This window comes from Oceanisphaera marina (assembly GCF_014643915.1).
Lineage (GTDB): Bacteria > Pseudomonadota > Gammaproteobacteria > Enterobacterales > Aeromonadaceae > Oceanimonas > Oceanimonas marina.
On the sequence record NZ_BMKE01000005.1, the window covers coordinates 1 to 57,671 of the forward strand.

At 53.3% G+C, this 57,671-nt stretch carries 52 protein-coding genes, 2 tRNA genes, 1 pseudogene and 1 other annotated feature (1 of these 56 running past the window's edge); of the genes and pseudogenes, 21 read left to right on the forward strand and 34 right to left on the reverse strand.

All coding sequences use genetic code 11. The features are described 5' to 3' along the window. Nucleotides 1-259: 259 nt before the first annotated feature. The 15 genes and pseudogenes from IEW52_RS04135 to hglS (IEW52_RS04205) form a co-directional block, all read right to left on the reverse strand. Nucleotides 260-1,450: an amino acid aminotransferase gene (locus IEW52_RS04135; RefSeq protein ID WP_188628816.1), complete on the reverse strand. Its 1,191-nt coding sequence runs from the start codon at nt 1,448-1,450 to the stop codon at nt 260-262. Nucleotides 1,451-1,607: 157 nt separating this feature from the next. Beyond that, nucleotides 1,608-2,513, reverse strand: a complete 906-nt coding sequence (gene tus, locus IEW52_RS04140) for a DNA replication terminus site-binding protein (protein WP_188628817.1) — start codon at nt 2,511-2,513, stop codon at nt 1,608-1,610. A 143-nt stretch (nt 2,514-2,656) separates the two neighbouring features. Beyond that, on the reverse strand, nt 2,657-3,706 hold the full coding sequence (locus tag IEW52_RS04145) for an ABC transporter ATP-binding protein (protein WP_188628818.1): 1,050 nt from the start codon (nt 3,704-3,706) through the stop codon (nt 2,657-2,659). Beyond that, the gene (locus IEW52_RS04150; protein ID WP_188628819.1) at nt 3,675-5,291 is read right to left on the reverse strand and encodes an ABC transporter permease; all 1,617 of its coding nucleotides are present in this window, start codon (nt 5,289-5,291) and stop codon (nt 3,675-3,677) included. The genes IEW52_RS04145 and IEW52_RS04150 overlap by 32 nt, the downstream gene beginning before the upstream one ends. 167 nt (nt 5,292-5,458) lie before the next feature. Next, the gene (locus IEW52_RS04155) at nt 5,459-6,484 is read right to left on the reverse strand and encodes an extracellular solute-binding protein (RefSeq protein ID WP_188628820.1); all 1,026 of its coding nucleotides are present in this window, start codon (nt 6,482-6,484) and stop codon (nt 5,459-5,461) included. Nucleotides 6,485-7,020: 536 nt separating this feature from the next. Beyond that, the gene (hisIE, locus tag IEW52_RS04160) at nt 7,021-7,638 is read right to left on the reverse strand and encodes a bifunctional phosphoribosyl-AMP cyclohydrolase/phosphoribosyl-ATP diphosphatase HisIE (protein WP_268236643.1); all 618 of its coding nucleotides are present in this window, start codon (nt 7,636-7,638) and stop codon (nt 7,021-7,023) included. After that, nucleotides 7,631-8,404 carry an imidazole glycerol phosphate synthase subunit HisF gene (gene hisF / locus IEW52_RS04165; protein ID WP_188628821.1) on the reverse strand — a complete coding sequence of 258 codons (774 nt, stop codon included), beginning with the start codon at nt 8,402-8,404 and terminating at the stop codon, nt 7,631-7,633. Before hisF ends, hisIE begins: the two co-directional genes overlap by 8 nt. Further along, nucleotides 8,386-9,123 carry a 1-(5-phosphoribosyl)-5-[(5-phosphoribosylamino)methylideneamino]imidazole-4-carboxamide isomerase gene (gene hisA, locus IEW52_RS04170; protein WP_188628822.1) on the reverse strand — a complete coding sequence of 246 codons (738 nt, stop codon included), beginning with the start codon at nt 9,121-9,123 and terminating at the stop codon, nt 8,386-8,388. Before hisA ends, hisF begins: the two co-directional genes overlap by 19 nt. Before the next feature lie 3 nt (nt 9,124-9,126). Further along, the gene (gene hisH, locus IEW52_RS04175) at nt 9,127-9,717 is read right to left on the reverse strand and encodes an imidazole glycerol phosphate synthase subunit HisH (protein WP_188628949.1); all 591 of its coding nucleotides are present in this window, start codon (nt 9,715-9,717) and stop codon (nt 9,127-9,129) included. 23 nt (nt 9,718-9,740) lie between these two features. Further along, a complete protein-coding gene (gene hisB / locus IEW52_RS04180; protein WP_188628823.1) occupies nt 9,741-10,826 on the reverse strand; it encodes a bifunctional histidinol-phosphatase/imidazoleglycerol-phosphate dehydratase HisB in 1,086 nt (361 codons plus the stop codon). Beyond that, nucleotides 10,827-11,885 (reverse strand): histidinol-phosphate transaminase, encoded by a 1,059-nt coding sequence (gene hisC, locus IEW52_RS04185; protein ID WP_188628824.1) that lies wholly within the window; start codon nt 11,883-11,885, stop codon nt 10,827-10,829. Next, nucleotides 11,882-13,119, reverse strand: a pseudogene (hisD, locus tag IEW52_RS04190) (histidinol dehydrogenase). The gene hisC and the pseudogene hisD overlap by 4 nt, the downstream one beginning before the upstream one ends. Nucleotides 13,120-13,122: 3 nt before the next feature. After that, on the reverse strand, nt 13,123-14,019 hold the full coding sequence (gene hisG, locus IEW52_RS04195) for an ATP phosphoribosyltransferase (protein ID WP_229667795.1): 897 nt from the start codon (nt 14,017-14,019) through the stop codon (nt 13,123-13,125). 55 nt (nt 14,020-14,074) lie between these two features. Then, nucleotides 14,075-14,193 (reverse strand) — a sequence feature (His leader region). Between the two features lie 391 nt (nt 14,194-14,584). Then, nucleotides 14,585-15,598, reverse strand: coding sequence for a TAXI family TRAP transporter solute-binding subunit (locus tag IEW52_RS04200; protein ID WP_229667784.1), 1,014 nt, complete (start codon nt 15,596-15,598; stop codon nt 14,585-14,587). 137 nt (nt 15,599-15,735) lie between these two features. Then, nucleotides 15,736-17,151: a 2-oxoadipate dioxygenase/decarboxylase HglS gene (hglS, locus tag IEW52_RS04205; RefSeq protein ID WP_188628826.1), complete on the reverse strand. Its 1,416-nt coding sequence runs from the start codon at nt 17,149-17,151 to the stop codon at nt 15,736-15,738. A 250-nt stretch (nt 17,152-17,401) separates the two neighbouring features. On the opposite strand from hglS (IEW52_RS04205), the gene IEW52_RS04210 reads away from it, so the two are divergent. Beyond that, nucleotides 17,402-18,124, forward strand: coding sequence for a ZIP family metal transporter (locus tag IEW52_RS04210; protein ID WP_188628827.1), 723 nt, complete (start codon nt 17,402-17,404; stop codon nt 18,122-18,124). 29 nt (nt 18,125-18,153) lie between these two features. Here IEW52_RS04210 and IEW52_RS04215 read toward each other — a convergent pair whose 3' ends face one another. The 5 genes from IEW52_RS04215 to IEW52_RS04235 form a co-directional block, all read right to left on the reverse strand. Further along, nucleotides 18,154-19,023, reverse strand: coding sequence for a LysR substrate-binding domain-containing protein (locus IEW52_RS04215; RefSeq protein ID WP_188628828.1), 870 nt, complete (start codon nt 19,021-19,023; stop codon nt 18,154-18,156). 137 nt (nt 19,024-19,160) lie between these two features. Continuing rightward, a complete protein-coding gene (locus IEW52_RS04220) occupies nt 19,161-21,089 on the reverse strand; it encodes a TRAP transporter permease (protein WP_188628829.1) in 1,929 nt (642 codons plus the stop codon). A 69-nt stretch (nt 21,090-21,158) separates the two neighbouring features. Further along, nucleotides 21,159-22,157 carry a TAXI family TRAP transporter solute-binding subunit gene (locus IEW52_RS04225; protein WP_188628830.1) on the reverse strand — a complete coding sequence of 333 codons (999 nt, stop codon included), beginning with the start codon at nt 22,155-22,157 and terminating at the stop codon, nt 21,159-21,161. 484 nt (nt 22,158-22,641) lie between these two features. Further along, nucleotides 22,642-24,024, reverse strand: a complete 1,383-nt coding sequence (hglS, locus tag IEW52_RS04230) for a 2-oxoadipate dioxygenase/decarboxylase HglS (RefSeq protein ID WP_188628831.1) — start codon at nt 24,022-24,024, stop codon at nt 22,642-22,644. 223 nt (nt 24,025-24,247) lie between these two features. Next, nucleotides 24,248-26,086: a monovalent cation:proton antiporter-2 (CPA2) family protein gene (locus IEW52_RS04235; RefSeq protein ID WP_308424520.1), complete on the reverse strand. Its 1,839-nt coding sequence runs from the start codon at nt 26,084-26,086 to the stop codon at nt 24,248-24,250. Nucleotides 26,087-26,222: 136 nt separating this feature from the next. On the opposite strand from IEW52_RS04235, the gene yoaA reads away from it, so the two are divergent. The 5 genes from yoaA to rnd all read left to right on the forward strand — a co-directional run bounded on the left by yoaA (nt 26,223) and on the right by rnd (nt 32,032). Continuing rightward, entirely contained in the window at nt 26,223-28,160 is a 1,938-nt protein-coding gene (gene yoaA / locus IEW52_RS04240; RefSeq protein ID WP_229667785.1) for a DNA repair helicase YoaA, read from the forward strand. 6 nt (nt 28,161-28,166) lie between these two features. Next, nucleotides 28,167-28,850: a tRNA (adenosine(37)-N6)-threonylcarbamoyltransferase complex dimerization subunit type 1 TsaB gene (gene tsaB / locus IEW52_RS04245; protein WP_188628832.1), complete on the forward strand. Its 684-nt coding sequence runs from the start codon at nt 28,167-28,169 to the stop codon at nt 28,848-28,850. An 11-nt stretch (nt 28,851-28,861) separates the two neighbouring features. Further along, nucleotides 28,862-29,014: a hypothetical protein gene (locus IEW52_RS04250; protein WP_188628833.1), complete on the forward strand. Its 153-nt coding sequence runs from the start codon at nt 28,862-28,864 to the stop codon at nt 29,012-29,014. 156 nt (nt 29,015-29,170) lie between these two features. Next, nucleotides 29,171-30,892: a long-chain-fatty-acid--CoA ligase FadD gene (fadD, locus tag IEW52_RS04255; RefSeq protein ID WP_229667786.1), complete on the forward strand. Its 1,722-nt coding sequence runs from the start codon at nt 29,171-29,173 to the stop codon at nt 30,890-30,892. Nucleotides 30,893-30,937: 45 nt separating this feature from the next. Then, on the forward strand, nt 30,938-32,032 hold the full coding sequence (rnd, locus tag IEW52_RS04260; protein WP_188628834.1) for a ribonuclease D: 1,095 nt from the start codon (nt 30,938-30,940) through the stop codon (nt 32,030-32,032). Nucleotides 32,033-32,116: 84 nt separating this feature from the next. On the opposite strand, the gene minE is transcribed toward rnd, so the two are convergent. Genes minE through minC form a run of 3 tightly spaced genes read right to left on the reverse strand, consistent with a single transcriptional unit; the run spans nt 32,117 to nt 33,937 of the window. Beyond that, a complete protein-coding gene (gene minE, locus IEW52_RS04265) occupies nt 32,117-32,404 on the reverse strand; it encodes a cell division topological specificity factor MinE (protein ID WP_188628835.1) in 288 nt (95 codons plus the stop codon). A 3-nt stretch (nt 32,405-32,407) separates the two neighbouring features. Next, nucleotides 32,408-33,220, reverse strand: coding sequence for a septum site-determining protein MinD (gene minD, locus IEW52_RS04270; protein ID WP_188628836.1), 813 nt, complete (start codon nt 33,218-33,220; stop codon nt 32,408-32,410). 24 nt (nt 33,221-33,244) lie between these two features. Beyond that, entirely contained in the window at nt 33,245-33,937 is a 693-nt protein-coding gene (minC, locus tag IEW52_RS04275; protein WP_188628837.1) for a septum site-determining protein MinC, read from the reverse strand. Nucleotides 33,938-34,042: 105 nt separating this feature from the next. Here minC and IEW52_RS04280 point away from each other — a divergent pair, with 105 nt between their 5' ends. From IEW52_RS04280 to IEW52_RS04290, 3 genes are read left to right on the forward strand one after another with little or no spacing between them, the layout of a single operon-like run. After that, nucleotides 34,043-34,312 carry a YcgL domain-containing protein gene (locus tag IEW52_RS04280; protein ID WP_188628838.1) on the forward strand — a complete coding sequence of 90 codons (270 nt, stop codon included), beginning with the start codon at nt 34,043-34,045 and terminating at the stop codon, nt 34,310-34,312. A 57-nt stretch (nt 34,313-34,369) separates the two neighbouring features. Then, nucleotides 34,370-35,032, forward strand: coding sequence for a fumarylacetoacetate hydrolase family protein (locus IEW52_RS04285; RefSeq protein ID WP_188628839.1), 663 nt, complete (start codon nt 34,370-34,372; stop codon nt 35,030-35,032). A 3-nt stretch (nt 35,033-35,035) separates the two neighbouring features. After that, nucleotides 35,036-35,470 carry a YcgN family cysteine cluster protein gene (locus tag IEW52_RS04290; protein WP_188628840.1) on the forward strand — a complete coding sequence of 145 codons (435 nt, stop codon included), beginning with the start codon at nt 35,036-35,038 and terminating at the stop codon, nt 35,468-35,470. A 115-nt stretch (nt 35,471-35,585) separates the two neighbouring features. Here the strand turns inward: IEW52_RS04290 and dsbB are convergent, their stop codons facing one another. Then, a complete protein-coding gene (gene dsbB, locus IEW52_RS04295) occupies nt 35,586-36,098 on the reverse strand; it encodes a disulfide bond formation protein DsbB (protein WP_188628841.1) in 513 nt (170 codons plus the stop codon). A gap of 136 nt (nt 36,099-36,234) precedes the next feature. Between dsbB and fadR the strand changes: the two genes are divergently transcribed. Continuing rightward, the gene (gene fadR / locus IEW52_RS04300; protein ID WP_188628842.1) at nt 36,235-36,948 is read left to right on the forward strand and encodes a fatty acid metabolism transcriptional regulator FadR; all 714 of its coding nucleotides are present in this window, start codon (nt 36,235-36,237) and stop codon (nt 36,946-36,948) included. Between the two features lie 90 nt (nt 36,949-37,038). On the opposite strand, the gene IEW52_RS04305 is transcribed toward fadR, so the two are convergent. From IEW52_RS04305 to IEW52_RS04315, 3 genes are read right to left on the reverse strand one after another with little or no spacing between them, the layout of a single operon-like run. After that, the gene (locus IEW52_RS04305) at nt 37,039-38,559 is read right to left on the reverse strand and encodes a SpoVR family protein (protein ID WP_188628843.1); all 1,521 of its coding nucleotides are present in this window, start codon (nt 38,557-38,559) and stop codon (nt 37,039-37,041) included. A 7-nt stretch (nt 38,560-38,566) separates the two neighbouring features. Then, complete coding sequence (locus tag IEW52_RS04310) at nt 38,567-39,835, reverse strand: YeaH/YhbH family protein (protein ID WP_188628844.1); 1,269 nt, start codon at nt 39,833-39,835, stop codon at nt 38,567-38,569. 23 nt (nt 39,836-39,858) lie between these two features. After that, entirely contained in the window at nt 39,859-41,781 is a 1,923-nt protein-coding gene (locus IEW52_RS04315) for a PrkA family serine protein kinase (protein WP_188628845.1), read from the reverse strand. 669 nt (nt 41,782-42,450) lie between these two features. Here IEW52_RS04315 and IEW52_RS04320 point away from each other — a divergent pair. The 3 genes from IEW52_RS04320 to IEW52_RS04330 all read left to right on the forward strand — a co-directional run bounded on the left by IEW52_RS04320 (nt 42,451) and on the right by IEW52_RS04330 (nt 45,509). Next, the gene (locus tag IEW52_RS04320) at nt 42,451-43,044 is read left to right on the forward strand and encodes an NAD(P)H-dependent oxidoreductase (protein ID WP_188628846.1); all 594 of its coding nucleotides are present in this window, start codon (nt 42,451-42,453) and stop codon (nt 43,042-43,044) included. Between the two features lie 103 nt (nt 43,045-43,147). Beyond that, complete coding sequence (locus IEW52_RS04325) at nt 43,148-44,248, forward strand: CdaR family transcriptional regulator (protein WP_188628847.1); 1,101 nt, start codon at nt 43,148-43,150, stop codon at nt 44,246-44,248. Between the two features lie 118 nt (nt 44,249-44,366). After that, complete coding sequence (locus tag IEW52_RS04330; RefSeq protein WP_188628848.1) at nt 44,367-45,509, forward strand: glycerate kinase; 1,143 nt, start codon at nt 44,367-44,369, stop codon at nt 45,507-45,509. Between the two features lie 160 nt (nt 45,510-45,669). Here the strand turns inward: IEW52_RS04330 and IEW52_RS04335 are convergent. From IEW52_RS04335 to IEW52_RS04350, 4 genes are all read right to left on the reverse strand, one after another. Next, nucleotides 45,670-45,746 (reverse strand) — tRNA-Val (locus IEW52_RS04335). Nucleotides 45,747-45,761: 15 nt separating this feature from the next. After that, nucleotides 45,762-45,838, reverse strand: a tRNA-Val gene (locus IEW52_RS04340). A gap of 89 nt (nt 45,839-45,927) precedes the next feature. Beyond that, on the reverse strand, nt 45,928-46,917 hold the full coding sequence (locus IEW52_RS04345) for a DUF3080 family protein (protein ID WP_229667787.1): 990 nt from the start codon (nt 46,915-46,917) through the stop codon (nt 45,928-45,930). After that, nucleotides 46,907-48,295 (reverse strand): MATE family efflux transporter, encoded by a 1,389-nt coding sequence (locus IEW52_RS04350; RefSeq protein ID WP_188628850.1) that lies wholly within the window; start codon nt 48,293-48,295, stop codon nt 46,907-46,909. The genes IEW52_RS04345 and IEW52_RS04350 overlap by 11 nt, the downstream gene beginning before the upstream one ends. Before the next feature lie 166 nt (nt 48,296-48,461). Here IEW52_RS04350 and IEW52_RS04355 point away from each other — a divergent pair, with 166 nt between their 5' ends. After that, nucleotides 48,462-49,067 carry a riboflavin synthase subunit alpha gene (locus IEW52_RS04355; protein ID WP_188628851.1) on the forward strand — a complete coding sequence of 202 codons (606 nt, stop codon included), beginning with the start codon at nt 48,462-48,464 and terminating at the stop codon, nt 49,065-49,067. 108 nt (nt 49,068-49,175) lie between these two features. On the opposite strand, the gene IEW52_RS04360 is transcribed toward IEW52_RS04355, so the two are convergent. The 3 genes from IEW52_RS04360 to IEW52_RS04370 form a co-directional block, all read right to left on the reverse strand. Continuing rightward, nucleotides 49,176-49,379 carry a CPXCG motif-containing cysteine-rich protein gene (locus tag IEW52_RS04360; protein ID WP_188628852.1) on the reverse strand — a complete coding sequence of 68 codons (204 nt, stop codon included), beginning with the start codon at nt 49,377-49,379 and terminating at the stop codon, nt 49,176-49,178. An 88-nt stretch (nt 49,380-49,467) separates the two neighbouring features. Next, nucleotides 49,468-50,214: a pteridine reductase gene (locus tag IEW52_RS04365; RefSeq protein ID WP_188628853.1), complete on the reverse strand. Its 747-nt coding sequence runs from the start codon at nt 50,212-50,214 to the stop codon at nt 49,468-49,470. A gap of 8 nt (nt 50,215-50,222) precedes the next feature. After that, nucleotides 50,223-51,086: a fructosamine kinase family protein gene (locus IEW52_RS04370; RefSeq protein WP_188628854.1), complete on the reverse strand. Its 864-nt coding sequence runs from the start codon at nt 51,084-51,086 to the stop codon at nt 50,223-50,225. Nucleotides 51,087-51,161: 75 nt separating this feature from the next. On the opposite strand from IEW52_RS04370, the gene IEW52_RS04375 reads away from it, so the two are divergent. From IEW52_RS04375 to pheT, 7 genes are all read left to right on the forward strand, one after another. After that, nucleotides 51,162-51,605 (forward strand): tellurite resistance TerB family protein, encoded by a 444-nt coding sequence (locus IEW52_RS04375; RefSeq protein WP_188628855.1) that lies wholly within the window; start codon nt 51,162-51,164, stop codon nt 51,603-51,605. Nucleotides 51,606-51,811: 206 nt separating this feature from the next. Next, on the forward strand, nt 51,812-53,746 hold the full coding sequence (gene thrS / locus IEW52_RS04380; protein ID WP_188628856.1) for a threonine--tRNA ligase: 1,935 nt from the start codon (nt 51,812-51,814) through the stop codon (nt 53,744-53,746). A 41-nt stretch (nt 53,747-53,787) separates the two neighbouring features. Beyond that, nucleotides 53,788-54,285, forward strand: a complete 498-nt coding sequence (infC, locus tag IEW52_RS04385; protein WP_444544013.1) for a translation initiation factor IF-3 — start codon at nt 53,788-53,790, stop codon at nt 54,283-54,285. 75 nt (nt 54,286-54,360) lie between these two features. Beyond that, a complete protein-coding gene (rpmI, locus tag IEW52_RS04390) occupies nt 54,361-54,555 on the forward strand; it encodes a 50S ribosomal protein L35 (RefSeq protein WP_104485177.1) in 195 nt (64 codons plus the stop codon). Nucleotides 54,556-54,571: 16 nt separating this feature from the next. Next, the gene (gene rplT, locus IEW52_RS04395; protein WP_188628857.1) at nt 54,572-54,928 is read left to right on the forward strand and encodes a 50S ribosomal protein L20; all 357 of its coding nucleotides are present in this window, start codon (nt 54,572-54,574) and stop codon (nt 54,926-54,928) included. A gap of 156 nt (nt 54,929-55,084) precedes the next feature. Then, a complete protein-coding gene (pheS, locus tag IEW52_RS04400) occupies nt 55,085-56,002 on the forward strand; it encodes a phenylalanine--tRNA ligase subunit alpha (RefSeq protein WP_229667788.1) in 918 nt (305 codons plus the stop codon). 15 nt (nt 56,003-56,017) lie between these two features. Then, nucleotides 56,018-57,671, forward strand: the 5' portion of a protein-coding gene (gene pheT / locus IEW52_RS04405; RefSeq protein WP_188628858.1) for a phenylalanine--tRNA ligase subunit beta. Its footprint extends 734 nt past the window's final position; 1,654 of the gene's 2,388 nt are visible here — the first part of the coding sequence; its start codon is at nt 56,018-56,020; its stop codon lies beyond the right edge, outside the window.

Below are 57,671 nucleotides of genomic sequence, written 5' to 3' on the forward strand. Positions count from 1 at the left end.
TCCTCAGGAATGGTTACGCGCCGTGGTCCGCGCCTGCATCGAAAAAACGAATTACCCCATTCCTGAAGAATTGTGTGCGTCAAGCCACTCTGGGTGAACTGTTACTCGAGCCAAGGCCAAAGGCAAGGCACAAGGAGCGGCCAATAATGGCTGGGTGATCCGGCTCTAAGAATGGCATGTATCTTGTTCAACGATATTCGGCTATATGACAGGCAATAAAAAACCCCGCAGTGCGGGGTTTTTTGCTATTCGGCGGTGCTTAAACAATGGCGGCGATGGCGTCACACAAGGCGTCTATGTTCGACTTGGTAATACCGGCCACGCTAATGCGGCCAGAGCCAACAATGTAGATGCCAAACTCGTTTTTCAGTCGCTCAACCTGTTCTTTGTTGAGGCCGGAAAACGAGAACATGCCGTTTTGGCGGGCAATAAAGCTGAAATCTTTATTGACACCGCGGCTGGCCAGCTTTTCCACGAACAGGGTACGCATTTCCTGAATGCGGTCGCGCATTTCGGCCAGTTCTACCAACCAGTCGGCATACAGCTCTTTGTCTTCGGCAATCATGGCGATGACGTTGGCACCGTGAGCCGGTGGGTTGGAGTAGATGGCGCGAATAATGCCTTTAACCTGGCTGAACGAGGTGTTGGCGGTGTCGGCGTCTTTGGCTACCAGGGTGAAGGCACCCACGCGCTCGTTATACATACCGAAGTTTTTGGAGAAAGAGCTGGCAATCAGCAGCTCTACGTTATGTTCGGCAAACACGCGCAGGCCGTAGGCGTCTTCGTCTATGCCCTGACCAAAGCCCTGATAGGCAAAGTCAAACAGCGGCAACCAGCCTTTATCGGCAGCCAGTTTGGCCAGCTGTTCCCACTGGGCCGGAGTTGGATCGATACCGGTAGGGTTGTGACAGCAGCCGTGCAGCAATACTACATCACCAGCCTTGGCTTGTGCCAGGTCTGCCAGCATGGCGTCAAAGTCCAGGTCTTTGGTGTCGGCGTTATAATAGCCGTACTCTTTCACATCCAGACCTGAGGCGCTGAACACGGCTCTGTGGTTGGCCCAAGTAGGGTTGGAGATCCAGATGGTGTTGGTGTCTAGCTGGCGGGCAATAAACTCGCCGGCAATGCGCAGGGCACCGGTGCCGCCTGGTGATTGTGCAGTACGTGCACGTTGCTCGGCGATAATGGAGGCGTTTTCACCAAACAGTAGTTTTTGTACCACGCTGGCATAAGCTGCCACGCCTTCGATGCTCAGGTAGTTTTTGGTGGTTTGCTCTTCTACCAAACGGGCTTCGGCTTTTTTAACGCAGCGCAGAACAGGAGTTTGGCCTGCTTCATCTTTATAGATGCCTACACCCAGGTTGATTTTATCGGTACGAGGATCGTTACGAAAAGTGTCAGTCAGGCCCAAAATAGGGTCGGCCGGTGCAGCGGTGACTTTCTCAAACATAATACTATTCAATCCTTGTAGTTAATGATGTTAGGTGACGACCAATAGTGTTAGGCGACACCTATTTATATCATTTGCGCCGCCATTAAAAAACGGCTTTTAACATTCTTACTGGCCCGACCTTTTGCTGGTAGGGCGCACCAGACGGCTTGGCGCCTTATGTTTTTGGTTGATAAGGGTAAATATGCAGTCGTGGAATCAAGGGCTCATCGGTAATGGAAGCCGCGCGGCGTTTACGTACTTTTTCTGGCGGGTAGTTGCCCAGTGCGGTAATGGCGGGCAGCTCATCCTGGCAGAGCAGCAGGGGCAGGTGGGCCTTTACTTGTTGCTGGCGCGGGGTGAGCTCTTCACGCCAGCGAACGTTTGCCATGGGATGGGTTTTTACCGGGCGGCGCAAGCGCAGTTCAACGCTGGCAGGCAGACGTTTTACGTCATAAATTTCCCGGTCTACGCATCGTAGCCAGGTTTGGGCATCGGTCAGGGCCGGCGGCGACAGGCGGGCTGCGGTCAGTTGCTGGATCAGAGTTTCCTTATCGACTTTTTGAATGATCTGCTTGTTGGCCCAGGTGAAGCCCAGCCGAGATACCGCATGGGGCAACAGCACCAAATGACGATACACCTGCAAGGTGATCAGGCCGGGCAGGGTGTTGTGTACCAGGGTAAACTTTTGATCTCGGTTGCCCGCTTCCTGTACCTGTGTTTTGAATTGTGTCTTTAGCGCATTTATTCGCTCGAGAAGGGCTTCTAGTTCCGGCTTGCTGGCGGCTGGCAACACCAGGTAGCCGGGCAGGCGAAAGCTGGCTTTAGCCGAACAGTTGGCTTGAATAAACCATTGCCGAAAACCGGCCAACGCCGCCGTGATTGCCTCGTCACCATCCAGGCGAGTAACGCTGATATGGGATACCGGGTCGTGCTCGTCGCCGGTCGCCACCGGCGGCAGCGAAAAACAGCCCGCATGTACTGGAGTGGTGTTGGCTGTATCGCCCACCAGCTGGGTTAACTCGGCCATGGCGAGTTCAAGTTCGGTAAAGGTATGGGTTAAGCGAGCTGCCAGTGTAAACATATTATTATGCCAACATACAATGTTTGTTGATTAATCTAGCAGTCAGACCAAACAACAGCAAGTCGATTCAGTCTAGCGGGTTATAAAAATACAAAGACAGCGTTAATGCTTTCGCGGGTCGCTCCCGTAACGCTTTGCCATCATCAATATGCCATCACTTCGCCGACAATTTTCAACCCTACAACGTCACCGGGGGCATAGGTGTGGGCACCGCTAACACGCATCTGTATGTCTTGTGCGCCAAACCGGGCATCGGTTTTTATATGCACCAGCGCATTGTGCCCATAATAAATGGTCTTCACTACATGACCGGTCAGTTGTTGTTCGGCCGGTGCACCGGGCACAAATTGTTCGGGGCGGATCATGATGGTGGCCGAGGTGCTATCCAACGGGCAGCCTGGCGCCAAAGGCAAGGGGCCAAAGCAGCTGTGCGCATGGCCATTGTCTATTGTTGCCGTCAGGGTCACGGCCTCACCCACAAAACGGGCCACCTGGATGTCGGCGGGGTATTTATACAAAGACACAGGATCGGCAATTTGCACGCACCGCCCCCGGCGCATCACGGCCACTCTGTCTGCCATCGACAGCGCCTCTTCCTGATCGTGGGTGACCAAAATGGCGGTAGTGCCAATCTGGTTCAAGGTGGCGGTGACTTCTTCTCGCAGCGCCATTCTCAAGCCGGCATCCAGGGCAGAAAAGGGTTCGTCGAGTAACACCAGTGACGGTGCCGGTGCAAGCGCGCGCGCCAGTGCCACTCGCTGCTGCTGGCCGCCAGACAGCTCGTGGGGCAGTCGCTTGCCCAGACCGGCCATGCCCACCAATTGCAGCATCTCGGCCACCCGTTGGGCTTTTTGCTCTTTATAAGGCTGGCCTGAACCACTCAAGCCAAAGGCGATGTTTTTCTCCACGCTCAAATGCGGAAACAACACCCCGTGCTGAGGCACATAACCAATTTTTCTCTGTTCGGGCTTGATGTTGGTCTTGCCGTTGAACACGGTGTGGCCATCAATGGTAATGCTGCCCGCGTCCGGGGTTTCAAAGCCGGCAATCGAGCGCAACAAGGTCGTTTTACCACAGCCAGAGGGCCCCAATACCGCCAGCATGCTGCCTTCTTCCAGCTCCAGGCTGACATTGTGCAGGGCATGTACGTCGGCAAACTGCTTAGACACGTGCTGGATGATTAACTTTTTCATAGTCTGCCTTTTCTGCTGTAAGAGGGAGTGCTGGCTGTTTACTGCCTTGGGTAAAGGAGCGCATGGTCAAAAGATAAACCGGAAGGCCGGAGACCAGTATCAGTAAGGCGGCATAGGGGGCAGAGGCACCAAATTCGGCATTGGCGGTATGCTCCCACACCTTGGTGGCCAGGGTATCGACGCCCGTGGGGCGAAGTAACAGGGTGGCGGTCAGCTCTTTCATGATCTGCAAGAACACCAACGCCAGTCCCGCGCCCACGCCGGGTGCGATCAGGGGTAGGGTAATACGAACGAAGACACTGAATGACCCCTTGCCCAGCGAACGGGCCATTTCTTCAAGCTGTTGCGATACCTGCATCAATGCCGCGCGAATAGACGACTGGGCCAGTGGTAAATACAGCATGGTGTAGCTAATCAGCAGCAGCAGCGTGGTTTGATAAAACGGATAGGCATAGCGAATGGCAAAAAACACCAGCGTCAAACCAATCACCAACCCGGGCAGGCTGTGAATAAAGTAAGGCAGTCGTTCAGCCAGTGTGGCCAGTTTACCCTGGTAGCGCACCGCCAAAAATACCAGCGGCAGTGCAAATACAATGGCCAGCACGGCGCCCCCCAGGCCAAAGCTCAGAGTGGTCGTCAAGGCGGTAAACACGTCATGAACATGCACGACGCTGGAAGTACCGGTGAACAACCAATAGCCGATAATGCCCAGCGGCACGCCGGCTGCCAGCACCGTCAGTACCAGCAGTCCGGCAATGGCCAATGGCTTGCTCCTCCCCAGGGCAATGTTTTCCAGCATGCCGGGGCTACCTTTGCGCGAAATGGCGTATTTGGCTTTACCGCGGATCAGTAACTCCAGAGCCAGCAGCCCCAGGCACAGCAGCAATAATACCAGGGTCAGCATGGCGGCCGAGGCGCCGTCGAATGCCACGTAATATTGGTCGAAAATGGCGGTGGTAAAGGTTTCGTAGTTCAAAAAAGACAGGGCGCCAAACTCGGCCAACATATGCAGGGCAATCAGCACGGCACCGCCAAACAGTGATGGGCGCAGCTGGGGAAAAATCACCTTGAAAAAGGTCTGGGTACGATTAAAACCCAGCGAACGGGAGGTTTCTTCCAGTGCCGGATCCATACCGCGCAGGGCGGCGGCCACGGGGAGATGCACCAGTGGATAGTTGCACAGGGTCAGCACCAGAATGGCGCCGCCAAAGCCTTCTAGCCCCGGAAAAATGGAAATCCAGCTGTAACTGCTGATAAATGCCGGTACGGCAAAGGGCAGGGTGAGCAGCGCATTCCACAGTTTGCGTCTGGGCAGATCGGTACGTTCAACCAACCAGGCGGTGGTTACGCCGATCAGGCTACTGAGCAGGGTGACCACCATGACCAGTTTCAGCGTATTCAGTAGCAGGTCATAGACGCGGGAGCGGAACACAAGACCCAGGGCATGCTCTAGGCCGGCTTCGTGTGCTCGCAAGGCGATATACAACAGCGGCAGACCGGTAAGCAACACCAACAAGGTAACCGGCAACAGCAGGCCGAGCGGAATGGCAGTGGTACGTTTTTTATGGGCAACTTGACGACACATTACGGGTCTCGATTCTTTTGTTCATTCTTGTCAATAAAACGTGAGGGGTGGTGTGTCGGGGAGTAAACACACCAGGCCTCACTTTTCACTGTTTTCAACCCACGGCCAAACGGCCGGAGGCGTCTGGCGACGTCCCCGGCCGTATCCTTGCAGGGCGAGGGAGCAGCTTATAGCAGGCCGACTTCTTGCAGCAGATCGATGGCGGCTTTTCCGTCGCTGTATTCACCCAAATCCAGGGTACCGTTGGGCGGCGTCAATTCCGAAAACGACTTCAGGCCGTTGGTGTCTACATTCGGGTTCAGCGGATATTGAGCGCTTTTATCGGTCAGAATCTTCTGGCCTTCTTCACCGGTGGCAAAGGCCATAAACTGCTGTGCTTCGTCCAGGTTTTTGCTCGACGCCAGAATAGCCGCACCGGATACCGTCACCAGATCGCCTAGGTCGTGGGTGCCCATAAAATACAGACTCGAGTTCAGGTTATCGGCGCCTTTTTCCCGGGCCATGCTGTCCCAGTAGTAGTTGTTAATCAGGGCAAACGGAATGTCACCGCGCTCAACCGCATCCAGTGCCGCCTTGTTGTGGCGGTAGACCTTGCCGTTTCTGCTCAGCCCTTCCAACCAGGTCTTGGCTTTTTCTCTGCCTTCCAGCTTGATCATGGCGGACAGCTGCTTTTGAAAGGCACCGCTGGTTTTAACGAAGGCAAACTGATCTTTCCACTTAGTGTCAACCAGATCATGTACCGAGGTGGGCAGCTGTTGTGGGCTGATTTTGTCCTTGTTATAGGCAATGACCCGAGAGCGGGCCAGCAAGCCGACCCAGTAACCATTCTGATCACGGTATTCGGCGGGAATATTCTGCAGCGCCTTGGCATCAATGGGGGCCAGCAGGCCTTTATTGGCCAGCATGATCAAGGGCGTGGATTCTTCGGTATAAATAATATCGGCTGGCGAGCGCTTGCCTTCTTCTACAACCTGGTGCGCCAGCTCGTTACTCGATCCCTGGCGTGTTTCCACCTCGATATTGGTCTTGGCGGTAAAGGCATCAATCAGTGCCATGGTCGCCGTTTTGTGCTGGCCATTATAAATGGTTAACGCCGCATTCGCAGTGAGCGGGCTGAACAGCATCATGGTCGTTAAGGCAATGGCGCTGATTTTAGAGCCAGCTTTGGATACGCGCTGGGCAGCATTCGGCATGATAAACATCCTTTCTCTTTTTTATAGATACAAGTTATGGGTAAAAGGCGCAGGTAAACGTGCCACTGGGTCGCAGGGCAATTGCGCGGGGGCACGGTAGCTATAGTTAGTATTTTTGACAATGCAAATAGTTCTCAATCGTCATGAAATTTATCATACAGCCGACTCATGTCAAGCAATAAGCGGACGTTGGCAGTTAGCACGTTGTTTTGTAGCCAAACGATAGGGGGTCTGTTTTTGGTGGTGGTGTTGGTTGTACTTAGGTTAAAGCCCTGAAAATCTGGGATTAAAAGCAGATGATCAATGAAGGTTAATTGCCTTTATTTAACATAATTTTACTGGTGGCGCAGTGGTGAGTTATACAAAAATGTGCCCTGCATCGTCAGGAGGAATACTTTGCAGGCGCGCCTATTGATTTGCGTGGTGGGGACCTTGTCAAGATACCGGGGCAAGCCCGGTAAGGCGGCAAGCGATAACGTCTACACGAAACGGTGTTTTGGTCTGTATCGCTTACCGATTATGGCTTGCCGCCGTGTTTAGTGGCGTTGTTGCAGCTTGGCGATCACGTCGCTTAACTGCAGGCCTTCTTGTTGCAGCAGCACCGTCAGGTGATACAGCAAGTCGGCCGACTCGTTCACCAACTCGTCATGATCATGCACGGTGGCGGCGAGGGCGGTTTCTACCCCTTCTTCACCCACCTTTTGTGCGATGCGCTTGGTACCGCTGGCATACAGGCTGGCGGTATAGCTGGACGTGGGATCGGCCCCCTTGCGGCTGGCTATCACTTGCTCAAGTTCAGACAAAAACGCCAGATCGGGCAAGGTTTGCTGGTTAAAGCAAGACACATGACCCAAATGGCAGGTAGGGCCGATGGGCTCGACCAGTGCCAGCAGGGTGTCGTTGTCGCAGTCGGTGCTGATGTCGATGAGCTGTAAAAAATGACCCGAGCTTTCGCCCTTGGTCCACAGGCGGTTTTTGGTGCGGCTGAAAAACGTGACCTTCTTGCTTTCCAGCGTCTGGGCGAGGGCGTCCTGATTCATGTAGCCCAGCATCAGCACGCGGCCGCTGTGGCAGTCTTGCACGACGACCGGCATCAGGCCGTCGACTTTTTCCCAATCCAGCTGCGCTGGCGTAAACTTGCTGCTATCAGTCACGAATAACGATTCCTTCTTGTCTTAAATACTGCTTCAGCTCACCAATATCGATGATGCCTTTGTGAAATACCGACGCGGCCAGCGCGCCGTCAACATCGGCCTGCAAAAAGGCATCTTTAAAGTGCGACATTTCACCGGCACCGCCCGAGGCAATCAGGGGCACATGGCACATGGCGCGCACTTTTTGCAGTTGCTCAAGATCGTATCCCTGGCGAACGCCGTCCTGATTCATCACGTTCAGCACGATTTCACCGGCACCGCGGCGCTGCACTTCTTCAACCCAGTCCAGGGTGCTCCACTTGGTGACCTGGGTGCGGCTTTCGTCACCGGTAAACTGGTGCACCTGATAGGTGCCGGTGGCGTCGTCAAAGTAGGAGTCGATACCCACCACGATGCACTGCACGCCAAAGGTGTCGGCCAGCTCGGTGATCAGCGCCGGATTGCTGAGCGCAGGAGAGTTGATCGAGATCTTGTCGGCGCCAAACTCCAGAATCTGTGCCGCATCGGCGATGGATTTGATACCACCGGCCACACAGAAGGGAATATCGATCACCTCGGCCACGCGGCTGACCCAGCTTTTGTCGACCACGCGGTCCTGGCTGCTGGCGGTAATATCATAAAATACCAGCTCGTCGGCCCCTTCGGCGGCGTAGCGTTGTGCCAGCGGCACTATATCGCCGATAATTTCGTGGTTACGAAACTTGACGCCCTTGACCACCAGGCCATCCTTGACGTCCAAACACGGAATTATGCGTCTTGCCAGCATGAAATTGCCTCCGCCACGGTGAATTTACCTTCCAGCAAAGAGCGACCCAGGATCACCCCCGCCACGCCGGTATTTTTAAGTGCTTCTACGTCACCGATATTGCCGATGCCACCGGAGGCCTGCCATAAAATGGTGGGGTAACGCGCCGCCAGCTCACGATACAGGGCGACGTTTGAGCCAGTAAGAGTGCCGTCTTTGGAAATGTCGGTACACAATACATGACACAGGCCCGCCGGCAGGTAATGTTCGAGCAGGGCTTCGATGGTGATGCCGCTGTCTTCTTGCCAACCGGCAATGGCAATTTTCTTTTCGCCGTCGGCGGTGATGTTGATGTCCAGCGCCAGTACGATACGGTCGGGGCCGTACTGCTTGATCCAGCTGGTGACCAGCTCGGGTTGCTTGACCGCGGTGGAGCCAATCACTACCCGCTGGGCACCAATGTCGAGCAGATCTTTTACGTCTTGCTCGCGACGAATGCCGCCGCCAATCTGCACCGGTACCGGGGTGTTTTCAATCAGTTGCTTTATCACTTCAAGCTGGCGCTGGCTGCTGTCTTTGGCGCCGTCCAGATCCACCAGGTGCAGCTGAGTCGCGCCTTCGGCCACATAAAGGTCGAACCGCTCTTGCGGTGAGGCACTATATTCGGTTTTTTGCTGGTAGTCGCCCTGATACAGGCGTACTACCTTTCCACCAATCAGGTCTATGGCAGGAATAATCATGTGTTACAGCTCCAGAAAGTTTTTCAGCAGTTGGGCACCGGCAGCCCCCGAGCGTTCGGGGTGAAACTGCACGCCAAAGAAGTTTGCCTGGGCAATGGCGGCACTGAAGGCCGGGCCATGCTGACAGCTGGCCAGGGTATAATCGCCCACCGGCACCGCATAGGAGTGCACGAAATAGAAGAAGCTGCCCTCGGGAATGTCGTTAAACAGCGGATGACCGGGCATGGGGGTCACCTGATTCCAGCCCATGTGCGGCAAACGCACGCCTTCGCTGCCTTCCATGTGGTCACAATCGGCGGCTATCAGCCCCAGACAATCAACGTCGCCTTCTGCCGAGTGCTGCACCAGCATTTGCATGCCCAGACAAATCCCCAGTACGGGCTGATGTAACTGACCGATAAGTTCAATCAGATTACGCTCGGCCAGGTTTTTCATGGCCTCGCGGGCGGTGCCCACGCCGGGCAGCAGCAGTTTGTCGGCGGCCAGCAGTGTCTCGTGATCCTTGCTGACGGTCACGCTGTAGCCCAGCCGTTCTATGGCGTAGCGCACCGACGACAGATTGGCACAGCCGGTGTCGATAATAACGACCTTGATGGCTTGGTTGTTGCTGACTTGGCTCACAAGACCCCCTTGCTGGAAGGCAGTTCATTGCCTTCCACTTTTAACGCCTGGCGCAGGGCGCGACCAAAGCTCTTGAAGGTGCTTTCCACCATGTGGTGGGTGTTATCGCCGGTCACCTTGAGGTGAATATTGGCGGCCAGGCTGTCGCTTAAGCTACGGAAGAAGTGAGGCACCATTTCGACCGACATATCGCCGACCTTGTCCTGACGAAACTCGCCTTCAAACTTCATATAAGGACGGCCGGACAAGTCCAGGGTGACCGCCGCTTCGCATTCGTCCATGGGCAGTACAAACCCGAACCGACCGATGCCGCGCTTGTTGCCCAGGGCCTTGCGCAGGGCTTCGCCCAGCGCCAGGGCGGTATCTTCCACCGTATGGTGATCGTCTATGTGCAGATCACCGTCAACCTGCACGTTAAGCTGAAATCCGCCGTGGGTGGCAATTTGGTCCAGCATGTGGTCAAAAAAGTTCAGGCCGGTGTGGATCTGGCTGCCACCCTGGGTATCGAGATCCAGCGACAAACGAATGTCGGTCTCTTTGGTGGTACGTGTGACGGCGGCAGTGCGGCCTCGCCCCAGCAGTCGGGACACTATTTGCGGCCAGCCCAGTTTTACCTCGCCCACGTCACCGTGGCCATAGTGCAGGCCGGGCAGCCCCATGTTCTCGGCCAGCTGCATGTCGGTTTGGCGATCGCCTATCACCCAGGAGTCGGTAAAGTCGATGCGGCCCGCCTGCAGGTAGTCTTTTACCAGGCCCAGGCGCGGTTTGCGGCAGGCACAGTCGTCTTCCTGAAAGTGCGGGCAGACCAACACGTCCTGAAACTGTACCCCTTGGGAGGTCAGGATCTGCATCATCAGATTGTGAGGGGCATCAAAGTCTGCCTGAGGGAAGCTGTCGGTACCCAGGCCATCCTGATTGGTGACCATTACCAGCTTGTAGCCGGCATCCTGTAATGTCAGCAGCGCCGGGATCATGCCGGGTAAAAATGCCAGCTTGTCGAGGCGGTCCAGCTGTTTGTCAATCGCCGGCTCTTCTACCATGGTGCCGTCGCGGTCGATAAATAAAATACGTTCCTTAGTCACTTATTGCTCCTGTTGCAGTACGTCGAGTACCGCGTCCATCTCGGTCTGAGTGCCGATGGTGATCCGAATGCAGTCTGCCAGACCGGGTCTGCTGGCAAAGTCCCGCAATATAATACCGGCCTTGGCCATGCGTGCAAACAAGGCCGCGCCCTGACTGAAACGCACCAGTAAATAGTTGCCGTTGGGGGCAAACACCTCTTGAACCTGCGGATGCTGGTGCAATTGCTTGGCCAGGGATGCCTTCAACCGGTTAATATCGGCGACGCGCGCCCGCATGGTGGCAAGCCCATTCTCACTTAACGCCTGAGCGGCAATTTGTGCTACCGGCTCAGGGATAGGGTAGGGGGCAATGACTTTAAGCAGTAAACCGATCACTTCCGGGTTGGCCAGGGTAAAGCCACAGCGCAAACCGGCCAGGCCAAAGGCTTTGGACAGGGTACGGATCAACACCAGTTGCGGGTAGTCGGCCAGTAAACCGGCCTGGCTGAACTCGGGGCAAAACTCGATGTAGGCTTCGTCAACCACCACCAGGGCGCGCCCTTCGGCGGCATCCAGCAAACGGCATAACCCTTTACTGTCGACCAGATCGCCGGTGGGGTTGTTGGGCGAGCATAAAAACACGATTTTTGTGTTATCAAGCTTGGCAATAATGCCGTCGAAGTCGGGCTGGCGCTGTGAGTCGAGCGGCACATCGATAATGCCCACGCCGTTGGTTTCGGCACTAATGGCATACATGCCGTAGGTGGGCGAGCAGATGACGATATTGTCTTGCCCGGGCTCGCAAAAAGTACGAATGAGCAACTCTATGCCTTCGTCACCGCCACGGCTCACCAATATGTGTTCGGGGCTCACGCCGGCGTAGGCGGCATAGGCATGCACGACCTGAGGGGGCTGGCACTCGGGGTAACGGTTAAGGCGCGAACAGTCCAGCTGATACTCGCCGCTGTCGGCGGCCTCGTTGGCATTCAGCCAGATGTGCCCCTGGCCACCAATGCGTCGAGCCGACTGGTAAGGCGTAAGCCCTTGTACTTGCTGACGAGCTAACTGTGTAAGACTCATGCTTGCTTCTCCAGTTTGGCAAGCCGCAGGCTTACCGCGTTTTTATGGGCATCCAGGGTTTCTGTGGCCGCCAGTAATTCAACCGCCGGACCGATGGCTTGCAGGCCGGCCGGGGTCAGCTCCTGCACGGTAAAACGGCGCTGGTAATCGGCAATCCCCAGGCTGGAATAGGTACGAGAATAGCCATAGGTCGGCAGGGTGTGATTGGTCCCACTGGCGTAATCGCCCACCGACTCCGGGGTCCAGGCACCGAGGAAGACCGAACCGGCATTTTTCAGCCTGGGCAGCAAGCCGCGGGCATCGCTGGTTTGTACGATCAAATGCTCGGGAGCATAGGCGTTGGAAATGGCTGCCGCCTGCTCCAGATCGGTACAAATAAAGGTGCGGCTTTCGGCCAGTGCCTGGCTGGCAATCTCGGCACGGGATAATTGTGCGAGTTGTTGCTCAAGGGCAATGTTGACCCGCTCGGCCAGTGCCTGGCTGGGGGTGACCAGAATCACCTGTGAGTCGGGGCCGTGTTCGGCCTGAGACAGCAGATCGGAAGCAATAAAGTCGGCATCGGCGTGTTCGTCGCGTCGGATGAGACCTGGCGCTTGGCTTCGGTCACCCAGGTGTTGCCCGGGCCGAATATCTTGTCCACCTTGGTTACGGTGTCACTGCCATAGGCCATGGCGGCTACGGCTTGGGCGCCGCCCAGGGTGTAGATGGCATCCACGCCACAACGACGAGCGGTATAGATAATGGCGTCGTTGATGGGCGGCGGCGAGCACAGCACCACGCGCTCGCAACCGGCCAGCCGTGCCGGTATGGCCAGCATCATCACGGTAGACACCAGTGGGGCACTGCCACCGGGGACATACAAACCGACGCTTTCAATGGGTTGAAAGTGCAGCTCGCAGCGTACGCCCGGGCTGGTTTCCTGCACGATGGGCGTCGGTAGTTGGGCGCGGTGAAAGCGGTCAATATTGGTGATGGCCAGTTCAATGGCGGCTTTCAGCTCGTCACTGACGCGGCTGGCGGCATCGTCAATTTCCCGAGCGGATAATTGCAGCGTGCTGCGCTCGGCCTTGTCCAGGGTGCGGGTCAGTTCGATCAGCGCGGCATCGCCGCCGCTGCGCACCCTGGCAATAATGTCCGCTACCAGACCTTCCCGGCCACCTTGTGCCAGCGCCGGGCGGCGCAGTGCCGCCGTTTGCTCCGTCTTGCTTAACTGGTTCCAATCGAAAATATTCATGGTTTACTCCATCATCTTCTCGATGGGCAGCACCAGAATGGACGAGGCCCCCAGCTCTTTTAGGCCTTCCATGGTTTCCCAGAACATGTCTTCGCTGCTTACCATGTGAATGGCCACCTGATTGCTTTCGCCGGCCAACGACATGATGGTGGGGCGCTCGGCACCGGGCAGCAGATCGATCACTTCTTCCAGCCGTTCTTTGGGGGCGTGCAGCATGATGTATTTGCTTTCGCGAGCCTGTTGCAGACCCTGAATACGGGGCAGCAGACGGTCGATCACCGCTTGCTTGCTGGCAGCCAGGGGAGTAGCGCTTTGAATAAGCACCGCCTTGGAGCGGAAAATCACATCGGTTTCCACCAGGCCGTTGGCTTCCAGGGTGGCACCGGTAGACACCAGATCGCAAATGGCATCGGCCACGCCGGCACGGGGGGCGACTTCAACCGAGCCATTGAGCATGACGCTTTTGAATTTGACGCCCTGGCTATCCATGTAGCGCTTCAGCAACCAGGGGTAGGAGGTAGCAATTCGTTTGCCTTCCAGGCTGTTAACACCGGAGTAGTCGGCATCTTGTGATACCGCCAGCGACAGGCGGCAGCCGCCAAAGTCCAGACGCTTGAGCACGCTGTAATCGGCCGCTTCGCCTTGGGCTTGACGTTCCATCAGGGTTTCTTCCAGCACATTTTCGCCCACTACGCCGAGATCTACCACACCGTCCATGACCAGGCCTGGAATATCGTCATCACGCACCAACAACAAGTCGATTGGCATGTTTTCGGCGTGGGCAATCAGGCGTTGTTCGCGCAGATTGAGTTTGACGCCACAGCCTTTAAGCATGCGTTGACACTCTTTGCTGAGTCGGCCGGATTTTTGAATAGCGATGCGTAAACGAGTTTGATCCAATGTCATGTTGTGCGATTCCTTGTGTCACTTTGAAAATAAAAAATTGGCGTTAAAAATGAAAAAACCCCCGGAGCAAAGCTTCCGAGGGTTATATATTTGTCCTGCTGGAAGCCGCCAAGCGTTGAGCCTTCCAGAAAAAATCTGAAAGCCTAATCGGGATGATGATGGTGATGCTTGGCGTTTTGCAGGAAGTTCATAAATATTGTGGCCTGTCTCTCTAATCGGTCTGCGCCCACATTAGCAAGCCCACCCTGGTTTGCCAACCCCAGATCACAAGAAAGTTATCACGGCCATTATGATCAACATTGAGAATGCGGTGCTTGCTTACCGGCAGGCTAGTGAACTATAGGGGGAATGTTGTTTTTGGCAGTAAATATACATAATTATTCACAGTCGGCTGGAGTTATATCTCGTCATCCAGCCTGAACCCGGTCACCAATGTGAAGACAGCAAATGCCGGACCTTTTCTCGTTCTCATGCTCGCCGCTCTCACACAGAGCATGAGAGCGGCAAGGATGACTCAAACGTTTATCAGAGGAGGGCGCTTGTTTTAACACAGCGCGGTTTAGGGGGTTGTAATCTCGGCAAAAGACGAAATGCGATTCCCCGTGCGGCCGACGATTTGAAATACATCGGGGTAGAGTTGTCCAATAAAGGCGGCGTTGTCTACCTTGGCATCGGCAAATTCGCCCACGCCTTGCTGAGCCTGATGCGCAGATACGTTGATGGCCATGCCCAAGTCGATTTTATCGTCGGCGATGCTGTACAGGTTTTCAATGGATGCCTGAGTGGCAACATTGGTGAAATTCACGCTGGGCAGTTGTTTATTCCACAGTGTGGTTAATTCGCCTCCCAGAGGGTAATAGGTTCCCCCCTGGCTACCGGTACCAAAAATGAACTCCCGCTTCCCGTTCACCTCATCCAGTGAGGCTTCGGTCATGGTGACGGTCAACCCCTGCTCCTCATAAAATCGTTTGGCTCCCGGGTGAATGAGCAGGTTTTTGCCGCCGTTGAGCGCGTTTCTCAGGGTCAGAAATCGAGACTGGGCATGAGGCAGTTGTTCGGCCAGGGTGTACATGATTTTAGCCAGCTGATAACCCATTTCGTTATTAATGGTATGGGTATTGGCCATTAATACCGCATAGGCGGCCAGAGTGTGCACGTCTTCAGTTAGAAAGTTATAGCTGTCTTTGGTAATGGTGTAACGGTGATAATCAGTGTTTTCTTCTATCTGTGTCAGCACCGCGTCGGACAGGCTCAGCAGGGTCACATCGCCGGTGGCGGCCTGCAGGCTGTCTATGCCGCTGGTGGGTAATCCCAGAAATGCCATCGAAAGATCGATACTTCCTTCCTCGACCCCTTTCAATGCATCTTCAAAGCGCATTGAGTGGCCGTGGTAGTCGGTATCTTTGATCCCGTATGCATTCAGTATTAAATGCGAGACTTGCTGGGTCGTGCTGGAGATGGGCCCCAATGCAATATTGGCCTTGTTGTCTTGAGCATCACAACCGCTAAGCGCCGTTGCCAAGGTGATCGCGACGGCAAGCCGCCGTCTTGTTTTCACCCACATCGTTATCATCTATCAATATCCTTATTCGCCAGGCAGTCCGGCCATTTTACCGCGATATGCAGCCAATGACTAAGAGAATGCAGTTAAAGAAATACATAATGGCAAGTCAGGTATTTTATCTTTAACTGCTGCCTGGCCAACCCGGATCAAGACGAGATGTCTGATGCCGTGTCCTCACCCGAGAGGATATCGATGAGCTGGGTTATTGAATCTTGCTGTTGTTTGGCATACAGCGAAAACTCGCCTAATACCGCACAGCCCAGTGCCTGCTCGAAGGCCGTTTGATTGGCGTTTTCTCCATAGGCTTCATAGTGGCTGGACCCCAGGTTTGATTGAAAAATACCGGCGGCACTGACGGGAAGAAAATCTTCGTAGGTAATGGGCGTGGCACACACCCAGCCCTGTTGGATAAGGGGTTCCAGATCCTGGCTCATCACGATGTTGTGCAGTTGGGGGTTATGTAGCTCGACTTGCTGGCGCCCGGCATCGGTTAGCTGATAGCGAAAATAGCCCAGTTGCTGAACCCGAAGGCTGTGCTCATCGTCGGGAAATTGGGCAAACACCTCGGCGAGCTGGTGCTGATGTTCGGTATTGTTCTCGGCCGCAGGTGCCTGACGTGCACGATTGAGCAAGTCGTCATACAGGGCGCGACCCTTGGGGGTGAGCGCCATGCCTCTTTGCTCAATTTCGCCAAAGCGCGCGCTGTGGGTACCTGCCTGTGCATCGGTAAACATCACAGGTTCGTCCAGGGCTGTAAAACTGGTTTGTCGTAATAAAATAGGGCACTGGCGACGGGGCGGACCTTCAATAACGGCTTTCGGGGCAATGCCCATGGCCGGCATTTTTTGCTGGGCGGCGTCTATATCCAGAGTACGGGGCGTTAAATGGTTGATATGGGGCCCGGCAAAGCAGACGACGTCGGCAATCAGTGGATGAGCCTGGCGCAGCGCCTGATAACTGGCCAGGCTGACGGTGGCGTGACGATGCCAGCGAAAGGTCTCCAGTATTTCGCTAACAAACTGTCGTGCCTGGCCGGCACTCAAGCCACCTACCGCCTCGGCCTGACTGACCAGCAAGCGAGCCTTGGAGGTAAAAATATCGCGTTTGGCCAGAATGTCGGCGGCCTGCGCCCGCAAGTCATCATCGGCAATCAGCTCCAGCCTGAGCAGGGAGGTGAAAATACGAAACGGATTCTGTTGCAGCGACGTTTCATTTACGGGGCGAAAGGCCGTTGAGTGTACCGGCACCCCGGCGGATGACAGATCGTAATAGCTGACCGGCGCCATGCCCATAATGGCAAAAATGCGGCGCAGCATGTTCAACTCGGCGGCACTTCCTACCCGAATGGCCCCATGACGCTCGACACTCAGGCGGGTTTGTTCATTATTTGCAGCCAGTTGCTGTGCCAATTGGGCGTCGGCATCCAGAGTCTCGTGATTGACCTCGGCAACCAGCTTCATCAGGGTGGAGTACTGCGGCACTTCTTGCTGATACATGCGTGACATGGCATCAGAAAACAGAGTGCGAATATCGTCTGGAGACATAAATACATTCAGTGCCATAGGGTGACTGTCCTTCATTCAATAATGACAAGAAAGCGTGAAAACCAAGGGGTAACCAAGCCATGAGTAAATACCCTTTGCACCTTAGTCCCCTTCGCTCATTTCTACCACCCCGGGTGTTTAATGTCTGGCTACAGAGTGAGTTTGCACCGCAAAATGGCGCGTCACATTATCTATTGGCGCAGAGATATGCTAACTAAGGGCTATAACAAGAGCCAAATGGAAAGTGTTGATATGAGGAGTGATAGTGATGAGTGAAGTGTTCATTATTTTGGGACTCACCCTGATGGCGGGTATGGCCATGCCGCTGGGGGCGTTTGCCGGCAGCAAGCAACATGTGCGGCCCAACTGGCTGGAAGATGAGTTTCGTCACGGAGTGGCCGCCTTTGGTGGTGGTGCCTTGTTATCGGCGGTGGCCCTGGTGCTGGTGCCAGAGGGCACGTCCCAGCTATCGATCAGCAATGCCGTCTTGTGCTTTGGAGCGGGTGGAGTGGCCTTTATGGCACTGGATGTACTGCTCTATAAATTAAATACCCCGGCCAGCCAGTTGGCCGCCATGTTATCGGACTTTATTCCGGAATCGCTGGCGCTGGGCGCGACATTGGCCATTGGTGGTATCGGCAATGCCATCTTGCTGGCGGTATTGATGGCGTTGCAAAATATGCCGGAAGGATTTAATGCCTATCGTGAACTGGGGGAGTCGGGTCACTTCAAGGGTAAAAAAATCATTATAACGTTTGCCGTGATGGCCTTGCTGGGACCAGTGGCGGGCTTGTCCGGTTATGTTTGGCTGGCCGATTCGCCAGGGCTGGTCGCGGGCATCATGCTGTTTGCCGCCGGTGGCATTTTATATTCGGTGTTTCAGGACATAGCCCCGCAAGCGGTGCTGGACAAGCACTGGGCGCCGCCTTTGGGCGCCGTGTTGGGATTTGTGCTGGGAGTCGCAGGGCATATGATGACGGCGCACGGCTAGCAGAGGCAGTTGGATTGTTATTCAAGTAGCTATAACAGGTAGTCGACAAGCAGCCGGACCTTGTTTACCTCCCCCATTCGTTCCGGGTAGGCCAGATAATAGCCGTTGGCGCTGTTCAGTGAATGGCACCATGGAATGACAAGTTCTCCTTGTGCAAGCTCATATTCAATCAGGAAGCGCGGGAGCAGAGCGATACCGGTGCCTGCTATAGTGGCTCGGATCAGCATATGGAAGGTTTCAAAGAGGTTGCCTTGATAGCTGTGTTCCGTGGTCAGGCTCTGGGAAGCAAACCAGTCGTGCCACGCCCGGGGGCGAGTAGAAAGATGCATTAGTCGGTAACGAGTCAGGTCCATCGGTGATTCCATACCCTGGCCATTAAGCAGCGTCGGAGCGCAGGCGGGGACCACTTCTTCATCAAATAATCGATGGCATTCCAGGCCGGGCCAGCTACCGTGACCGTAAAAAAAAGCGATATCGATGCCTTCCTTGTCCAGATCGAAGGTGTCGACTTTCTCGCAGCAATTCAGGCTGATATTGGGGTAGCGGTCGAGAAAGCCGGTCAGTCTTGGTGCCAGCCAACGGGTACCGAACGTTGGCAGGGTCGCTATCTTGAGCACATCCAGATGATTGTTGTAGGACATGATGTATTGAGAGGACATTTCCAATTGAACCAGAATTTTGCGTACTTCACTGATATAAATGGTGCCTTCCGGGGTCAGACACAGAGAGCGCCGTACCCGCCGGAATAGCTTGCGATGGAGAAAGGATTCCAGCTGAGCCACCTGTTTGCTGACGGCACTTTGAGTAAGGCTGAGTTCATCTGCCGCACGGGTAAAGCTAAGATGCCTTGCGGCAGCTTCAAAACACTGTATGGCTGTAATAGAAGGTAGGTAGCGCATGAATCCGTTCATCGAAAGAGTTGGGGCATCATCATACCTGTGCCTTGATAGCTTGAGTATTGATTGAAGCCTGAGGAATAGAGATAGGGGAGTGAAATAGCAAGGCGTGGGAGAGGCTTCCCACGCCTTGCTATTGTTTAAACGGTAGCCAGTGCAGGTCGCTGGCGTTGTAGCCAATAGCAAGCTGCAATCAGCGCCAGACCCGAGCCAGAGCTGATTGCGCCGGGAATCACCATGGCCAGGCCAGCTGCAAGCATCATGACTCTTTCCTGTAGAGAGGAAGGACGAATGAAATAACCGATCAGAGCGCTGCTGATGGCCATCATGCCCAGCAGGGCTAATGCCAACGCCATGATCAGTTCCGGCAGGTTTACGTCCACCATCACTAGTATTGGGTTGTAGACGAACACATAAGGAATGATAAAGGCTCCTATAGCCAGCTTGACTGCGGTTACTCCGGTTTTCATCGGGTTTGCGCGGGCGATACCGGCACCGGCATAAGCAGCGAGACACACCGGTGGGGTAATATCTGCCACTATGCCGAAATAGAATACGAACAGGTGCACAGAAATGGGTGCCAGGCCAAACTCGTTGATCAACGCCGGTGCGGCTATGGTCGCCGTCACCACGTAGTTGGCGGTCGTCGGCAGCCCCATACCCAGTATGATACAGGCGACCATGGTAAAAATAAGCGCAAGGATCAGAGTGCCATCGGCCAAGTTAATGATACCGGCGGCAAACTTGGAGCCCAGGCCGGTCATGCCGACCACGCCGGCAATGATGCCGGCAGTGGCTACGGCGGCGATCACGGGCAAAGCCACTCGTGCGCCTTGTTCAAGTAGCGACAGTAAAGCCCTGGGTGACAGCCGAGTTTCCTTTTTTACCATGCTGACGATCAGCGCGGCAGCGATGCCAAGCAGTGCTGCTCGCTGGGCGGTAAAACCGACGAGTATGGTGCCGACCACCACCACCAAGGGAAGCAGCATATAACCCTGTCTCTTGAGCAGACCCAACTTGCTTGGCAGCTGATCTTTGGGAATTCCCAGAATGCCTTGCCTTTTGGCTTCGAAGTGAGCGCCAATAAAGATGCCACTGAAATAGAGAATGGCGGGAATAATGGCGGCCATCATGATTTCGGCATAAGACACGCCGATATACTCCACCATGATAAAGGCCGCAGCCCCCATCAGCGGCGGCATGATTTGCCCGCCAGTCGAGGCTGCGGCTTCGCTGGCAGCGGCAAATTCGGGTTTGAATCCGGCCTTTTTCATCATCGGAATGGTGAAAGAGCCGGAGGCGACGGTATTGCCGACCGAGCTGCCGGAAATCATGCCCTGAAAGGCACTGGCAATGACCGCGGCCTTGGCGCTACCACCGGTAAAGCGGCCGGTGCAGGCAAAGGCCAGATCATTGAAGAACTGACCTACGCCGGTACGGGTCAGTACTACGCCGAAGAACAGGAACAGGAAGATGAACTTGGCAGAAATCTGGATGGGAGTACCAAAGATACCACTTTCTCGGAACCACAGGCTGACCGAGACATCAGTCAGTTCAAAGCCGGGGTGAGACAGAATACGGGTCGGGATAAAGTTACCGAATAAGGCATAGGCGATGGCGAGTGAGGCCACGATAACAATGGGCATGCCCACGGTGCGTCGGGTTGCTTCCAGAACGAACAGCACGCCTAAAACCGACATAACCAAGTCAAAGGTCGAATAGCCGGTGACGCGTCCCTGCAGAATTTCGTTGAAAAACAGGATCTTGTAATAGGCGGTGAAAGTCGCGACGAAGGCGAGGATTACGTCGTACCAGACCACACCATTACGTTTGATGCCATGGCGACTGGCCGGATACAGCAAAAATATCATACCCAAGGCCAAGCCGAGGTGGACTGCGCCCTGCTTTTGGGTGGGGAGGGTGCCGAAGTATCCGGTGTAGAGGTGAAAGCTGGTCAAGGCGACGGCAAACAGGGTGACTACCCATCCCCAACGGCCAATGTTTTTTCTGAAGGCCGACTCTTTGTCGTATTTCTCGAGCAGTGCTTCAGGTGTTTGAGTGTTATCCATAGCAGATTTCCATTAACCAAATAAAAAGAGGCGGGCACGAATGCCCACCTCAATCCAGACCGGGATCGATTACTTTGTCTTGATGCTCTCGAAAGAAGAGACTTTATTGCTGGCGCGGCTGACGATCTGAACCACTTCCGGGTAGATCTGGCCGATAAAGGCGGCGTTATCGACCGGAGAACCTTCGAACTCAGCCTTGCCTTCTCGGGCGTTGCGGGCCGGAACGTGAACCGACATACCCAGATCCATCTTGCCGTCACGGATGCTGACCAGGTTTTCGATGGACGCACTGGTTTCCACGTTGGTGAAGTTGGCACCAGGGATATTGTTGTTCCAGGTAGTGGCAATTTCGCCACCCAGTGGGTAATAGGTACCGCCCTGGCTGCCGGTACCGAGGATAAACTCATGTTTGGCGGTGATGTCGCCGAGTTTAGCGACCGGCATATCCACGGTCAGCCCCTTGTCTTCATAAAAACGCTTGGCACCCGGGTGGATTTGAAGAGAATCACTACCATTGAGTGCGTGCTCAATGGTTAGAAACTTGGCCTGAGAATGGGTGATCTGGTCGGCCTGGTCGTACATGACCTTGGCCAGCTGATAGCCCATTTCTTCACTGATAGTATTGGTATTACCCATCATGACCGCGAAGGCGGCGATGGTCTGAACGTCATTTTCCAAGAATTTGTAGCTGTCTTTACTGATGATGAAGCGGCGATAGTCACTGTTTTTTTCGATTTTATCGACGACTTCGTCAGAGAGGCTCAACATCACCACGTCACCAGAAGAAGCTTGCAGGCTTTCGATGCTGCCAGCGGGCAACCCCATGATTCCGATGGACATATCGATATTGCCATCCTGCACGCCGTCCAGAGCATCACCAAAACGCTCCTGATAGGCGTTGAAATCGCCTTCTTCTATGCCGTAGGTACTTAATACCATGCGCGATACTTTCTGGGTGGTGCTGGCGGCGGGACCAATAGCAATATTGGCTTTGCTGCTACCGGCATCACAGCCGATCAGTGCGGTCGATAGGGTAAGGGTAGCGGCAGCGAGTAGTGTCTTTTTCATGGGTTCAATGTCCTTATCAGCCGAGCTCGTTGTCCATTTCATCGTCAATGTCAGCCGGTGGCTGTTGATGTCTGGCGTGCTTCGACCATGTGTTATCCAAAATGAAGGCGAAGGTTCTACTATTTCCTGACCAAGATCAAATAAAAACTAGCAACAGATGCATTCTTTTTTATCTTTATTTTTGGTGTTTTATATCAATGTGAATTAAAAAGGTAATATTTTAGATTGTTTTTGTGACTTGAGTTGGGTTTTTATATCTACCCTTGGTCGTGGCTATACGCTCTGTGTGGGAAAAGTGGTATAGCCATCTAACCAAGTCGCCTGTAAACAGTCATTAGGCAAATCGGTGACATGAGGAGGACAAAGATGGAGTGTGCCGCTCCAGCATATGTCCCTTTTCATGCCTGTTATGGCCTGTATCATTTCGCTCGAGTAATCGAGCATAATCCGAAACCGGGCTGGGCACTGGAGCGCCGACCTGGAATTAAATGGGATTGATGCCAGTAACAAGCGCCTGCAGAACCTGCTGGGCAGAGTCGTCCTGCAGTTTGGCGTAAAGAGTGAATTCGTCGATAACCGGGCAACCCAGAGCCTGCTCGAAAGCTGCCTGATTGGCATTTTGGGCATAGGCCTGATGCCCACCACCTCCCAGGTTGGACTGGAAAATACCGGCGGCGCTGACTGGCAGAAAGTCTTCATAAGTGATGGGCGTAGCCTGTACCAGACCGGCTTTTATCAGGGTCTCTAGCTCGCCAGGCGCGCCACCCAGTTTGGCCTGCTGGCGACCGGCTTCGGTCAGGTTATAGCGGAAATATCCCAATTCTTGGGTGCGCAAGCTGAGCTCATCGTCTGGAAAGTCGGCAAAAGCGCTCGTCAGTAGACGCTGATGAGTCTCATTATCGGTTTGAGCAGGAGCTTGTCGTGAACGGGTCAAAAGTTCGTCGTAGAGGGCGCGCCCCTTGGGAGTGAGCGCCATGCCTCGTTGCTCTATTTCGCCGAAACGAGCGGTATGGGAGTCCGCCTGTTCACCGGCAAAGTGAATTTCTTCTTCCAGGGCAGTAAAGCTGGTCTGGCGCAGCAATATGGGACAACGACGGCGGGGCGGGCCTTCGATCACCGCCTTGGGATTGATGTTGACGGTGGGCATCCGTAACTGAACGGTGTCTATGTCCAGTGTTCTTGGTGTCAGGTGATTGATATGCGGGCCGCGAAAGCAGACCACGTCGGCAATCAGACGATGAGCATCTTGCAGGGTATGATAGGTCGCGATATCGACAGTGGCGTGCTGATGCCAGCGAAAGGTCTCCAGTACTTCGGCAACAAACTCGTGGGCCTGTTTCGCGGTCAAGCCACCTTGAACTTCGGCTTGGGCGATTAGTTGTAGAGCCCTGTCGGTGAAGATATTGCGCTGGGAGAGTATCTCGGCTGCGCGTGCTCGTAGATCATCCTCTTCAATCAGTTCGAGACGCAGCAACGAGGTGAAAATACGAAATGGATTGCGCCGTAATGAAGCATCATCAACGGGGCGAAAAGCGGTGGAATGTACAGGTACTCCCGCTTCGGACAAATCGTAATAACTCACAGGGTGCATGCCCATGATGGCGAAGACCCGGCGTAACGTGCTGAGCTCGGCGGCAGTGCCCACCCGAATGGCTCCATGACGTTCCAGGCTGAGCCGTTCCAGTTCGCCGTTACTATCCAGTTGCTGCTGCAGGCTGGGTTCACTGGCCAGTGTCTGCTCATTAATTTCTGCCACCAGTTGCATCAGGGTGCCGTATTGCGGTACTTCCTGTTGATACATACGGGACATGGATGTGGAGAACAGGGTGCGAATATCGTCTGCTGGCAAGAAATGTTCGAGAGTCATGGTGGTAATGTCCTTTAACCAAATCAAGGTAATACCCAGAACCTTAATACCACTTCATGAGTCATGACAAACGGCAACTGCTCGCGAATCCATTCCAGAAAGGAATGGATGATGGTTGGGGTGAGTCAAATGTGTCGGCTACCGCCAGTTGCATAGATAGGGCTTTGCCACGTTGTCGGAGGCCATTGTGATTAAGACACCGGCTTTCGATTGATTGCAGCTTTCACTCTTCACATTTTTTATTGTTTGCATCAGGATTCAGGGCTTTGGGTACCTGTTCCAGATGATCGCTTTCAAACAAGGTTTCCAGCTCGGCGCGAGCCTGACGGGCCGTTTGAAAAACCGCGATTTCATCGTCGTATACCTTATGTTGTTCCCTCAGTACCCGCTCGTCGTGCTCGCGAAAACGGCGCAATCGAGCCTCTATCTGTTCTTCACCCAACCCCAATCCCTGCAGTACACGGCGGCTCATTTCCACGCTGGAATGAAAGGTCTCACGCACCGGCATGGCGCCCAAATCCCATAACTTGTGCACATGTTGGCGGTTGCGTGCGCGAGCAATCACCTTCATGTGCGGGTAGCGCAGGCGAACTGCCTGGGTAATGTGCAGGTTAATATCCGGATCATCGGTCGCGACAATGAAAAACTCTGCCTGTTCGGCTCCGGCGGTGCGCAACACGCCCGGGCGCAGCGGATCACCATAATAAATGGCAATATTGTCTATGCTGCGGGTAATGCTGATGGTGTCGACTTCGGTTTCAAAGGCCACAAAGGGAACACGTTGGGCCCGCAATACCCGGGCGATAATTTGCCCCATGCGACCCATGCCCACGATAACGGCTCTAGGGTGATGATCGTCCACTTCCTCGTATTCCGGCGGTACCGTGCGGGCAGGAATGGCCTGTATCAAACGGCGAGACAACAGCAATAATATCAGGGGGGTGAGTGCCATCGACAGGGTGATGGTCATCACCAGAATGTCGTGTAGCTCATTATCAAACAGGGCATTGTCCCGGGCCAGACCAAACAACACAAAGGCAAACTCCCCCCCGGCTGCCAGTAACAGGCCCAGCTTGATGGCGCTTAACGAGTCTAATTTGCCGATCATGCGACCCACCAGCGCCAGCAAGGGTAACTTGAGGGCCAGTAATAACAGCGCCAGCCCAAGAATCATGAAGGGGTGTGTCAATAACAGGCTCAAATCGGCACTCATGCCCACGCCGATAAAGAACAGGCCCAGCAGCAAACCTTTAAACGGCTCCAGTTGTGACTCCAGTTCGTGGCGATATTCCGAATCGGCCAGTAACATGCCGGCCAGAAAGGCACCGAGAGCCATGGACACATGGGCCCATTCCATCAACCAGGCCGTGCCCATGACCACCAGCAGGGCAGTAGCGGTAGACACTTCCTGCAGGCCGGTTTTGGCCACAATGCGAAATACCGGACGCAACAGATAACGCCCGCCAATCACCACCAATCCGATGCTGGCCACAATTTGCAGTAAATGAGCGCCGCCTTCACCTGAGCTGGCCTGAGCCGAGCCCAGGGCGGGCACCAGGGCTATCAAGGGAATGGCGGCAATATCCTGAAACAACAGGATGGCAAATGCCTGGCGGCCATGGGGACTGCTCATTTCCTTGCGCTCGGCCAGCAGCTGCAGTCCCATAGCGGTAGATGACAGCGCCAGACCGAAGCCTAAAATTACGGCCGCCTGCCAGCTCTGACCAAAAATTTGCCAGGCTCCCAGCGCCAGTAACACGCCCGTGAGTATCACCTGAGCCAGTCCGGCGCCAAAAACGGCACGGCGCATGACCCACAACCGACGTGGCGAAAGTTCCAGACCGATGATGAACATCAGCATCACCACGCCCAGCTCCGACAACTGGGAAATACTCTCGGGCGCGGTGATCAGGCCCAATACCGAAGGTCCTATCAGTACCCCACCCAACAGGTAGCCGAGCACGGCCCCCAACTTGAGCCGTTTGGCCAACGGCACCATTAACACAGCCGTCAACAGGAAAATAACGCTGGCATGGAGCAGGCCACCGGTTTCGGACATCATGACTCCCAGGGTGAGACAACAGGCAAGAAAAAGGCGTCGAGAGTGTCGCACGGCCTTGTTAAAAACGGAATAGTCGACTGCCGTGTTGCGCCGGCTTTTGTTATCATGACGTTTTTATCGATGAGACTCACCGGCTTTGGACGACGACAGCACGCTTTCTGCCCCTCACTCTATTGCGCTTTTTTCCGAGCATGGCCCTTTGGCAAAGGCCATAGATGGCTTTAAACCCCGCCAGGCCCAGGTTGAAATGGCGGCGGCGGTCGCCCAGGCGTTAACAGATAAAGTCCCTTTGGTGGTAGAGGCGGGTACGGGTACCGGTAAAACCTATGCTTATCTGGCTCCTGTGCTGGCGGCTGGCAAAAAGGTGGTGTTAAGCACTGGCTCTCGCAACCTGCAAGAACAGTTGTTTCATCGCGACCTGCCCACTCTTGTGAAGGCCATGGCCTATCATCACCCCGTGGCCTTGCTGAAGGGCCGAGCCAATTATCTGTGTATCGAGCGCCTTAACCTGCTGAACGATAGCGTGCCGCATTTGTCTGCCGAGGGGTTGGTTGATTTGCAGCGGGTACGCCGTTTTATGCCCATGACCCACAGCGGCGACATTGGCGATATTCCCGGCCTGGCCGAGCGCAGCGAAATTCTGCCCCTGGTCACCAGCACCAATGACAATTGTCTGGGGCGCGAGTGCAGTCATTATCAGGATTGCTTTCTGGTCAAGGCGCGGGCCAACGCCATGGAAGCTCAGGTGGTGGTGGTAAACCATCACCTGTTTTTTGCCGACATGGCGGTGCGTGACACCGGCTTTGGTCAACTGATCCCCGAGGCCGACGCCTATATTCTGGATGAAGCCCATCAGCTACCCGATATAGCCGGTCAGTATTTTGGCCAGAGCCAGTCCAGCCGTCAGATATTAGAGCTGGCGCGGGATTTGCGTCTGGCGCAAAAAGTAGAAGCCAAAGACATGGCGCAGATCAGCAAGGTGGCGGATCAGATTGAGCGTTATGCCCAGGATTTACGACTCACCTTTGGTCACGACAGTCAACGCGGCCAGCTCAGGCCCATGCTGGCGCGGCCGGAAGTGGCTCATGGGTTGGCACGACTCAACGAAAGTCTGGCCTTTTGTTACGATGTGCTCAAGCTGGCGCTGGGGCGGGGCGAGCAGCTGGATCATTGCTTCGAGCGATTGGTGGGGCTGCGTACGCAATTAGAGTCAGTGACCCGGGTAGCAGAAGACGGTTATTCCTACTGGTTTGATTGCTCCCGCCTGCATATCAGCTTTCACAAAACGCCCTTGTCGGTTGCCGAGCGGTTTGCCGTCGAGCTGGCCAAAGAATCGGTCAGCTGGATATTTACCTCGGCGACGCTGGCGGTGGGTGACAATTTTGACCACTTTTGCAGCGATATGGGGCTGTCCCAGCCGCGCACCTTGCAATTGGACAGTCCTTTTGATTACTCTCGCCAATCTCGTTTGTGCGTCCCTCGTTATCTGCCGCCCACCAACGCTCAGGGACGTGGCCGTAGTCTGGCCGAGTCGCTGATTGGCACGCTGTCGGCGGTGCCCGGCGGGAGCTTTTTTCTGTGCACCAGTTACAAGGTGATGAACGAAGTGGCCGAGGTGCTGCGCCTTAAGCTGGACAGAGCCATTCTGGTTCAGGGGGAAGACAACAAGGTGCGGTTGCTGGAGCGCTTTAGCCAGGATGGTCATGCTGTGTTGGTGGCCACCAGCAGCTTTTGGGAAGGGATAGACGTGCGCGGCAATGCGCTGCAATGCGTGGTGATCGACAAATTGCCCTTTAGTGCGCCGGATGACCCCCTGCTCAGTGCCCGGCTGGATGATTGCCGCCGCCGAGGCGAAGACGGTTTTGCCAAGGTACAGCTGCCCAAAGCCATTATTACCCTTAAGCAGGGAGTGGGGCGCCTGATCCGGGATGTGGCCGATCACGGTGCCCTGGTGATCACCGATGACCGTTTAGTCAATCGGGCCTATGGCGCCGATTTTATTAACAGTTTACCTGCCATGCCGCGTACCCGCAGTTTGCAGCAGGTGGCCGAATTTTTATCTACGCTGGAGTAATACCCCATGACCCGAATACTGGCCATAGATACCGCCACCGAGGCATGCTCTGCCGCCCTGTGGCAAGACGGTACCGTGTTAAGCCGTTATCAGGTGGCACCACGGGGCCATACGGACCTTATTTTGCCCATGGTTGCCGAATTGCTGGCCGAGGGCGAACTGGCGCTCAATCAGCTGGATGGTTTGGCTTTTGGCCGTGGCCCCGGCTCTTTTACCGGGGTGCGCATTACCTTGGGGGTTGCACAAGGGCTGGCTTTCGGTGCCGACTTGCCTTTGCTGGGCGTGTCCAACTTGCAGGCGCTGGCGCAAGGTGCCCATCGTGTGTGTGGTGCCGAGCAAGTATTGAGTGCCATTGATGCTCGCATGGGCGAGATATATGTGGGGGGATATGCCATGGCGCAGGGGGTGATGGAAGTGCGCGAGGCCGAACAGGTGATCGCCCCCGACGCTTTTTTAACGGCTGCCGCCAACCAGCACTGGGCAACGGGCGTCGGCTCGGGCTTTGTCACCTATGCCGAGTTGGCAGCATTGGTAACGAGCGAATGTGGTGCTTTGCCGTATCCCGATGCCCAGGACTTGCTGCCTCAGGCATTGGCATTATGGCAAGCCGGACAAGGAGTGGATGCCGCCCTGGCTCAACCCGTCTATCTTAGAGACAAAGTGACCTGGCAGAAGTTGCCCGGTCGTTAACAGGAGCCGAAGTGGTTATATTTTCCATCAAGCGGCGTCAGGAAGACAGTCAGGTTCTGCTGTTTTATGTGCAACGTCCTTTTCATCGCAGCCTGCAATATCGGCAGCGTCGCAAGCGTAACAATCTGCGCCGCATTCGATTGTGGCACTATCGCCAGCGCTAGCGCACATCAGCAATAATTATGTTGACTCTATGTTATCCTGTTGTGGATCTATAACGGGTTTTAGAGTAAAAGCTTTAAGTTGGTAGGCTGGCAAGCCTGTTGGCCCGTCAATCGCACGGTCATGCCACGCCTTTTGCCCTGACCCAGGAGACTGATATGGAACCCGTCCAATCCGGCCAAGAGCCGATGTCCTTTTCTGGCAAGCCTTGGCTGCAACGTTATCCTGCCGATGTGCCTGAAAACATCAACGCGGATACTTTTTCTTCCCTGCTCGACATGTTCGAGCAGGGCGTTAACGACTTTGCCGAACAGCCAGCCTATATCAACTTTGGCAAGAGCATGAGTTATCGTGAACTGGATAATCAGTCGCGAGATTTCGCCGCGTATCTGCAGCAATCGTTACACCTGGCACCCGGCGAGCGCATTGCCCTGATGATGCCCAACTTGTTGCAATACCCGGTCTGCTTGTTTGGTGCCCTGCGCGCCGGTCTGGTGGTGGTTAACGTCAATCCCTTGTATACGGCTCGCGAGCTCAAGCATCAGCTCACTGACGCCAGGGTCGACACCATAGTGATAGTGGATAACTTTGCCCACACCCTGGCAGAAGTGATGCAGGACACGCCGGTTAAAAATGTCATTCTTACCCAAATGGGCGACCATCTGGGAACGATAAAAGGGATGCTGCTTAACTTTGTGGTCAAGTACATTAAAAAGCTGGTACCCGACTATCATCTGCCCAATCACATTCGTTATTCCACGGCCCTCAGCAAGGGGAGCGGTTTGCGTTATATCCGCCCCGAGCTAAATGGCGATACGCTGGCATTTTTACAATATACCGGCGGTACCACGGGACGCTCCAAGGGGGCCATGCTGAGTCATCGTAACGTATTGGCCAACGTCGAGCAGTGCCTGGGCATGTATGGCCCGGTACTGAAAATGGGCGCAGAAAAAGTGGTGACGGCGCTGCCGCTGTATCATGTTTTTGCCCTGACAGTGAATGGCTTGCTGTTTTTTCGTATCGGTGCCCAGAATTTATTGATTACCAACCCCAGAGATCTGCCCGGTTTTGTACGGGAGCTTAAAGGCTATGACTTTACCTGTATCACAGGGGTAAACACCTTGTTCAATGCTCTGGTGAATAATGAAGACTTTCAACAGCATGACTTTAGCAGCCTGAAACTCACCATAGGCGGCGGTATGTCGGTGCAGCGCGTGGTTGCCGAGCGTTGGCAGTCGATTACCGGTAGCCGGTTGCTGGAAGGGTATGGCCTGACCGAGTGCTCGCCGCTGGTAACCGTGTGCCCCTATGACATGGACGGATACAACGGCTCTATTGGCCTGCCGGTGTGTTCTACCGAAGTACGGTTGGTAGATGATGACGGCCAGGAAATTACCCTGACTCATACTCCGGGCGAGATGGAAGTGAAAGGCCCTCAGGTGATGAGCAGCTACTGGTCGGCAAATGATGCAGAGAGTGCGGGCCCGGACAGCCCGTTTCACGACGGCTGGCTGCGCACTGGTGATATTGCCACCATGGATGAACAGGGATTTCTGAAAATCGTCGATCGCAAGAAAGACATGATACTGGTGTCGGGCTTTAACGTATTTCCTAACGAAATTGAAGAGGTGGCCATGCAGCACCCGGCTGTGCTGGAAGCCGCAGCGGTGGGCGTTCCTCAGGAAGACAGCGGAGAGCTGGTCAAGCTGGTGGTGGTGAAAAAGTCGGGCGTCGAGCTGGATGAAAAAACCCTCAAGGCTCATTGTCGTCAATATCTCACTGCCTATAAGGTGCCTAAGGTGATAGAATTTCGTGACGAATTGCCCAAAACCAATGTCGGTAAAATACTGCGCAGGGAGCTGAGAGACCAGGCTTCTTGAACGAGCCTTCGCGGGTATTTATTTTGCCGTCCACACAGAGTACCCATGACTTATACACTGATCACGGATAACCAGACCCTTACCGACTTTTGTAATACAGACGCCAGCTTGCTGGCGCTGGATACCGAATTTATTCGCACCCGCACCTTTTATGCCAAACCCGGCCTGTACCAGCTGTTTGATGGCAAGCGTACCGGACTGATTGATCCGGTTGCCATTTCTGACCTCTCTCCCCTATGGCGTTTGCTGCATGATCCGGCCCGGCTGTGTGTGCTGCATGCCGGAGGCGAAGATCTTGAATTGCTGCAGCATCAGAGCGGCGCCTTGCCAGCACGCATTCACGACACACAATTGGCGGCGGCTTTCCTGGGACTGGGCAGTCAGCTGGGGTTTGCTCCTCTGGTCGACAAACTGCTGGGTGTCAGTCTGGATAAAGCCCATGCTCGTACCGACTGGCTGGCGCGTCCCTTGTCGAGTGCCCAGCTAAGCTACGCGGCGGACGATGTGATTTATCTCTACCCCGTGTATCAAAAACTCATGGAGCAACTGGCACAGAAAGGCCTGAGCGACTGGTTTGAGCAAGAATGTGAACGCGCAGTCAAGCGACGTACCGAAAGCACGGATCCTGCCTTTGCCTATCTGGACATTAAGAATGCCTGGACTTTGGACTGTCAGGCGCTGGGAATATTGCAGCGTTTGTGCGAGTGGCGATTAAGCGAAGCTCGTCGCCGCGATTTGGCCGTCAATTTTGTGGTGAAAGAAGCACATCTGTTCCGAGTAGCAGAGCGGGCACCCTTGTCGCTGGGTGATTTGGCTAAGCTGGATCTGGATCCGATGGAAATTCGTCGTCACGGCAGCACCTTGCTGGCGCTGGTCGAGCAGGCCCTGGCTGCGCCAGACAGCTGGCCCCAGCCGGTGAAACGATTGATTGATTACCCGGACTACAAGGCAGAGTTGAAACGCATCAAGTCGCTGGTCGACATCGCCGGTGAGCAAGCCGAAATTCCTGCGGAAGTCATTGCCTCCAAGCGGTTGATTCACCAATATTTAAGCTGGAAGTGGCGATTGGAAGAAAGCACCGACATCAAGCCGACCTTGTTGCAAGGCTGGCGCGGTGAGTTACTCGGGTCGCAACTTTAATTTTTCAATTCATTGCTGTGCCAGAAATACGCCAGGCTCGATATCATTCGAATCTGGCGTATTTCATTATGCGTGGCAAAGGGATTAACCTTCTGCCTTGCTGATGGCTTTTTCATCCACTTCCGGAAACATGATATTCAACTCGAGTACCGACAGATTATCGCCTTTTTGATCGAGTTGTACCGAAATCTGATCGATGTCGATATCCACATATTTACGGATCACCGCCAAAATATCTTGTTGCATTTGCGGTAGATAATCCGGGGTATCCCGCTGGCTACGTTCGTGCGCAACAATGATCTGTAGGCGCTCTTTGGCAAGCTGAGCGCTGTTCTGATTCTTCTTTGAACGGAAATAGTCCAGTAGAGACATAATTTAACTCCCAAAAATTCTGCTGAAAAATCCCTTTTTCTCTTCATCGAGGAAGCGGAAAGGGCGCTCTTCGCCCAGCAAGCGGGCGACGGCGTCGGCATAGGCGAGGCCGGCATCGGACTCGTTATCCAGGATCACGGGTTCACCGGCGTTAGAGGCTTTAAGTACGGCCTGAGACTCAGGAATCACGCCCAGCAGCGGAATGGCCAGAATTTCCTGTACGTCTTGCACCGCCAGCATGTCGCCACGGGTCACGCGTTCTGGTGAGTAGCGGGTGAGCAGCAGGTGTTCCTTGATAGGCTCCATATTCTGCTCTGCACGCCAGGATTTGGACGCCAGAATGCCGAGTACGCGGTCAGAATCCCGTACTGAAGACACCTCGGGATTGGTGGTGATGATGGCTTCGTCGGCAAAGTACAGTGCCATCATGGCGCCGGTTTCAATGCCGGCGGGGGAGTCACAGACGATGTAATCAAAGTCCATGGCTGCCAGATCTTTCAGTATTTTTTCCACGCCATCACGAGTGAGGGCATCTTTGTCCCGGGTTTGCGAAGCGGGCAGAATATAAAGATTGTCTACACGCTTGTCGCGGATCAGCGCCTGATTCAGGTTGACGTCCCCATTGAGGACATTAACGAAGTCGTATACTACGCGACGTTCACAACCCATGATTAAATCAAGATTACGCAGGCCAATATCGAAATCGATAACCACCGTCTTGTGACCAAGGCTGGCCAGACCGGTACTGATGGCTGCACTGGAGGTGGTTTTACCCACGCCTCCTTTTCCAGATGTGACGACGATAATTCGTGCCATATTATGTTCCTAAAGTCGTGAAAATTAGAGTCGGTCGATTGTTAACTGTTCGCCCGCCAAAGAAATAGTGACAGCCTGTTCCCAGTTATCACCCTGTAGTCCTGCACTGAGTTGATAGTGACCCGCAACGGAAATCAGTTCGGCCATCAACTGCTGGCAATAAATTCTTGCCGATTCATTTCCCTTGGCGCCGGCAACTGCCCGGCCACGCAGTGGTCCATAAACATGAATACTGTCATCTGCAATCACTTCGGCACCGTTACTGACGGCTCCCAGTACCACCAGTGACCCATTAGGGGCATACACTTGCTGGCCAGAACGTACCGGGCCTCTGTGTACCTTGGTTCCCGGCAGGTTAAGCAGCTCTGCGGGGGCTTCTTTGGGCTCGGGCAGACTTTGTGTTACTGCTGCCTTGCCGGTGCTGACAATCGCCAGACCTGCTGCCCGTGCCGCGTCCCGCGCTTCGTCAGTCTTGGCACCCGTTACGCCGACCGGAACCAGGTCCAGCTCTCTGAGTACGTCGGCAATGGCCGAAAAATCAGGAGTCCGTAACAGCTTTTCAATATTTATAACCAGGGGTGCGGCCCGGAAAAAGGCCGGGGCCATTGCAACTTTTTCTGCTAACAGGCGTTTTACCTCGGTAATATCCTGATCGGTAATGTGCACCACGGACAGGGTAAAACTACTGCCTTTTAATTCAATTCCATGCTCCGCCATAAGCGGCTTTCCCCCAAGGATATAATCCTTTTTGTTATTGGTCGCGCTGATGTTATAGTTTGCCGCCCTAACTGGCAATAAAGCCGACGGATTATAGCAATTTCCATGTTATCTGTAGTATATAAAAGTCCCAAAATGGACCAAACCTATCTTTTTGTGGAGCGACGCGACGACTTCTCTCGTGTCCCTTCCGCCTTGCTGGATACCTTTGGTACGCCACAACTTGCTATGATTATTAATCTGGCAACCAAAAAACAACTTGGGCAAGCCGATTTGGCCAAGGTGCAAACGGCGTTAAAGACCCAGGGGTATTATTTGCAAATACCGCCTCCGCCAGAAAACTTGCTCAAACAGTTTCGCGCGAATCAATTGTAGCCGCTGATTGACTGTTTGAGTCAAGCCGGCTGAGCGGTCATTCAACAGGAGCGACTCATGTATCAACATCTGGACTTGCAAGGTCAACCCTTACCCTATGCGGTGGGCAAAGTAGTGTGCGTTGGCCGCAGCTACCAGGACCATGCCGCCGAGCTTAATAACCCTGTCCCCAAGCAGCCCTTGTTGTTTATCAAACCGGCCAGCAGTTTAATAGGGCTGGATGTGCCCTTGTTGCTTCCCAAGGGGTTGGGTGCGGTGCATCATGAGCTGGAAGTTGCCCTGTTGATCGGTCGTCGACTCTGTCATGCGGAGCCTGGACATACCCTGGATGCCATTGCCGGCGTGGGTCTGGCGCTCGATTTAACCTTGCGCGATGTACAGGATGAGCTAAAAGCCAATGGCCACCCCTGGGAGCGCGCCAAGGCGTTTGATGGTAGTTGCCCTATTAGTCCGTTTGCGGTGCCTGATATGCTGGGCCATCTGCAGCAGCTCGATTTCAGCCTGCAGATAAACAGCCAGCCCAGGCAAAGCGGGAACACGGCTCAGATGATGTGGCCCATAGAGCAGCTGCTGTCTGAAATGAGCCGTTGTTTTACCTTGAACCCCGGCGATATTGTCCTGACGGGAACCCCCAAAGGGGTTGGAGAGCTCAAGCCACAGGACCAACTCGATATGCAGTTGAACGGTCAGTACCGTTTTAGTGCCCAAGTAGCAGGATAAGAAATGCAGGCTGATTTTTGGTATACCAAGTCGTTAGAGCAAATGTCGGATCAGGAATGGGAAGCCTTGTGTGACGGTTGTGGTAAATGTTGTCTCAACAAGTTGATTGATGAAGATACGGATGAATTAGTGCATACCAATGTGGCATGCGAACTGCTTAATACGCATTCTTGTGCGTGCAGTAACTATGAAAATCGTTTTTCCATCGTGCCGGATTGCCTGAAAATCACCCGAGACAAGCTGGACGACTATTTTTGGTTGCCTTCAAGCTGCGCTTACCGACTGTTAGCCGAAGGGCAGTCATTGCCGTCCTGGCACCCATTGCGTACCGGTTCTAAAAGCGCCATGCACAAGGCCGGACAGTCGGTGCGTGGCAAGGTGGTGCCCGAGTCCAAAGCCGGCGCCTGGGAAGATCATATTATTACCTGGGCAAGCTGATTTGAAACACTCCTGTCTTTGAACACAGCGGTCAGCTATCGGCTGTAAGACAAAAAACGAACCCGGGAGGTTCGTTTTTTTCATTTTGCTTTGCGCATTATCTTTAACTGACCGCTTAAAGCTTACGGCTTTTTCCCGTGACTCGCACCACAATAAACAACCCCGCCAGAGCCGTCAGGCCGGCGAATATCCACATTAGCCACTGGGGCATACTCAGGCCCATCCATATCCAGGATGCATCGGCACAGTCGCCGCTGGGGTGAAACACCAGGGGTAGCCAGGTATCGAGTGGTAACCAGGCTGGAAACTCGGCAATGCTGGAGCACTGGGTAAAGGGCGAGGGGTTGAACTGGTAACCGACGTGCTCTTTGGCCAGTAGCCAGCCTTTGCCGGCGGCGGTCAGCCAGCCGAGCAATGCCAGGTTGCTGAACACCTTGTGGCGCGGTGCCAGCCAGCCCACGCCGGCGGCCAGCATAACACCAAGCAGTGCGGCTCTTTGATACACACACATCACGCAGGGCGCCATGCCCTGACCATATTGAAAGAACAGGGCGATGGCCAGCAAGACGCTGCTACCCAGAGTCAGTAACGCCCAGGCCATGGGCGAACGAGAAAAGGCGTATAGCATGAATTCCTCACTGTATAGGGACTAAAGGTGATCCGGGCAAGTCGCAGGAAAAGGAGGGTGCTTGTAGAAAACTGGTCCGCTCTGTTATTATCGGCGCTGATTTTACCCATTTTAATATATTTAACAGAGTGGTTTCATGGTCATCAAGGCACAAAGTCCAGCCAATTTCGCGGAACAATATATCATAGAATCCATCTGGAACAGTCACTTTCCACCGGGTTCTATCTTGCCTGCCGAACGTGAATTGTCGGAGTTGATTGGCGTCACCCGAACCACACTGCGTGAGGTACTGCAACGTCTGGCCCGAGACGGCTGGTTGACCATACAGCATGGCAAGCCAACCCGGGTAAATAACTTCTGGGAAACCTCCAGTCTCAATATTCTGGAAACACTGGCACGGCTCGATGAAGATAAAATGCCCGAGCTGATTGAACATTTATTATCTGCCCGTACCCATATCAGTAGCATCTTCATTCGTGCGGCCATCAAAAACAATCCGGAAAAGGTCGCTTCAGCCATCGCGGAGATAGATCAATTGGCCGATGACGCCGATGCGTTTGCCGCCTTTGATTACGAGCTACATCACCAGTTGGCGTTTGCTTCCGGTAATCCGATTTATGGTTTGATCCTGAATGGCTTTAAGGGCTTGTATTGCCGGGTAGGGCGTTATTACTTCTCGTTGCCGGCAGCGCGTCAGTTGGCCGTAGCTTATTATCGAGATCTTGGGGGATTAACCGAGGCAAGCGAGCTTGAGCAGGTGACTGATGTGGTACGAGAGTACGGCAAGGCGTCGGGCAAATTGTGGTTTGAAATGCGCGAACACCTGGCCGAAGGCATGGCGCAGCACTAAGCATCTTACTTGGTTAATAAAACCCTCTGTGTGCCTTGAAACAGGCGTAACACAGAGGGTTTTTTATTGGTTTTCACTCATGGTTCCCGGTCAGGGATTGTGCTCCGGACAACGACCAATGGTGCTTGCGCTGCCATCGGGCTCTTCTTGCTCTAACAAGACATCAAAGCCCCACAAGCGGTGTACATGCTTGAGTACTTCATGGCTGGAGTCGGCCAGCGGGATGCGGTTGTGCGGTACATGACGTAACGTCAGGGAGCGATTGCCTTTAACCTCTACGTTATACACCTGAATATTGGGTTCCAGGTTGGACAGGTTGTATTGATTAGACAGTTTTTGGCGCAATACTCGATAGCCTTGCTCATCGTGAATGGCGGAAATTTCCAGGTAATTACGGGTGTCATCATCGGACACGGCAAATAAGTGCATGTCCCGCATCACCTTGGGTGAGAGAAACTGGCTGATAAAGCTTTCGTCCTTGAAATTCTCCATGGCAAAGTGCAGGGTTTTTACCCAGTCGGAGCCGGCGATGTCCGGAAACCAGGCCCTGTCTTCTTCTGTGGGGTGTTCGCAAATACGTCGCAAGTCCACAAACATGGCAAAGCCCAGCGCATAGGGATTAATACCCGAATAATACTGGCTGTTATAGGGCGGCTGAAAAACCACATTGGTATGGTTGTGCAGTACTTCCATCATGAAGCTATCGGTGACCAGCCCCTCGTCATACATGTGCTGGGTAATGGTGTAGTGCCAGAAGGTGGCCCAGCCTTCGTTCATTACCTGGGTCTGTTTCTGGGGATAAAAGTACTGGCTGATCTTGCGCACGATGCGCACAATTTCACGCTGCCAGGGCTCCAGCAGCGGGGCATGCTTTTCAATAAAGTACAGCAGGTTCTCTTCGGGCTCCACGGGGTAGCGTCGCTTTTTCTCGGCTTTGGCATCGTCCATGCGTGGCAAGGTCTTCCACAGCTCGTTGACCTGAGTTTGCAGATAGCTTTCCCGCGCCTTTTGGCGGCGTCTTTCTTCAGCCAGTGACAATTGCTGTGGCCGCTTGTAACGATCGACGCCATAGTTCATCAAGGCATGACAGCTATCGAGAAAGGATTCCACTTCTGCCACGCCGTGCTTTTCTTCACATTCGCTGATGTAGTGCTTGGCAAACAGCAGGTAGTCGATTATCGACTCGGCGTCGGTCCATGCTTTGAACAAGTAGTTATTTTTGAAAAAGGAATTATGTCCGTAACAGGCATGGGCAATCACCAATGCCTGCATGGGCATGGTGTTTTCTTCCATCAGGTAGGCAATACAGGGGTTGGAGTTGATGACAATTTCATAGGCCAGCCCCATTTGTCCTCGTCGGTAGTTTTGTTCGGTTTGAATGAACTTTTTGCCATAAGACCAGTGATGATAACCAATGGGCATCCCAATGCTGGAATAGGCATCCATCATTTGTTCGCCCATGATGATTTCTATCTGGTTGGGATAGGTACTCAGGCCGTAGTGCTTGGCAATACGGGCAATTTCCGTGTGGTAGGCTTCGAGTAACTCAAAGCTCCAGTCTGGTCCGTCACTCAGCGGACGGGTGCTGGTCTGGGTTGCAGTCTCAGTCATGGTCACCTCATGCCGCCTGTTTCTTAAACAGCTCTCTGAATACGGGATAAATATCTTCTACCGAACGTATATGCTCCATGGCAAAGTTGGAAAAGCTGCGTGCGATGGATTCATATTCGTGCCACAAGGTTTGATGGGCGCGATTGGTTATTTCGATATAGGCGTAATACCGCACCAGTGACATGATGTCGTCTTGCAGCAGCTTCTTGCACAAGGGGGAGTCATCGGCCCAGTTGTCGCCATCCGATGCTTGTGCCGCGTAAATATTCCATTGGTCGGATGGATAGCGATCGTCAATGATCTCTTTCATCAGTTGCAGCGCACTGGATACAATGGTGCCGCCTGTTTCCTGGGAATAGAAAAACTCCTGTTCGTCGACCTCCTTGGCCTGGGTGTGATGGCGAATAAACACCACTTCGACGTTTTTATAGGTACGGGTCAAAAACAGGTATAGCAACAGATAAAACCGCTTTGCCATGTCTTTGGTGGCCTGATCCATGGAACCGGATACGTCCATGATGCAGAACATCACCGCCTGGGTAGAAGGAATGGGCCTTTGCACGAAGTTGTTAAAGCGCAAGTCGAAGGTGTCGATGAAAGGCACCGCGGCAATACGCCGCTTCAGCTCGGCAATTTCCAGCTCCAGATCCTGAATTCGGGCATAGTGCTGGGTAGGGTGGCGACTGAGTTCTTCAAGTTCCCGCTCCAGCTCGGCCACGGTTTTCTTCTTGCCCACCTGCAGCGCCATGCGCCGTGCCAGTGACTGGCGCAACGAACGTACGATATTGATATTGGCCGGCACCCCTTCTGAAGAATAACCGGCACGAAAGGTTTTCATTTCGCTTATCTTGTTGAGCTTGTTCTTTTCGAGATTGGGCAGTTCCAATCCATCAAACAACAAGTCGAGATACTCTTCCTTCGAAATCTCAAAAATAAAGTCGTCCTGGCCTTCTCCCTGGTTACTGGCATCGCCCTGACCACCGCCCTGACCACCACCACCCTGGGGTCTGTCTACCTTGTCACCGGTAATAAACTGGTCGTTACCCGGATGAACTTGTTCACGGCTACCGCCTTTGCCTTGATGAAACACAGGTTCAGAGATATCCCGGGTGGGAATGGAAACACTCTCACCCTTGTCGATATCCTGAATACTGCGTTTGAGTACCGCATCCGACACCGCCTTTTTTAGTTGTTGTTGATAGCGGCGGATAAAGCGCTGCCGGTTCACAGCGCTTTTGTTGCGGCCATTTAGTCGTCTATCGATAAAATGCGCCATAATTTCCCCCAACACTTACCTTGTTAAGTAGACTTGCGAACACGCAGATACCACTCGGATAACAGCCTGACCTGCTTGCGGGTATATCCCTTTTCCATCATGCGGGCGACAAAGTCATCGTGTTTTTTCTGCTCGTCGGCACTGGTCTTGGCATTAAAGGAAATGACCGGCAACAGCTCTTCGGTATTCGAGAACATTTTCTTCTCGATAACGGTTCTGAGCTTTTCATAACTGGTCCAGTTCGGGTTTTTACCGGCGTTGTTGGCCCGGGCCCGTAATACGAAATTGACGATTTCGTTACGGAAATCTTTCGGGTTACTGATGCCGGCGGGCTTCTCTATTTTCTCCAGTTCTGCATTAAGGGCCGAGCGGTCGAACAACTGGCCGGTGTCGGGATCCCGGTATTCCTGATCCTGAATCCAGAAGTCGGCATACACCACGTAGCGGTCAAAAATATTTTGTCCGTACTCGGAGTAGGACTCCAGATAGGCGGTTTGAATCTCCTTGCCGATAAACTCGACGTATTTGGGGATCAGATAGCCCTTGATGAACTCAAGGTAACGGTCGTGAACTTCCTGGGGAAACTGCTCCCGCTCGATTTGCTGCTCCAGCACATAGAAAAGGTGTACCGGGTTTGCCGCCACTTCGGCATGATCGAAGTTGAAGACCCGAGACAAAATCTTGAAGGCAAAACGGGTAGACAGGCCACTCATGCCTTCATCCACCCCGGCATAGTCGCGATATTCCTGGTACGACTTGGCTTTGGGATCCGTGTCTTTGAGGCTTTCACCGTCATAGACGCGCATCTTGGAGTACAGATTGGAGTTTTCCGGCTCTTTCATCCGTGACAGCACGGTGAACTGAGCCAGGGTTTCCAGCGTGCCAGGGGCACACTTGGCATGGGACAGCTCGCTGTTGAACAGCAGTTTCTGGTAAATGTCGATTTCTTCGGTAACCCGCAAGCAGTAGGGCACCTTGACGATATACACCCGGTCGAGAAAGGCCTCGTTATTACGGTTATGTTTAAAGTGCTGCCATTCCGACTCGTTGGAGTGAGCCAGTATAATGCCTTCGAAGGGCAGGGCAGACAAACCTTCGGTACCGTTATAGTTACCCTCCTGGGTTGCGGTTAACAAGGGATGCAGCACCTTGATGGGCGCCTTGAACATTTCGACGAATTCCATCAGTCCCTGGTTGGCCTTACACAAGGCACCGGAGTAAGAGTAGGCGTCCGCATCGTCCTGGGCATAGTGCTCAAGCTGGCGTATATCGACCTTGCCGACCAGGGACGAAATATCCTGGTTGTTATCATCACCGGGTTCGGTTTTGGCGATGGCAATCTGATCCAGCACAGAGGGATACACCTTCTCTACCTTGAAGCGGGTGATATCGCCGCCGTACTCGTGCAATCGTTTCACCGCCCAGGGTGACATAATGGCGCGCAGATAGCGCTTGGGAATGCCGTACTCCTGTTCCAGTACGGCACCGTCTTCGACCGCGTCGAACAAACAGAAGGGATGGTCGTTAACCGGAGAGCCCTTGATGCGATAAATAGGCATCTTTTGCATCAAGGATTTTACGCATTCGGCCAACGACGATTTACCACCCCCCACAGGACCCAGCAGATACAGGATCTGTTTCTTTTCTTCCAGACCTTGAGCGGCGTGTTTCAGATAGGACACGATCTGCTCTATGCTGTCTTCCATGCCATAGAACTCGGCAAATGCCGGATAGCGGGCAATCACCCGGTTAGAGAAGAGCCGGCTTAATCTTGGCTCGTTCGCGGTATCGATCATTTCCGGCTCGCCAATCGCCATTAACAGGCGTTCGGAGGCCGAAGCGTAGCAGGCTTTGTCTTCCCGACACATGTCCAGAAATTCCTGCAGGCTGTACTCTTCTTCTTTCGCTTTTTCATAACGCGTTTGATAATGCTCGAAAATACCCATGGTGTTCTCCCCCTAAATCTCGGCTCCGGTGCTTGTGTACTGGTCAGCAAGAGCCTTGCGCGCACATCGTCATTCCCTTGGTAAAAGATTAGTCATGAATTTGCCATTGCGCTTGTGTAACGCTCAGAAATATCGAAGAATTTGAGAAATCACTCTCATTTATGAATATGCCATACGAGTCTTTTTTGAAGGGGAGGCAATGTGTGGTTCAGCGGAATACCTTTCCGGAACGCTTAACGGGCTACTATGCTTACCTTAACGTTAACGAACCATGGGGGCGGCGCGGGAATTTAATTGATATCCTTTGCCCTTTTATGCGTTGACTTCACATTTGGCTCCGGTTAGATTGGACGGACATTGCAGTTAAGCCATTTGTCCAGCTTGAGTGGTCAACTTGGTGACTATGATGTGTAGCTCTGTTTAAGCACGTTTCCGTTTATTTTGCCCTCGCTTGCGAGGGTTTTCTTTTTCTGCATCAGCAACCCTTCCGATTACTTATTCTTACGTTAACGTAAACCAATCGACATATTTTCGGCTTAGCGCCCTATTTTCGTCCGAGATTAAGCGTGCCGCAGGTTGCGCAATTATTTTATGGTCTGCTGCTTGCATGCGGGTATGATGGCAACAGTTTGATATGTTGATCATTTATGAATGATGAGGACGCCTAAGTTGACCAATACACTCGTAATTAAATCCAGTATTTTGGGTGAACATTCTCAATCGTCCCAACTGCTCGATCATTTAATGCAGCACCTGGATGGCGAGCGGGTGATGTGCCGTGATTTGGCCGCCGCACCCTTGCCCATGCTGGACGGTGCTGGCGCCCAGGCTTTGCGAGGCGCCAGTGAACTGACAACACAACAGGCTGATATGCTGGCGCTGTCTGAACAATTGATCTCTGAATTGAATCAGGCCGACACCCTGGTGATTGCCGCTCCCATGTACAACTTTCATATTCCGGTACAATTAAAAGCCTGGATTGATCTGGTTTGCCGTGCCGGTGTCACGTTCCGCTATACAGAGCAGGGCGTTCAGGGGTTGCTGAACACCAGGAAAGCCGTGGTGGTGACTACGCGCGGCGGCCAGCATAAAGGCACTCCCCACGATATGATGACGGATTACCTGAAAACCATACTGACCTTTCTGGGCATTGCCGATATTGAATTTGTGTATGCCGAGGCCCTGCATATGAGTGGTGAACAAAAGCAAACCGAATTACAACGAGCCAGAGAACAGTTGGAAGCACTGGCAGTTATTGTCTGACCAGTTATGCCAACATACAAAATCAAGGTTGGCAATAAGTGCCGACCCTCAGCGCTGAAGCGACATCACCACGCATGCAAACATCTTGAATGACAAAGATCATATGATGGAAATTGAAGACATTATTGCCGAGAAAATCATTGCCCGCACCAAAGGCCTGATCCCCTACGACATCAACGTGATGAACAAGAAGGGAATCGTGGTGGCGTCTACCGATGTCAGCCGGGTGGGCCGGGTACACGAGGGCGCAAGCTGGGTGATACAGCACCAGAAATCGGTCACGGTCGATCAGGCGGGTACCCGGTATTTGGCCGGTGCCAAGCCAGGAGTGAACCTGCCCATAGAGTATCAAGGTAACTGCATAGGGGTTGTGGGCATTACCGGCGATCCCGCTCAGGTCTGCGAGCTGGGCGCCTTGCTGAAAATGACTGCCGAGCTGTTGGTGGAACAAAGTCGGGAAAAAGACGCCGCATTGTTATTGCGTGTCGAGAAAGAGAATTGTCTCAAACAGCTGGTTTATGGCCAATTGGACGAGTCTGCCTTGCATGAGCGGTTGAAAGAGCTGCAGCTGCAGATCCGCTATCCGGCACTGTGCATTACCATCAAACCCAAGAGTCACGCTCGTTTTTATCAACAGATTCTGGACCTGAATGCCGCACTGGATTTAAGTGTGAACGGCCTGTTTTTTTATAGTCAGGAGTCAGGTTTAACCTTGATACTCGACGCCAAAGCAAAGGTTGATGCAAAAATAGCACAACTGGTCGACCTGCTTGCACAACCTGTGAGCATTGGTGTCGGCGTGACAGTCAACACTTTGTCGGAATTGGCACTTTCTTATGCAACCGCGATGGCTGCTCTGCAATTTGGGGCCGCAGATGGTGCCAGCGGAGCTGCGACCTTGTATTCCTACGACAGCCATAAAGAAAAAATCATTATTGCTTCATTGGCCAAAGGCTGGCATCTGGCAGAGCTGACCAAGGAGTATCGAGCGCTGATGGCACAAGACCCCAATGGTACGCTGCGCTTAACGCTGCATACGCTTATTTCTTCGTCGGCAGACATGCTGACCTGCGCCGGCAAGCTCAATATTCATAGAAATACCCTGCGCTATCGGCTCGATAGAATTCATGCGATTACCGGGGTGGATTACAAAAAGCTGGATCAACTGTTTCGGCTCTATCTTGGCAAAATCATTCTCGATTAGTTTGTAAAAGCGTGGCGCACAAAAACAAGCATGCCAGCTTGTGCTTTTGCACATGGTAATTGCCAACCAAAGCACAGATACTGGTTTTCTCTTTGACGTCTACCATGAAGGTACTCACATGAAAAAAATTGTTATTGCTCCGGATTCTTTTAAAGAAAGCTTGTCCGCTCTGGAAGTGGCAGAAGCAGTCAAACAGGGTTTTCTCGCGGTTTTTCCTGATGCTGAGTACACCCTGGTTCCGATGGCAGATGGCGGAGAAGGGACGGTTGAAGCCTTGGTTGCGGTCACCGACGGCACCATAGTACGCACTCAGGTAACCGGCCCGCTGGGTAATCAGGTTGAGGCACACTACGGCTTGCTGGGCGATGGCAAAACCGCCGTTATCGAGATGGCTTCTGCCTCTGGCCTGCACCATGTGGCACTGGAAGAACGCAATCCCTGTATTGCCACTTCCCGGGGCACCGGCGAGCTGATCCGTCATGCCCTGGATGCCGGTGTGCGTCATATTATTGTTGGCCTTGGCGGCAGTGCCACCAACGATGCCGGTATGGGCATGCTGGCGTCGCTGGGAGCCCGGTTCACTGACGAACAAGGCAAAGTGATTGCCGACGGCGGTGCAGCACTTATCGACTTGAAGCACATTGATTTAAGCGAACTGCACCCTGCCATGGCCGATTGTACTTTTGAAGTGGCATGCGACGTGGACAATCCACTGTTGGGTGACCGAGGCGCGACCGCTATTTTTGGTCCGCAAAAAGGCGCCACTGCCGAACAAAAAGTCACACTGGAGAACGCGCTAACGCATCTGGCCGATGTGATTGTGGCCAGCGGCTTTACCGATCAGCGAGAAAAAAAGGGCGCCGGCGCCGCAGGGGGTATGGGCTTTGGCATGATGACCTTTATGCAAGCCAGCTTTAGACCCGGTATTGACATCGTGGTTGAAGCAACCAAGCTGAAAGAAGCGGTAAAAGGCGCCGACCTGGTGATCACAGGTGAAGGTCGTATCGACAGCCAGACTATTTTTGGCAAGACGCCAATCGGCGTGGCCAAAACCGCTAAAATCTATGACATTCCCGTTATTGGCATTGCAGGCAGCATCAGTGATGACGTGGCCGTGGTCTGCGATCATGGTATTGATGCGGTATTCTCTATTATGCCGCGCGTGATGACGCTGAAAGAAGCCTTTGCCGGTGCCGAGAAGAACGTGACCTTTACCGCCAAAAACATCGCCACCCTGTTGGCCATGCAAAGCGCGAAGTAAGTTTGCTGGTTAAGAGGGGTACGTGAAAGGTAAGGGGGAAACCCCTTACCTGTAGATCTGCAAGCGCGTTCATCTTCAGCCATATTAACGGCATTCAGCATTTCTCGCATGAACTTACAAAAGCAAAAAACCCGCTCAATTGAGCGGGCTTTTCAATGTTTGGTGCGTCCTAGTGGATTCGAACCACCGACCCCTACCATGTCAAGGTAGTGCTCTAACCAACTGAGCTAAGGACGCAGATTGCAACAAGTTTGGTACGCCCTAGTGGATTCGAACCACCGACCTCTACCATGTCAAGGTAGCGCTCTAACCAACTGAGCTAAGGGCGTATCATGTCTGAGCGAGCGGTATACTAGCCAAGGTACTAAAGACTGGCAAGCCTTTTTTGTTACTCTACAAACAGATGGAGAACTATTGGTCAAGTTGGTGAAATATCGCACCGCTTTAAAAACGTTTGCCACACTCGGGCATGTTCAAGCGTGAGTTGTCGGTAGCGAACATACAGCTGACTGTTCAATCCCATTGCGATCTGCTGTTGATAAGCAAGCATCTGGGCGCGCTTGCTTTGCGGGGGAGCAAGCGTGCTTTGCAGCAGGGGCGCCAACTGTACAAACTGGCGATCAATCTGGCTCAGATAGCGCTGAATATCCTTAATGTAATAATGCTGCATGGCATTGCGCAGTCGCTCGGCGTTTATTCGCCCGCCACGCTGACAGTCATACTGCGCCAATGGCTGCAAGAACCCAATACTTTGCTCAAGGTAGTGGCCCGCACTGTGCAACGAGTAAAATAAACGGCCCAGATACGGATTCTGGTATAAGCCGGCCAATGCCTGGTTGAGTTGCCCGGCACTGAGCGGTTGTGTGTCCAGCTTACCTTGCGCCTTGCTCTGTAGTTGGGCGAACAAATCGAACGCCCGTATCGTTGCCTGGTAGCCCACTTGCTGGTTGAAAGAAAGAGTCCTTGTGCGAGGAGTCAGCGCGGCGCGAATTTCGGGCTCTGCAACCATCATATTCCAGTGAAATCCTGACAGCAGCGGGGCTTTTTGTTGTTCAATATCATGCAACCAGGTTTGCAGCTTGGGATCGGGGTGTGTGGCCTGACACAGTTGCAAGCCCTGTTGAAATTGCAGGTGATAGAACAGCTGACCGGCGGCACTCTGACTTTTACCGACCGGGCTGTTGTGTTCCCCGACCAGCGCAAGCAAATCACATTGACCCAGCTTCAATGCATCCAGTACGCCGGTGCTGATGCGATCCTGCTCCAGTACCAGCTCGCGCTGGGCAGGCAAGGGTGGCAAGGTCGGGGCCGCTGTTAGCTCCGGCTCTGCTACCTCCAGTACATGAGCAACCCGTTTTAGATAAGTATGAAAATGGTGTTCCAGTTCGTCTTTTGGACTACATGCCATCAACAAGAGGCAGGTTAGCCCGATTATTATGTTCGACCCGTGCATAAATCACCCGCAATCGCCATATTAATGAGAACGCCGCTATCGACAAGCCCGCCAAAAAACCAATCCAGAAACCGTGAGGCCCCATAGAGGGCACAACCCAATCGGTCATGCCCAGCACCATGCCGATAGGCAAGCCACATAACCAGAACGACACAAAGGTAATATAAAAAATGGTCTGGGTATCTTTATAACCCCGTAATGCCGCGGCGGCAATCACCTGGGCCGAGTCTGATATTTGATACAAAGAGGCCAGTAGCAGCAAGCTGGCGGCCAGTTCGAGTACCTGGCTGTTATCGGTATATAAACTGCCAATCCAATAGCGGCCCCATACGGTAGCCAGTGCCGTCAGCAAGGCCACCAAACACCCTAGAATAATGCCAGCAATACTGATCCGTTTGGCTCTTTCTGCCTGTTTTTCTCCCAAACAGTGACCAACGCGTATGGTCATGGCCATGCCAAGACTTAGCGGTATCATAAAAATGATGCTTGAAAAGTTTATGGCAATTTGGTGTCCGGCAACAATTTCTGCTCCAAAAGGAGCTAATAATAGCGCCACCACGGTAAACAGGGTGACTTCACAGAAAATGGCCAGCGCAATGGGGAAGCCAAGGCGAAACAAGCGACCTATTTGTGGCCAGTTTGGTGCGCTTAATGTGGAAAACACCATAAATGGCCGCAGTAGCGGTGAGCGCCGAGTATAAATGACCATGCCAATCAGCATCACCCAGAACACCAATGCCGAAGCATAACCACAGCCCACGCCGCCCAGTGCGGGCATGCCAAATTTGCCATGGATCAGCACATAGTTGGCTGGAATATTCACCATCAAGCCGAGAAAGCCGATGAGCATGGTAGGCAGGGTATGTGACAAGCCCTCACTGAAGTTACGCAATACCTGATACAAGGCATAGGCGGGCATGCCCCACAAGATGGCATGCAAATAACCGGCGGTTTTTTCTGCCAGCAAAGGCTCTACGTTCATCCAGTGCAAAGCCTGTGGCGAATAATAGAGCGCCAGCATGGCAGGCAGGGTCACCAACAGGGTTAACCAAAAACCTTGATGCACGGCACTGGCCACCTCGCCATGACGACGAGCGCCATTCAATTGCGATATAATGGGCGTCAGCGCCATAATCACGCCTTGAACCAGGAGAATAAGCGGCAGCCAAAAACTGGTGGCCACGGCGACCGCGGCCAGATCGGTGGCACTGACCTGGCCGGCCATGACGGTATCCACAAAGCTCATGGTGGTCTGTGCTACCTGGGCGACCAGAATAGGGCCACATAACCGCAATAAACGGGGAATTTCATATAAATAAGGCTTCAAGGCCATGTTATTCTCACTTGCAAAAGAAAAGAGGTTTGTCGAATAGCGGGGAAGTGCGCATTTTGGGTGTTCACTTTGGTAACAAATACTGAAGAATCGACAATCATTGGGAATATAGCCTTGATGGCTGCTTTTTCCCACTATCTTTAACTGACATTTTAAAGGAAAAATCATGTTTACCGGAATCGTGCAAGGCCAAGGCACCCTATTGAATATTATCGACAAACAAGACTTCCGCACTCACCAGGTGCAATTACCTGGCCAATTGTTGCCGGGCCTTGAGTTGGGCGCTTCTGTTGCACACAACGGCTGCTGTTTGACGGTAACGGCCATTGATGGTCAGCAGGTGAGTTTTGATCTGATGCAGGAAACCTTGCGGGTGACCAATCTAGGTCAGCTTGTAGTAGGGGATAAGGTTAACCTGGAAAGGGCCGCGCGCTTTGGTGATGAAATTGGTGGTCATGCCATGTCGGGCCACATTATGGCCATGAGCGCCTTGCTGGAGCGTCAGACCAGCGAGACCAACACCACCTTGTGGTTTGCCTTGCCAGAGAACCTGGCAAAATATGTGTTTACCAAGGGGTACATTGGTATAGACGGCATTAGCCTGACTCTGGGGGCGGTGCAGTCCGATCGCTTTGCCGTGCATCTTATCCCGGAAACCCTGGCACGCACCAACCTGGGCCGGATCAGGGAAGGGGCCCAGGTAAACATAGAGATAGACCCCCAGACTCAAGCCATCGTCGATACGGTAGAGCGGGTCATGGCCAGCCGATGATTCAGGTTGCGCTGTCTAGGCTGTGCTTGATAGACAGCGGACCTTGCATGCCGGCAATCACCAATATTATGCCAACATGCAGACTATTATTTTACCAATGTCGCGACTTCAGAAAATTTGTTCGTCGTCGGCATCAATACTCACCTCGACCTGGTCAGTCATCTCATTACGAGTCACCGTCAGATGCATGGGATTACAGCAGGCTCTGCAATCTTCATAGTAGTTTTGATCGCCCTCGGACGCATCCACCACAATGTTGGTATGATGCCCGCAATGAGGGCAATGAATCGTCTGCTCAAAATAATCTCGCATCTGCTGGCTCCTTCACATCAATAGATTGAACAACACAAGTTACCACATCAGGTACTGCACATTGATGACTGCTCACCCGGTTACCGCATCAGGCCTCACTTAGCCCGCGGCTCGAACGTCCGCCATCCAGTGCAATAATCTGGCCGGTCAAATAAGCCGGGCCACCCAGCAAAAAGGCCGCCGTTTCGGCGATTTCTTGTACCTGACCCAACCGCCCCATGGGTATTGTGGCCAATACCTGCTGTTTTTGCTCGGCAGTCAAATCATGAGCAGGCCAAATGATGGCCCCGGGGGCGATACCGTTTACTCGAATATCCGGTGCCAGTTCACAGGCCAACCCTCGGGTCAACGTGGCCAGTGCATTTTTTGCCATGCTGTATAACAAATGATGCTGCAGGCCTTTTTCCGCATGTATATCCACCATATTGATAATTGCGCCGTTATGTTGGCGCAATGCCGGTATCAGAGCCTGGGTTAGAAAAAACGGTGCGGCGGCATTGGTGCTGATCAAATCCTGCCATTGTGCCGGAGTGCTCGATGTGAGCGGAGTCGGATAAAAGCTGGAAGCATTATTAATCACACCATCAAGGCGCCCAAAACAGGCCAGTACCCGATCGGCCATGTGAGCAAGTTGGTCTAGTTCGGTTAGATCCTGGCGAATAATCGCCACACTGTGAGGGGTGATGCCGTTCAGCTCTTGCTGCAGGGAAAGCGCGGCCGTTTCACTGGTGTGATAATGCAACACCAGACGATAACCCAACTGATGCAAATGCCGGCTTATCTCGGCCCCAATACGTTTGGCGGCGCCGGTTATCAAGATCACGGGTGATGACATGGATGCTCCTAGCTGGAAAGTATGCGATTGACACTGCTGTTGGCCTGTTCACGATAGGGCTCGCCAAAATGACTGACGTGATTAAGCAGGTGATAAAGATGATAAATTTCACGTCGTTGTCTATAGCCTGGGTCTAGCGGCCACACGGTATTGTAGCCTTGATAGAATACATGAGGAAACTGACCAAATAGCTCCGTCATGGCGATATCGATTTCCCGATCACCAAAATAACTCGCAGGGTCGAATACCACCGGCTGATTATCATGAAAAGCCACATTTCCCCGCCATAGATCGCCATGTAGCAAAGAGGCCGAAGGCTGATGGTGCACCAACCGGAGTTTGATTCCGGTGACAATGTCACCGATATCACCAAAATGGATCCCCTTGTCAGCCAAAATCGTCAACTGCCAGCCAATGCGTTGTTCGGCAAAAAAAGTTGACCACTTCTTGTGCCAGGCATTAGGTTGTACCGACAGCCCAAGAAAATTGTCTTCGTCCCAGCCGTACATGGGTTGCTGCTGACTTTGATGCAGCCGAGCCAATTGCTGACCCAGTGCATACCAGGCCTGTTCGCAGCCCTCGTGAAAGGATAGGTAGGACAATACCAGAAAGCTGCTGCTTAGTGTGCTGCCACAGCAAACGGGCTTGGGCACCTGTAATGTATTGGCCGCCGCCAGATGCTCCAGGCTGGTCCATTCACAACGAAATTTATCGATCTGTGCAGCGTCGTTTAATTTTACAAAGAATGCGGTGTCGCCATCATCAATACGAAAGGCACGATTAATGTCACCGCCCGCCAGTGGCTGCTTGTTCAACACACTGAAGTCGGTTTTTGTCGCTTCGCTGATCTGATTGGCAATAGTGGGCCACATAATGTCTCCCGGATACTGACGAAGATAGTGTCAACATTATAGGCTATACATGACATTCACCATTGAGGAATGCTGATGCTTGAACAATTGAAACAATGGTTTTCTGCCGACAATACAAGCGCTGACTCGACACCAGGCAAAGACGTGGCCATTACCGCCTTGCTCAGTGAAGTGATGCTGGCAGACGGTAATGCCAGTGAAGAAGAGCGGCAGACGCTTGAACATTTGCTGGTACGGTTAACCCGCCAAAATGCCGCTACCGTGCAGCAACTGCTTGCTGCTAACAAGGCGCAGCAAGACCAGATAGTCTCGCTTTATGAATTTACCGCCGAGCTGAAAACGCTGCCCATTGCAGAGCGGGAAGACATTCTGTTCGCCTTATGGGCGGTCGCCTTTAGTGATGGTCAGCTGGACCCGCAAGAAGAAGGCATTATCCGCCAGGTGGCAGATCTGCTGTACATCCCTCACAGCCGGTTTATCTGGCTTAAACATCAGGCTCAAGAAAAAGCTGGCCTTTAAGCCGCAACCCGGCATGGCGGGCGAGGGGGAGTTCTGATAAAGTTTCGCCCCCTAACCTGTGCCACCCCAACGTTTTAGTTCAAGGTGCGCCAAACTGGCAAGGTACGCCAGACGGTTAACAGCAATGAAGCTTGCGCAAAATCTGGGTTCATTTTCATACATTACATGTGCGCTTTGGTAGGGTGCACCACTGTTGAGGATATTTCATGCCGACAATTACTCTTCCCGATGGTAATCAACGCCATTTTGACCATGCAGTTTCCGTGATGGACGTCGCCCTGGATATAGGTCCGGGGCTGGCCAAGGCCTGTATTGCAGGACGTATCGACGGACAATTGGTTGATGCCTGTGAGCTGATCGAACACGATGCGCAATTAGCCATTATTACCGCCAAGGACCAGGACGGCCTGGAGATTCTGCGCCACTCTTGTGCTCACCTGCTGGGTCATGCCATCAAGCAGCTCTGGCCCCAGACCAAGATGGCCATCGGCCCCGTGATCGATAACGGTTTCTATTATGACGTTGACCTTGATCACACCCTGACCGAAGAAGACATCGCCAAGCTTGAAAAGCGCATGCAAGAGCTGGTGAAAACCGGCTACCAGGTGATCAAGAAAAAAGTCAGCTGGCAAGAAGCCCGCGACACCTTTGCCGAACGGCATGAACCTTACAAGATTGAAATTCTCGATCAAAACGTCAGTCAGGACGACCGTCCCGGTTTGTATTATCACGAAGAATACGTGGATATGTGCCGTGGACCTCATGTCCCCAACATGAAGTTTTGTCAGCATTTCAAACTGCAGAAAACGTCCGGTGCCTACTGGCGTGGCGACTCCAAAAACAAGATGCTGCAACGCATTTACGGCACCGCCTGGGCCGACAAAAAAGCCCTCAAGGGGTATTTGCTGCAGCTGGAAGAAGCCGCCAAGCGCGATCACCGTAAAATCGGCAAGCAACTTGACCTGTACCATATGCAGGAAGAGGCGCCGGGCATGGTGTTCTGGCATAACGACGGCTGGACCATCTTCCGCGAGCTGGAGCAGTTTGTGCGCGACAAGCTGCGTGAATACCAGTATCAAGAGGTAAAAGGCCCCTTGATGATGGACCGCATATTGTGGGAGCGTTCCGGTCACTGGGACAAGTACGCCGACTATATGTTTACCACCAGCTCGGAAAATCGTGAGTATGCCATCAAGCCGATGAACTGCCCGGGCCACGTGCAGATTTTCAATCAGGGCCTGAAGTCCTACCGCGACCTGCCACTGCGCATGGGCGAATTCGGCAGCTGTCACCGTAACGAACCAAGCGGCGCACTGCATGGCCTGATGCGCGTGCGTGGCTTTACTCAGGACGACGCGCATATTTTCTGTACCGAAGAGCAAATACAGTCTGAAGTGTCCGATTGCATCAAGCTGGTATACGACACCTACGAGACCTTTGGTTTTACCGATATCGTGGTGAAGCTGTCTACCCGGCCCGAAGAGCGCATTGGCAGTGATGAAGTGTGGGATCAGGCCGAACTTGCCTTGCAACAGGCACTGACTGCCGCGGGCATTGCTTATGACCGGCAGCCAGGCGAAGGTGCCTTTTATGGTCCTAAAATCGAGTTTACACTGCACGATTGTCTGAATCGCGCGTGGCAGTGTGGTACAATACAGCTCGATTTTGCACTGCCTGGCCGTTTGGGTGCCAGTTATGTGGGCGAAGACAACGAACGTCACGTGCCGGTTATGATTCACCGTGCTATTCTAGGGTCGATCGAGCGCTTTATCGGTATACTAATAGAAGAGTATGCCGGTTTGTTTCCGACCTGGCTTGCCCCCACTCAGGTGGTGGTGCTCAATATTACCGATAATCAGGCCGATTACGCCCTCAATCTCACTAGTAGTCTGAATAATGTTGGCATTAGGGCCAAAGCAGACTTGAGAAATGAGAAAATAGGCTTTAAAATCCGCGAACATACTCTGAAGCGGGTACCTTTCATGTTGGTTTGCGGCGACAAAGAAGTCGAAGCCGGCAAAGTAGCGGTTCGTACCCGGAAAGGACTGGATTTAGGCGTGTTCGATGTAGAAGAACTCAGCCAGCTGATACAGCAGGAAATCCAGACTCGCGGAAAGAAAACAGTGGAGGATAAGTTATAAAAGGCGCTAAAAGAGGGAGCAAACCAGCTCCACGCAATCGACTGAACGAAGAAATCCGACTACCAGAAGTTAGATTGGTCGGCCTTGAAGGTGAAGCTTTGGGTGTTGTACCTATTGCTGAAGCTCTCGAAGCTGCCGCCGTTGCAGGCGTAGATCTGGTGGAAATCAGTCCCAATGCCGAGCCGCCCGTTTGCCGTTTGATGGATTTTGGTAAATTCATCTACGAAAAGAGCAAGGCGACTAAAGAACAAAAGAAAAAGCACAAACAAATTCAGGTGAAGGAAATTAAATTCCGTCCCGGAACTGATGATGGCGATTACCAGGTAAAACTACGCAACCTGGTTCGCTTTTTAGAAGAGGGCAACAAAGCCAAAATCACACTGCGTTTTCGCGGTCGTGAAATGGCGCACCAAGACCTCGGTTTCGATTTGCTCAACCGTATTAAAGCGGACTTGGACGAATTGGCCGTTGTTGAAGCTTTTCCAAAAATGGAAGGGCGTCAAGCTGTCATGGTGCTGGCCCCGAAGAAAAAACAGTAAGGTTTTGCAAGTAGCCGGGTAATGGTTATCCGGCTCGCCTTGTCTGTTTGTTGTTATTAACAATGCGGAGTTGTTATGCCGAAAATGAAAAGTAATAAAGGTGCTGCAAAGCGCTTTAAAAAAACTGCGAGTGGCTTTAAGCGTAAGCAATCCCACCTGCGTCACATCCTCACAAAGAAAAGCACCAAGCGTAAGCGTCAGCTGCGCGGTAAGTGTCTGGTAGCACCTTCTGATGTTGCCCAGATCAAATCCATGTTGCCGACCGCTTAAAAGAGGATAGTGAATAATGCCAAGAGTTAAACGTGGTGTGACAGCTCGTGCTCGTCATAAGAAAATATTAAAGCAAGCCAAAGGTTATTACGGTGCCCGTTCGCGCGTCTATCGCGTAGCGGTACAGGCAGTAACCAAAGCCGGTCAATATGCATATCGTGACCGTCGCGCGAAAAAACGTCAGTTCCGTCAGCTGTGGATTGCGCGTATCAACGCTGCAAGCCGTCAGAACGGTCTGTCTTACAGCCGCTTCATCAATGGCCTGAAAAAAGCCTCTGTTGAAATCGATCGCAAGATCCTGGCTGATATCGCCGTACATGACAAAACCACCTTCACTGCTTTGGTTGCCAAAGCAAAAGAAGCCCTGGTATAAGTCGTTAAGACGATGAAATAAAAAAAGGAGGCTCCGGCCTCCTTTTTTGTTGCCTGCGCGCAAGTTCAGCGGTGGCAGAAAAAAGACAAATCCTTTATTATCAAGCCCTTCAAATTATTCAGTGTCTGCATCATGCGGGCAAGTAACGAGGAATACATGGATCAGCTGCAAGACGTGATCGTCAAAGCACAGGCGGAGATCCTGGCAGCCGCCAACGCCGCCGAACTGGATGACATCCGGGTGCATTACATGGGTAAAAAAGGCTTTTTTACCGAACAGTCCAAAGCCCTGGGCAAGTTATCCGCCGAAGAGCGTCCCGCGGCCGGTCAAGTGATCAACCAGGCCAAACAAGCGGTAAACGACGCCATCAACAGCAAGCGCGAAACTCTGCAGCTGGCCGAGTTGAACCAGAAACTGGCGTCGGAAACCCTGGACATCAGTCTGCCGGGGCGCCGTCAAAGCATGGGTGGTTTGCACCCGGTCACTCGTACCATTAAACGTATTGAATCGTTTTTTGGCGAGCTGGGCTTTCAGGTGGCCGAAGGCTATTCCGGCACACCATCCGGCACGGGCCGATCACGATACCTTTTATTTCAATCCCAAGCTGAGCAAATTCGTACCATGGAACACCAGCAGCCGCCGATCCGCATTATTTCACCAGGCCGCGTGTATCGTAATGACTACGATCAAACCCATACCCCGATGTTTCATCAGGTGGAAGGCTTGCTGGTCGACGAAAACGTCAGCTTTACCCAGTTGAAAGGCGTGTTGCACGATTTTCTGCACAACTTTTTCGAAGAAGACCTGCAAATCCGCTTCCGTCCTTCTTACTTCCCCTTCACCGAGCCCAGCGCCGAAGTGGATGTGATGGGCAAGAACGGAAAATGGCTGGAAGTGCTCGGTTGCGGCATGGTGCACCCGAACGTACTGCGTTCTGTGGGCATAGACCCCGAGCGTTACAGCGGTTTCGCTTTCGGCATGGGGGTGGAGCGTTTGACCATGCTGCGTTACGGCGTGAACGATTTGCGCGCCTTCTTCGAAAATGATCTGCGTTTTCTAAAGCAATTTGGTTAAGCGGCTGGAGCAAAAATGAAATTTTCAAAATCATGGCTGGACGAGTGGGTTGCTACCGGCCTTAACGCCGAGGCTCTTGCCGAGCAAATTACCATGGCTGGGCTGGAAGTGGACGGCATTGAGCCTGTCGCCGGTGACTTCAGTCAGGTCATTGTGGGTGAAGTGGTCGAATGTGGCCAACATCCCGATGCCGACAAGCTGCGCGTCACCAAAATCAACGTAGGTGGTGACGAGCTGCTCGACATCGTCTGCGGTGCCCCCAACTGCCGCCTCGGCCTGAAAGTCGCGGTCGCCGTCGTCGGCGCAATACTGCCCGGTGACTTCAAAATCAAGAAAGCCAAGCTGCGTGGCCAGCCGTCTCACGGCATGCTGTGCTCTTACGGCGAAATCGGTATCGAACTGGACTCCAGCGGTATTATCGAGTTGCCCGCCGACGCGCCTGTGGGTGCCTGCGTGCGTGACTATTTGCAGCTGAACGACGAGATTATCGATATCGATCTCACCCCTAACCGTGCCGACTGTTTGAGTCTGGCCGGTGTGGCCCGTGAAGTGGGCGTGCTCAACCAGCAAGATGTTAACTGGCCCGAGATCCCGGCGGTCACCGCCACCATCGACGACAAGGTTAATATTACCCTGGACGCCGCCGATGCCTGTCCTCGTTATCTCGGCCGAGTCGTCAAGAATATTGATGTTAGCGCGACCACACCGTTGTGGATGCAGGAAAAGCTGCGTCGCAGTGGCATTCGCAGCATAGATCCCGTGGTCGACATCACCAACTTCGTGTTGTTGGAATGGGGCCAGCCCATGCATGCCTTCGACCTGGCGACCTTGAATGGCGACATTCAGGTGCGCATGGCAGAGCAGGGCGAAAAACTGACGCTGCTCGACGGCGTTGAAGTGAGCCTGAACAATGACACCCTGGTGATTGCCGACAGCCAGCAAGCCATTGCCATGGCGGGTATTTTTGGCGGCCAGGCCACAGGCGTGACCGAACAAACCCGTGATGTATTGCTGGAATGTGCTTTCTTCAGCCCCTTGTCCATTACCGGCCGTGCCCGTAACTACGGCTTGCACACCGACTCCTCTCACCGTTTCGAGCGGGGCGTCGATTATCAGCTGCAACATAAGGTGATGGAGCGGGCCACCGCACTGTTGCTCGATATTTGTGGCGGCGAAGCCGGCCCTGTCGTGGAAGCACTGGCGGAAGATAAACTGCCGACAGCCAATACCGTCAACCTGCGTCATGCCAAACTCAATCGGTTAATCGGTATCGACATTGCCGCCGAGCAGGTGAGCGATATGCTGGCCCGTTTGGGTCTGGATGTCACCGCCACCACCGACGGTTGGCAGGTGGTGGTGCCCAGCTATCGTTTCGACATCAGTATCGAAGAAGATCTGGTGGAAGAAGTGGCGCGCATCTACGGCTATAACAATATTCCTAACCTGGCACCCGTGGCCGGCTTGACCATGTCACAGCATCGCGAAGCCAGATTGCCCCTTAATCGCTTGAAAGATGCCTTGGTCGACCTGGGGTATCAGGAAGCCATTACCTACAGCTTTGTAGATCCCAAACAACAGAAACTGCTGTTTCCCGAAGTCAAAACCATGACTCTGCCCAACCCGATTGCCGCCGATATGTCGGAAATGCGGGTGTCGTTATGGCCAGGCC

Excerpts from the sequence above, each read along its gene's own strand:
- IEW52_RS04375 (WP_188628855.1), top strand. The coding sequence starts at position 51,162 with ATGCTTGAACAATTGAAACAATGGTTTTCTGCCGACAATACAAGCGCT.
- IEW52_RS04155 (WP_188628820.1), bottom strand. The coding sequence starts at position 6,484 with ATGCCGAATGCTGCCCAGCGCGTATCCAAAGCTGGCTCTAAAATCAGC.
- hisA (WP_188628822.1), bottom strand. The coding sequence starts at position 9,123 with ATGATTATTCCTGCCATAGACCTGATTGGTGGAAAGGTAGTACGCCTG.
- IEW52_RS04350 (WP_188628850.1), bottom strand. The coding sequence starts at position 48,295 with ATGGCCTTGAAGCCTTATTTATATGAAATTCCCCGTTTATTGCGGTTA.
- minD (WP_188628836.1), bottom strand. The coding sequence starts at position 33,220 with ATGGCACGAATTATCGTCGTCACATCTGGAAAAGGAGGCGTGGGTAAA.
- pheS (WP_229667788.1), top strand. The coding sequence starts at position 55,085 with ATGGATCAGCTGCAAGACGTGATCGTCAAAGCACAGGCGGAGATCCTG.
- IEW52_RS04310 (WP_188628844.1), bottom strand. The coding sequence starts at position 39,835 with ATGGCGCATTTTATCGATAGACGACTAAATGGCCGCAACAAAAGCGCT.
- fadD (WP_229667786.1), top strand. The coding sequence starts at position 29,171 with ATGGAACCCGTCCAATCCGGCCAAGAGCCGATGTCCTTTTCTGGCAAG.
- minE (WP_188628835.1), bottom strand. The coding sequence starts at position 32,404 with ATGTCTCTACTGGACTATTTCCGTTCAAAGAAGAATCAGAACAGCGCT.
- IEW52_RS04235 (WP_308424520.1), bottom strand. The coding sequence starts at position 26,086 with ATGATGTCCGAAACCGGTGGCCTGCTCCATGCCAGCGTTATTTTCCTG.
- minC (WP_188628837.1), bottom strand. The coding sequence starts at position 33,937 with ATGGCGGAGCATGGAATTGAATTAAAAGGCAGTAGTTTTACCCTGTCC.
- IEW52_RS04355 (WP_188628851.1), top strand. The coding sequence starts at position 48,462 with ATGTTTACCGGAATCGTGCAAGGCCAAGGCACCCTATTGAATATTATC.
- IEW52_RS04200 (WP_229667784.1), bottom strand. The coding sequence starts at position 15,598 with ATGATAACGATGTGGGTGAAAACAAGACGGCGGCTTGCCGTCGCGATC.
- IEW52_RS04370 (WP_188628854.1), bottom strand. The coding sequence starts at position 51,086 with ATGTGGCCCACTATTGCCAATCAGATCAGCGAAGCGACAAAAACCGAC.
- hglS (WP_188628826.1), bottom strand. The coding sequence starts at position 17,151 with ATGGCACTGAATGTATTTATGTCTCCAGACGATATTCGCACTCTGTTT.
- thrS (WP_188628856.1), top strand. The coding sequence starts at position 51,812 with ATGCCGACAATTACTCTTCCCGATGGTAATCAACGCCATTTTGACCAT.
- IEW52_RS04305 (WP_188628843.1), bottom strand. The coding sequence starts at position 38,559 with ATGACTGAGACTGCAACCCAGACCAGCACCCGTCCGCTGAGTGACGGA.
- IEW52_RS04330 (WP_188628848.1), top strand. The coding sequence starts at position 44,367 with ATGAAAAAAATTGTTATTGCTCCGGATTCTTTTAAAGAAAGCTTGTCC.
- hglS (WP_188628831.1), bottom strand. The coding sequence starts at position 24,024 with ATGACTCTCGAACATTTCTTGCCAGCAGACGATATTCGCACCCTGTTC.
- IEW52_RS04285 (WP_188628839.1), top strand. The coding sequence starts at position 34,370 with ATGTATCAACATCTGGACTTGCAAGGTCAACCCTTACCCTATGCGGTG.
- IEW52_RS04290 (WP_188628840.1), top strand. The coding sequence starts at position 35,036 with ATGCAGGCTGATTTTTGGTATACCAAGTCGTTAGAGCAAATGTCGGAT.
- IEW52_RS04145 (WP_188628818.1), bottom strand. The coding sequence starts at position 3,706 with ATGAAAAAGTTAATCATCCAGCACGTGTCTAAGCAGTTTGCCGACGTA.
- IEW52_RS04215 (WP_188628828.1), bottom strand. The coding sequence starts at position 19,023 with ATGCGCTACCTACCTTCTATTACAGCCATACAGTGTTTTGAAGCTGCC.
- IEW52_RS04210 (WP_188628827.1), top strand. The coding sequence starts at position 17,402 with ATGAGTGAAGTGTTCATTATTTTGGGACTCACCCTGATGGCGGGTATG.
- IEW52_RS04220 (WP_188628829.1), bottom strand. The coding sequence starts at position 21,089 with ATGGATAACACTCAAACACCTGAAGCACTGCTCGAGAAATACGACAAA.
- tus (WP_188628817.1), bottom strand. The coding sequence starts at position 2,513 with ATGTTTACACTGGCAGCTCGCTTAACCCATACCTTTACCGAACTTGAA.
- IEW52_RS04135 (WP_188628816.1), bottom strand. The coding sequence starts at position 1,450 with ATGTTTGAGAAAGTCACCGCTGCACCGGCCGACCCTATTTTGGGCCTG.
- hisC (WP_188628824.1), bottom strand. The coding sequence starts at position 11,885 with ATGAGTCTTACACAGTTAGCTCGTCAGCAAGTACAAGGGCTTACGCCT.
- IEW52_RS04325 (WP_188628847.1), top strand. The coding sequence starts at position 43,148 with ATGATGGAAATTGAAGACATTATTGCCGAGAAAATCATTGCCCGCACC.
- IEW52_RS04345 (WP_229667787.1), bottom strand. The coding sequence starts at position 46,917 with ATGGCATGTAGTCCAAAAGACGAACTGGAACACCATTTTCATACTTAT.
- IEW52_RS04360 (WP_188628852.1), bottom strand. The coding sequence starts at position 49,379 with ATGCGAGATTATTTTGAGCAGACGATTCATTGCCCTCATTGCGGGCAT.
- fadR (WP_188628842.1), top strand. The coding sequence starts at position 36,235 with ATGGTCATCAAGGCACAAAGTCCAGCCAATTTCGCGGAACAATATATC.
- dsbB (WP_188628841.1), bottom strand. The coding sequence starts at position 36,098 with ATGCTATACGCCTTTTCTCGTTCGCCCATGGCCTGGGCGTTACTGACT.
- hisF (WP_188628821.1), bottom strand. The coding sequence starts at position 8,404 with ATGCTGGCAAGACGCATAATTCCGTGTTTGGACGTCAAGGATGGCCTG.
- rnd (WP_188628834.1), top strand. The coding sequence starts at position 30,938 with ATGACTTATACACTGATCACGGATAACCAGACCCTTACCGACTTTTGT.
- IEW52_RS04280 (WP_188628838.1), top strand. The coding sequence starts at position 34,043 with ATGTTATCTGTAGTATATAAAAGTCCCAAAATGGACCAAACCTATCTT.
- rplT (WP_188628857.1), top strand. The coding sequence starts at position 54,572 with ATGCCAAGAGTTAAACGTGGTGTGACAGCTCGTGCTCGTCATAAGAAA.
- tsaB (WP_188628832.1), top strand. The coding sequence starts at position 28,167 with ATGACCCGAATACTGGCCATAGATACCGCCACCGAGGCATGCTCTGCC.
- IEW52_RS04150 (WP_188628819.1), bottom strand. The coding sequence starts at position 5,291 with ATGTGTCGTCAAGTTGCCCATAAAAAACGTACCACTGCCATTCCGCTC.
- IEW52_RS04315 (WP_188628845.1), bottom strand. The coding sequence starts at position 41,781 with ATGGGTATTTTCGAGCATTATCAAACGCGTTATGAAAAAGCGAAAGAA.
- rpmI (WP_104485177.1), top strand. The coding sequence starts at position 54,361 with ATGCCGAAAATGAAAAGTAATAAAGGTGCTGCAAAGCGCTTTAAAAAA.
- IEW52_RS04225 (WP_188628830.1), bottom strand. The coding sequence starts at position 22,157 with ATGAAAAAGACACTACTCGCTGCCGCTACCCTTACCCTATCGACCGCA.
- IEW52_RS04365 (WP_188628853.1), bottom strand. The coding sequence starts at position 50,214 with ATGTCATCACCCGTGATCTTGATAACCGGCGCCGCCAAACGTATTGGG.